This window comes from Dactylosporangium sp. NPDC049140 (assembly GCF_040648435.1).
The window spans coordinates 112,419-161,882 of record NZ_JBEZDS010000007.1 but is presented as its reverse complement, the minus strand read 5'-3'; the positions used below and the strand labels follow the sequence as shown (position 1 = coordinate 161,882).

Genomic DNA, 49,464 nt, shown 5'->3' with positions numbered 1-49,464 from the left:
GGGCGCTGCGCGCCGCGCGCCGCGACTTATCGCTTATTTCAGCATTTTTCGGCTGCTGCGGCCTACGCCCGAATTGGCGGGCGACAGGGCTAGTTCGACGGCGCCGAGGCGGGCAGGGACGCAGCCGGGGTCGCCTCGGGCTGGATGACCGAGCGGTTCTCGATGATCCCGTTGTCCAGGTAGGTCTCGACGATGTCGTACGTGATCTGGTTCGGGTACGGGTCGCCCTGGGCGAAGTTGTTGCCGTCGACGCGGGCGATCACGCAGTACGTGATGAAGTGCCCCTTGTAGTTCCACCCGAGTTGCGTCGGCGCGCGCACGAGGGCGTCGGTGCCGGTGCCCGCGCCCACGCTCATGCCCGCGAAACGGCCCTTCTGGCCGTCGACGATCGGCTTGATCCCGTCGAAGGTCTTGGCCGCGACCTGCTCGCTCGTCACGTTGAAGATGCCGGCCGTGATGAGGTACTCCTGGTTCGGCGACTTCATCGTCGCGCGCACGACCTCCGTGCACCCCGCGCCCGCCAGCAGGGTTGCCAGCTGCTCGGTCGCGGCCGCCTTGCAGTCGTTGGACGCCTTCGTGGCGAGGATGACGTACGGCGGCTCGTCGGGCACCGCGACGATGTTGTTGCTCGGGAACACCTCGGCCTCGGTCAGCGCCTTCGGGTCCACGTCGCGGCTGCTGATGTCGCGCTTCTGCGGCGCCGACGAGGCGCCGGACTTGGCCGAGTCCGGGCCGTTCTTCTCGTCCTTGAAGATGAACCAGGTGCCCACGCCGCACGCGCCGAGCACGACCAGCACGGCGATCGCGCTGAGCGTGGCGACCCACCGGTGCGGACGCGGACCGGGGCGCACCGGGTCGATGGCGGACCGGGGGCGGTCGAGCCGGTCGTCACGGTCGGGCGGTCCGCCACGATCGGAGCGGCGGGGCGACTCGCGCAGGGCGCGCTTGGTCCCCCCGGTGGTGTATTCGCCGGTGTACTCGCCCGTGCCCCGGCCGCGCCTACGCACACCGGACGGCTCGTCGTACGGGTCGTAGCCCATCTCGTCGTCGGGCGCGCGGCGCTGCTGCGGGGGCTCGTCGTACGCGGGCCGACGCCGCATCGCCTCGTCGCGCCGACGCACGCCGCTCTCGTCGCGACGCACGGTCTCGGGCGGGGCCGCGGCCTCGAACCCGGCGCGGGCGCGGCGGCCGGTGTCCTCGAAGCCGCGCGCCTCGTCGTCGTACGCCGGGCGGCTCCGGCGCCCGCGCGGGTCCTCGCCGGGCCGGAACATGGTGGTCTCACCCGCGTACGGCGCGCCGCTGCGCGGGCCCGCGTCCTCGAAGCCGCGCGCGGGGGCGTCGGCCGGCGGGGCGCCGTACACGCGGGCGGTGCCGTTCGTGCGCGCGCCGTCGGCCGCGTCCCGGGTGGCCTCGCGCCGCCGCCGCACGCCGGCGTCGTCACCGGGGCGGAACATCGTGGTCTCGCCGGCGAACGGCACGCCGCGCCCGCCGTTCGCCCCGTCCCCGAGGCCGTTGCGGCGGGGGTCGGCGTCGGGCTCGGCCGCGCGACGGCGGCCGCCCAGGTCTCCGGTACGCGGCGAGTCGTCGGCGGCCCGGCGGCGCCCACTACCGGTCACGTCGGCGGCGCGCTCACCGCCGCGGGGGCCCAGGTCACCGGTCAGGCCGCCCCGGCCGCTCAGGTCGCCGCCGCGGGGGCCCAGGTCGCCGCTCATGCCACCGCGGCCGCTCAGGTCGCCCCGGGCGCCGTTCGCGCCGCCGCGGGGGCCCGGGTCGCCGCCGCGGGTCGTGAGGTCGCCGGTCCGGGGGCCGAGGTCGCCGGTGCGTGGGTCGGCGTAGGCGGCCGGCTGCTCCTCGGCGGCGCGGCGGGCCCGGCGGGCGGCGCCGCTCGTCGGGGACGAGTCCGGGCGCATGTTCGGGAAGATCGGCACCAGCGGTGGCGGGTCGGCCGTCGGGGCGGCCGCGGCCAGCTCGGTGAGGGGCTTGATGATCGGGGTCAGCTCCGGACCGCGATCGTACGACTGCGCATCGCGCTCGCGGGCCCGTCGCCGGCCGCGCGGCTCGTCGCTCGCGGGCGGGACGGGGATCTGCTGGTCAAGCGGGGGGCGGGCCGGGGGTGCCGGCATCCGGCCGAAGGTGCCGCTCGGGGAGTCGTCGGCGGCCCGGCGGCGGCCGCCCGGAGCGGTGGCGTCCGGGGTCGACCAGCCGTCGACGTTGGCCGGGCGGGCCGGGGGCGGGGCCGGCGGGAGCGCGCCCGGGCCGAAGACGCCGCTGGGGGAGTCGTCGCGGGCGCGGCGGCCGCGCACCCCACCGGTGCGGGGGTCGCCACCGCGCGCGTCACGGAGATCGCCCGTGCGCGGATCGCCGCCCCGGGGGTCGGAACGCAGGTCGCCCGAGCGAGGGTCCGAGCGGGGGTCGCCCGTGCGGGGGTCGGAGCGCAGGTCGCCGGTGCGGGGGTCGGGGCGGACGTCGCCGGTGCGCGGGTCGGGGCCCGTGCGCGAATCGGGGCCCACGCGGCGCAGGGCCGTCGTACGGTCGAACGAGCCCGAGCGGTCCATCGGGTCGGGGCGGTCGAAGGACCCGGCCCGCTCGCCCGTGCCCGAGCGCTCCAGACGACCCGGGCCCGGCCCGTCGAAGTCGAAGGGGTCGGGCGGCGGCGCGGAGAAGGGGTCGGGCTCGCCCCGGCTGCTGCCGCGTAGACCGGCCAGCCAGTTGTCGGCTTCGTCCGCCTCGTCCCGGCGGAACGAGTCGGAGCGCCGCTTCCGGCGCTGCTCGTCCCGAGAAGTCATGTCGCACAGGGTAGCCGACGTCGCGGTGCGGTGGCTTGTCGGCGATGTCTCGTACCTCTCGAACGGGTGGCCGCCGAAACCGCCGGTCATCTGCGCGTGGACAATGCGTTGCGAACGGCGGGCAGGAGGGGCATGTTGGCAGGCGAGCACTACTTCTCGGCCGACCCGGCGGTGGCGCACGAGCGGCACGAGGTCGTCTTCCACGCGCTGGACCAGGAGTTTCGCCTGGCCTCCGCGTCCGGGGTGTTCTCGTGGAGCGGCCTGGACCGGGGCACCGCGGTGCTGCTCGGCGAGGCCCCGCTGCCGGGCCCGCAGACCGAGGGCGCGCTGCTGGACCTGGGCTGCGGGTACGGCCCGATCTCGGTCGTCCTCGCGTCCGCGGCGCCGCGGACGACGGTCTACGCGATCGACGTGAATCAGCGCGCGCTCGACCTCGTGCGGGAGAACGCGGGCGGGCGCCGCATCGTCGCGGCGATGCCCGACGAGGTGCCGGCGACTGTCAGCTTTGCGCAGATCTGGTCGAACCCGCCGATCCGGATCGGCAAGGCGGAGCTGCACGCGCTGCTGCTGCGCTGGCTGCCCCGGCTCGCCCCGGACGGGGTCGCGTGGCTGGTCGTGGCCAAGAACCTCGGCGGCGACTCGCTGCAGCGCTGGCTCGCCGAGCAGGGCTTCACGGCCGAGCGCCACGCCTCCGACAAGGGTTTCCGGGTACTCAAGGTCGGAAAACCGCTTTCGTAAGGTACGACTGCCGATGAAGCTCTTCAGACGTGGGATATGTGGACGTCGCAGGGGTCGGGCACACGCTGCCGGACGGCCGTGAGCTCTTCTCCGAGGTCTCGTTCCGGGTCGGCGAGGGCGCGAAGGTGGCGCTCGTCGGGCCGAACGGGGCCGGCAAGACGACCCTGCTGAAGATGGTCGCCGGCGACCTGCCGGTGCATGAGGGCGCCGTGGCGCGCTCCGGCGGGCTGGGCGTGATGCGCCAGTTCATCGGCATGATCGGGGACGACCGGACGCTGTACGACCTGGCGCTCGACCTGGCCCCGCCGCGCCTGAACGAGATCGGCCGCCGCGTGGCCGACGCCGAGCGCGGGCTGGCCGACGGGACCGAGAAGTCGCAGCTCAGGTACGCCAATGCGCTCGCGGCGTGGGGCGAGGCGGGCGGGTACGACGCGGAGGTCCTCTTCGACACCGCGAGCGTGGCCGCGCTGGGCCTGCCCTGGGACGCCACGCGCGACCGGCCGGTGCGCACGCTCTCGGGCGGGCAGCAGAAGCGGTTCGCGCTCGAGCTGCTCCTGCGCGGCGAGGACGAGGTGCTGCTGCTGGACGAGCCGGACAACTTCCTCGACGTACCGGGGAAGCGCTGGCTCGAGGACCGTCTGCGCGAGTCCGCGAAGAGCGTGCTGTATGTCTCGCACGACCGCGAGCTGCTGGCCCGGTCCGCGGATCGCGTGGTCGCGGTCGAGGGCGGCTCCGCGTGGGTGCACCCGGGCGGGTTCGCGTCGTGGCACGAGGCCCGCAGCGCCCGCCACGAGCGCCTGGACGAGCTGCGGCGCCGCTGGGACGAGGAGCGCGAGAAGCTCAAGGCGCTCGTGCTGATGTACCGCACGAAGGCCGCCTACAACGACGGGCTGGCCTCGCGCCTGCAGGCCGCCGAGACCCGGCTGCGCAAGTTCGAGGAGGCCGGGCCGCCACCGGCGCCGCCGAAGGAGCAGGACATTCGGATGCGGCTTTCCGGCGGGCGTACCGCCAAACGCGCCGTCATGTGCGAACAGCTCGAGCTCGACGGGCTGACCTACCCCTTCGACCTGGAGATCTGGTACGGCGACCGCGTGGCCGTCCTCGGCGGCAACGGCACCGGCAAGTCGCACTTCCTGCGGCTGCTGGCGCGCGGCGGCACCGACCCGGACGGCCCGCAGATCGGCATGGAGATGACGCCGGTGGCGCACGGCGGCCGGGTGCGCCTCGGCGCGCGGGTGCGGCCGGGCCACTTCTCGCAGACGCACGACCGCCCGGAGCTGCTGGACAAGACCCTCGCCGAGATCCTCTGGCGCGGCGACGACTGGCGCACCGGCCTGCCGCGCCCGCAGGCGATGCCGGCGCTGGGGCGGTACGAGCTCGCGGCCCAGGCCGACCAGCGCTTCGGCAGCCTCTCCGGCGGCCAGCAGGCCCGGTTCCTGGTGCTGCTGCTGGAGCTGTCCGGGGCGACGCTGCTGCTGCTCGACGAGCCGACCGACAACCTCGACCTGGCCAGCGCCGAGGCCTTGGAGGAGGGCCTGCGCGGCTTCGACGGCACGGTGATCGCGGTCACGCACGACCGCTGGTTCAGCCGCTCCTTCGACCGGTACGTGCTCTTCCGCGCCGACGGTGAGGTGGTGGAGGTACCGGAACCGGTCTGGGAGGGGCGCGGCTGACGGACTGGTTGTGCGGTCCGTCGGTCACCCTCCGTGGTGATCTGTCGCCGTGGAGCCGACTGTTGTACTCACCATCGGGGCGTCCGACTGCTCCGGCGGCTCGGGCCTGCAGGCCGACCTGCGGACCCTGGCCGCGCTGCGGATGCACGGCGCCTCGGTCGTGACCGCGGTGATGTCGCGCAACACGCGCGAGACCGCCGACCTCTTCCCGCAGCCGACGAACGTCGTCACCGCGCAGCTCAGCAGCGTGCTGGAGGACCTGCGGGTGGCCGCGGTGAAGACCGGCATCCTGCCCACGCCGGAGACGGCCGTGGCGATCGCGGCCCGCGCACGCACCGGCGCCCTGCCCAACCTCGTCGTCGACCCCGTCCTCACGACGGCGTCGGGCTCGCGGATGGGGCTCATCGCGGCCTACGAGCGGCTGATCCCCCACGCGAGCGTCCTCACCCCGAACCGCGAGGAGGCCTCGGCCCTGGTCGGCTGGACCGTCCTCACGCCGGAGGACATGGCCACGGCCGCGTCCCAGCTCTCCGCGCGCGGCCCGCGCTGCGTGGTCATCACCGGCGGCGACTTCGCGGTCGGCACCGAGGCGATCGACATGGTCTGGTCGGACGGCGAGGCGCGCCTGCTGCACAGCCCGCGCATCGCGAGCCGCAACACCGACGGCAGCGGCGCCACCTTCGCCACGGCCGTGGCCGCGCGCCTGGCCGCCGGCGACGAGACCGGTGTGGCGGTGTCCTGGGCGAAGGGCTTCGTGGGCCGTGCGATCGGCGACGCGACGGACTGGCGCCTGGGCGGCGGCACCGGCCCGATCGACCAGTTCGGCTGGTCTTCGCTTACCGTCCGCTGAACGCCGGGCGCCCTCGCGCACCTGAAACGAGGCGACGGCTGAGGCGTGCGAACATGTCGCAATGCACCGCACAGGGCGACGCCGGCGAGTGAAGCGGCTGGGACGCCGTATCGCGACGGTGGCGCTGCGGCGGACTTCGACGGGCGTTCGGGCCGCCGGCGCGCTGCGGGATCACGCCGGATGGGCCGATATCGGCCCGGTTCAATCAAGAATGCGGCAGGCGGCACGATCGACGGCGAAGTTCGACGCATTTCAAGGCATCGGCATGAGGCTCGCGAGTTTGCCGGTGGCGGCCCTCGGCATATGGGTCAGCTATGGAACGGCATTTTCACTCGTCCCGAACGCCGGCGCCGGTAGCGCCGCCTTCTTTGCTCTCCCGATCTCACTCCTCGCCTTGCTGTTGATCGCGGACAACCGGGCGCGTTGGGGTGTGCGACTGTCGTCGTCCGTCGTTATCGTGTCAGGTGCGTTCACGCTGACGGTGTTCGCGTGGTTGATCGGTCTCGTGCAAGGGGCCCGTCCGTGGCGGTATTTTCTGCAGCCCCAGGGGGATGCCGTCGGCTCGGTCGCGTCCGACGTCGTGACCGGATTGGCGGCGGGCTTTACCGGAGCCTTGGTCTATGTTCTTGTCGGCTATGTCTTCGGTCTGGTCGTAGCGGGCAGCAGTTTCTACTTCAAAAGACCGTACGTGCTCGATTTTTCTTTGGTTCGCCTGTCTGAGGTCATCATCTGGTTGACGTCGGACGCTGCTCGGTTTCGTGACATCGGCGAGCGGGCCAGGATGTGCAACAAAATCGAGCAGGTGGCGCGAATCCTCGACCGTGGTCTCCCGTCGCTGCTCCGAACCGGACGGGCCGACGTCGACGCTCCCGTCCGTAGGCGGCTCCGCGAGGCGGCGTTACACGTCCGCGGTTACCAGGTATGGATGGCGTTGCCGAATTCGGGCAGTCAGCGAGAGTTGCTGGCGGCCTGTTTGCGTTTGTACGGGGCACTTGCGGTAGCTGAGTTCGACGCGTTGCCCGCCGGCCCGCTACCGAACGTTCCCCGAGCCCGTCGGCTGGGCGCCGTCCTGCGCGGACTGCGGACCGTGGTCATTGCCTCACTGCCGCTCGTGGCCGTGATCGTGCTGCGCCGGTTCGACGTCAAGCTGTCGGAGCCGCTGAACAGCGGCGCGCTCGCGGTCTCCGCGTTGCTGGCCGTGGCCGGTCTGATGAACGTGCTCGACGCCTCCTGGAGCAGCCGGCTCGCCGCGGTCAAGGATGTGCTCGAGCCGTTCAAGGCGTTCGGCGGCGGCTCAAAATAGCCGTCGTTCCGCCGCCCCCGGGGTGGTGTGGCGAGGGATACGGGTCCGTGGCCGAGTACGCCGCGGCGGGTGGTGGATGATGCATGCCATGGACGAGAAGACGCTGATCCACCAGATCTCGACGTTTGTCGACGAGGAGCACGGGCTGCGCACCCAGCTGCAGGCAGGCAAGATCACCGAGCAGGAGGAGCACGACCGGCTGCGCTCGCTCGAGGAGCAGCTCGACCAGCTCTGGGACCTGCTGCGGCGCCGGCGCGCGGCGAAGTTGCAGGGTGTTTCGCCCGACGAGGTCGAGCTGCACTCCGTCGACGAGGTCGAGCACTACCTGCAGTAGCTAGTCCACCCGCAGGCGGTAGCCGCGCTTCACCACCGTCTGGACGAAGGCCGAGCCGCCCAGGGCCGCCCGCAGGCGGGCCACCGCCATCTCGACCGCGTGCTCGTCCGCGCCCCGCGGCAGCTCGCGCAGGAGGGCCGCCCGCGACAGGACGCGGCCGGGCGAGGCGGCCAGGGCGCGCAGCACCGCCATCGGGCCCGGGGCCAGGGGCTTCAGGGTGCCGTCGATTATCGCGGCGTGCCCGCGCAGGGTCACCGCGGCGCCCGCGACCTGCAGGGTGGGCGAGCGCTTGGGCAGCTCGTCCACCAGGATGCGCACGAGCGCGCCGAGGCGGGCCCGGGCCGGCGCGGCCACCGGGACGCCCAGGCGCTGCAGCGGCGCCGCGGTGACGGGGCCCACGCAGGCTGCCAGGACGTCGGTGCGCAGGGCCTCGAGCACGTCCGGCGCCTCGGGGCCGGCCACGCGCAGCAGCGAGCTGACGGCCGGCGCCGACGTGAACGTGACCGAGTCGACCAGGCGCGAGCAGATCAGGTCGACCAGCCGGCGCAGGGGCGCGGGGTCGACGGGGGGAGCCCAGCGGTACACCGGGATCTCCACCACGACCGCGCCCGCGTCGCGCAGGGCGGACGTGAACTCGGGGTGGGGCTCCCCGTGCAGCTGCAGGGCGATGCGCCGCCCCGCGATGCCGCCCGGGTAGCCGCCCGACGTCAGGTAGTCGAGGACCTCGTCGCAGCTCTCCGTCTCCGGGGACCAGGCCTCCAGCATGCCCGCCGCCCGCACGGCGCCCTTGGCCTTGGGGCCGCGCGCGATCAGGTACGCGCCGTCGAGCCGCGCCCGCAGCGCCTCCCCGAGGCCCCAGCCCTCCGCGGCCTCGATCCAGCCCCGCAGGCCGATGCCCGTGGTGGCGATGACGATGGCGGGCGGCACGTCGACGCACGAGATCGTGGCCGCCTTGAGCTCGGTGTCGTCCGCGACCGGCACGATGCGCAGCGCCGGGGCGAGCACCACCCGGGCGCCGCGCCGCTCCAGCAGCGCGCTGAGCTCGTCGCGGCGCCGGTCGGCGGTCACGGCCACGGTGAACCCGGCCAGGGGCAGGTCCTCGCCCGAGTCCGGCCGCATCTCGATCGTGCTGCTCGCACTCACGCGCGATCTCCCAAACCGGACGCGATCTCGACCATGCCGTCGGTGATGCGCACCTCGTACACCGGCACCCGCACCCCCAGCTCGTCCAGGCACTCCCCGGTGGCCAGGTCGAACGCCTGCTTGTGCATGGGGGAGGCGACCACGGCCCGGTCGCCCCGGCTGCCGACGATCCCGCGCGAGAGCACGGCCGCGCCGCTGATCGGGTCGACGTTGCCGATGGCGTGCACGGTGCCGTCGGAGGTCCGGAAGAGCGCCACCTGGTCCCCGCCCACGAGGGCGGCCACCCCCCGGTCCGGCTCGAGGCGGACGAACGGGCAGACGACGGTCCAGCTCATGAGCGTGCTCCCAGGACGAGGGGGACAGGCTGTCCGCGTTCGGATACGAAGGTGATCGTCGGGTCGGGGGTGCCGGGGGCGTTGACGAACGAGACGAACCGCGCCAGGCGCTCCGGGTCTTCGACGGTCGCCCGCCACTCGTCGGCGTACGACGTGACGTGGCGGGCCATCATGGCGTCGAGCTCCGCGGCGATGCCGAGGGAGTCCTCCACGATTACCGCGCGCAGGTAGTCGAGCCCGCCCTCCAGCCCCTCGATCCAGGCCGCGGTGCGCTGGAGCCGGTCGGCGGTGCGGATGTAGAACATCAGGAACCGGTCCACGACCCGGATGAGCTCCTCGGTCGGCAGGTCCGAGGCGAGCAGGTCGGCGTGGCGGGGCCGGAAGCCGCCGTTGCCGCCGACGTAGAGGTTCCAGCCGTTGTCGGTGGCGATGATGCCGAAGTCCTTGCTCCGGGCCTCGGCGCACTCGCGGGCGCAGCCGGACACCGCGGACTTGAGCTTGTGCGGGGCGCGCAGGCCGCGGTACCGCAGCTCCAGTTCGATCGCCAGCCCGACCGAGTCCTGCACGCCGTAGCGGCACCAGGTCGACCCGACGCAGGACTTCACGGTGCGCAGCGCCTTGCCGTAGGCGTGCCCGGACTCGAACCCGGCCGCGACCAGCCGGCTCCAGATCGCGGGCAGCTGCTCGACCCGGGCGCCCAGCAGGTCGATGCGCTGGCCGCCGGTGATCTTGGTGTACAGGTTGAAGTCCCGCGCCACCTCGCCGATCACGATCAGCTTCTCCGGCGTGATCTCCCCGCCGGGGATGCGCGGGACCACCGAGTACGTGCCGTTGCGCTGGATGTTGGCCAGGAAGTGATCGTTGGTGTCCTGCAGCGAGGCCTGCTCCCCGTCGAGCACGTAGTCGTTGTGCAGCGAGGCGAGGATCGAGGCGACCGTCGGTTTGCACACGTCGCAGCCGCGCCCGCGCCCGTGCTCCTCGATGAGCTGCGAGAACGTGCGGATCTCGCGGATCCGCACGATGTCGAAGAGCTCGGCGCGGGAGTACTCGAAGTGCTCGCACAGCGCCTTGGAGGCCGCGACACCGTTGGAGACGAGGATCTTCTTCAGCAGCGGCACGCAGGACCCGCAGCTCGTGCCGGCCCGGGTGCACTCCTTGATCGCGGCGACGTCGGTGCAGCCCTCCGCGATCGCGGCCACCACCTGGCCCTGGGTGACCGCGTTGCAGCTGCAGACCTGCGCCTCGGCCGGCAGCGCCACGTCGCCGGCCGCGTCCCCGGCCAGCAGGGCGAGCGGGTGCCCGGGCAGCGGGCCGCCGACGCTGGCCCGCAGCGTTGGGTACGCGCTCGCGTCCCCCACGAGGATGCCGCCGAGCAGCGTCTGGGCGTCGTCGGAGAGCACCAGCTTCGCGTAGCGCCCGTTCGCCGGGTCTAGGTACACGATGTCGAGGAGGTCTTCGCGCAGGGCGTCGCCGAAGCTGGCCACGTCGACGCCGAGCAGTTTGAGCTTGGTGGAGGTGTCCGCGCCGGGGAACTCGGCGGCCCCGCCGAGCAGCCGGTCGGCGACGACCTCGGCCATCGCGTAGCCGGGCGCGACCAGCCCGTAGCAGCGGCCCTCGATCGCGGCGCACTCGCCGACGGCGTAGATCGCGGGGTCCTCGGTGCGGCAGCCGGCGTCGACGAGCACGCCGCCGCGCGCCCCCGTGGCCAGCCCGGCGGCCCGGGCGAGCTCGTCGCGGGGCCGGATGCCGGCCGCGACCACCACGATGTCGGCCGGCACGTGGGCGCCGTCGGACAGCGTCAGGTTGAGCCGTCCGCCCGGCGAGGTCTGGCGGATCGCGGTCGTGCCGGCGCCGAGGTGCACGCGCACGCCGAGGTCCTCCACGAACCGCCGCAGCACCGCCCCGCCCGCCGCGTCGACCTGCACCGGCATCAGCCGCGGGGCGAACTCGATCACGTGGGTGCGCAGGCCCAGCAGGCGCAGCGCGTTGGCCGCCTCCAGGCCGAGCAGCCCGCCGCCGATCACGGCGCCGACCTCGCGGCCCTGGGCGTGGTCCCGGATCGCCTCGAGGTCGTCCAGGGTGCGGTACACGAAGACGCCCGCCTGGTCCACCCCGGTGATCGGCGGCACGAAGGCCGACGATCCGGTCGCGAGGACCAGGGCGTCGTACTCGTACACGCCGCGGCCGGTGAAGACCTTGCGCGCGGCCCGGTCGATCGACTGCACCGGCTCGCCGAGCCGCAGGTCGACCCCGTCGGGCAGATCGTAGGTCAGCTCCTGGGCCGAGACCCCGTCGAAGTACGCCGACAGGCGCACCCGGTCGTAGGCCGGGCGGCCCTCCTCGGCGAGCACGGTGATCTGCCACCGGCGCCCCGTGTCGCGAGCGGTCAGGGCCTCGGCGAACCGGTGCCCGACCATGCCGTGGCCGACCACGACCACTTTCATCGACGGACCTGAGTCAGCCACCGCTTCGGACATGGCCAAAGGCTGCCGAAGGGCGGTTTCGCTCCAAAGTCCCGAATGTTTCGCGCCTGCTAAGAGCGCCTCACACGCGGCTCCAGCAGGGCGTTACCGAGCCGTGTTGGATTCGACGCCGCATTGTAGATTGGCGACCGTCCGCGGCTGGGTAGAACAACCAGGGACCCCTATGTACTAGGAGGAAGCAGATGCGCACGACCGGCAAGGTCGCACTCGCGGCCGTTGCGGCGCTCAGCATCGGGCTCACCGGATGCAGTGGCGACAGCGCCAAACCCGGGGCTGGCACCTCGGCGGGAGCTTCCGGCGCCACCGGCGCGGGCGGCGGCACGTCGGGCGGCGCCTCCACCGGCGCCTCGGGCGACACGAACGGCACCACCGGCGGCGGCCAGGGCAGCGTCGCGTCCTGCCTGGTCGGCAGCTGGAAGGCCGACAACATCACCGGCAAGCTCTCCGGCCCGGTGGGCGGCACCTTCCAGGGCGGCAGCGGCACGCTGCTGACCATCGACTCCGGCGGCAAGACACAGGTCGACTTCGGCTCGATGCAGCCGGTCACCTTCACCTTCTCCGTCTCCGGCAACGACGTGAAGGGCAGCTTCTCGTACGGCGGCAAGGTCAACGGCGCGATCAAGAGCCCGTCCGGCACGACCGGCACGCTCGAGCCGACCGGTTCGGTGGACTTCAGCACCCTCACGGTGACCGTCGACCTGACCGCGCCGGTCGCCCAGCGCGTCGCCGACAAGGTCGCGATCTCCGAGTTCGCCGGCACCGGTACCGCCAACACCGGCGGCGCGGTGGACTCCCAGCCGATCCTGAAGAAGAGCGCGTACGAGTGCGGCAGCGGCACGCTGAAGCTCTCCCCGCCCGCGGGCGCCGACGACACCGGCACCTGGACGTTCAAGAAGGCCTGACCAAAGCCCGGGCGGCGGATCTCACAAGCCGGGATCCGCCGCCGTGGGGGAAACGTTTCGACCCCGATAACTTCGTCGCGACGACCCGAAACGGACCGTTCGTAGCGTCCACGGCCATGACCCTTGCCGTGGAGAAACCGCAGTCTCAGCCCGAGCCGCGCCGCGGCCGGTGGATCGACGACTGGCACCCCGAGGACCCCGAGTTCTGGATGCGGACCGGCGCGAAGATCGCCCGCCGGAACCTGATCGTCTCCATCCTCTCCGAGCACATCGGCTTCTCGATCTGGAGCCTGTGGTCGGTCTTCGTGCTCTTCCTGGGGCCCAGGTACGGCTTCGATCCGGCCCAGAAGTTCCTGCTCACGAGCGCGCCGACGCTGGTCGGGGCGGTGCTGCGGCTGCCGTACACCTTCGCCGTGGCCCGGTTCGGCGGCCGCAACTGGACGATCTTCAGTGCGCTGCTGCTCCTGGTGCCGACCGTCTTCGCGGGCATCATCCTGGAGCCGGGCGTCTCGTTCACCACGCTGCTCATCGCCGCCTCCGTGGCGGGCGTCGGCGGCGGCAACTTCGCCTCCTCGATGGCCAACATCAACGCCTTCTACCCGCAGCGGCTGAAGGGCTGGGCGCTGGGGATCAACGCCGGCGGCGGCAACATCGGGGTGGCCGCGGTGCAGCTCGTCGGGCTGCTCGTGCTCGCCACCGCCGGGGTCGCGCACCCGCGCCTCATCGTGCTGATCTACCTGCCGCTCATCGTCGTCGCCGCGCTGCTGGCCGCGATCTACATGGACAACCTGACGCACGCGTCCAACGACCGGCGGGCGATGCGCGACGTGATCAAGGACGCCCACGCGTGGATCATGTCGCTGCTGTACATCGGGACGTTCGGGTCGTTCATCGGCTTCGGGTTCGCCTTCGGGCAGGTGCTCCAGGTGCAGTTCAAGGCCGACTTCGACACCCCCGTGAAGGCGGCCTACCTCACCTTCCTGGGTCCGCTGCTCGGCTCGCTGATCCGCCCGTTCGGCGGCATGCTGGCCGACCGCTTCGGCGGTGCGGTGATCACCTTCTGGAACTTCGTGGCCATGGCGCTCGGCGCGGGCACGGTCCTGCTCGCCTCCCGCCAGCACTCCCTGCCACTCTTCGTGACCGGGTTCGTGTTCCTGTTCGTCTTCAGCGGCCTCGGCAACGGCTCGACGTACAAGATGATCCCGGCGATCTTCCGGGCGAAGTTCCCGCACGACGAGCCCACCGCGCGGCGGCTGGCGACCGCGCTCATCGGCGTGGCCGGGGCGGTCGGGGCGGCCGGCGGCGTGCTGGTGAACCTCGCGTTCCGGCAGTCGTTCCTGACGTACAAGACGGGTGACGGCGCCTATCTCGTGTTCATCGGGTTCTACGCGCTGTGCTTCCTCGTCACCTGGCTGGTCTACCTGCGCCGTTCGCCCCGCCGGTTGACCCAGGTGTGAGCATTGACCCAAGTGTGAGCGGTACCGAGCGTAGCGAGGTGGCCGCTCATCAGAGGCACAGCCTGACGCTCAGGCCGGTGCCGGAGCCTGCGGAGGCGCCGGTGTGAGCGGTACCGAGCGTAGCGAGGTGGCCGCTCATCAGAGGCACAGCCTGACGCTCAGGCCGGTGCCGGAGCCTGCGGAGGCGCCGGTCTGAGCGACCCGGATTTGGTTCATCTGGGGGCGCCGAGTATCGTGGACTGCTGTTGTGCGATGACAAGGCGTCCCCACTGTTCGGGTACGCTGGGTGACTGTGCGCCCGGACTAATCGGTTCAGCGCCATCATCGAGGACGCACCCCGGACCGACGACGTGGAAGACAAGGTAGACCTGTGGGTACGTACAGCCCGAAGCCGGGCGAGATCGAGCGCGTGTGGCATGTCATCGACGCCACCGACGTGGTGCTCGGCCGCCTGGCCACGCACGCTGCGACGCTGCTGCGCGGCAAGCACAAGCCGACGTTCGCCCCGCACGTGGACACCGGCGACTTCGTCATCGTGATCAACGCCGGCGCGGTGGCGCTGACCGGCAACAAGCGCCAGACCAAGGTGGCCTACCGTCACTCCGGCTACCCGGGTGGTCTGAAGCGGGTCGGCTACGAGGAGCTGCTCACCAAGAACCCCGAGCGGGCGATCGAGCTGGCCGTCAAGGGCATGCTCCCGCACAACCGCCTGGGCGCGCGCCAGATCCGCAAGCTGAAGGTGTACGCGGGCGCCGAGCACCCGCACGCCGCTCAGCTGCCCCAGCCGTTCGAGATCAAGCAGATCGCGCAGTGAGCGCGGACGAAGGACTGAGCGTGACCGACGAGACCATCGACGCCCCGACGCCGGCCGCTGACGCGACCGTCGAGGCTCCGGCGGCCCCGGCCGCCGCCGCCCCGGCCCCCGCTGCTACGGCTACCGTTCCGGCCGCCACCGCTACGGCCACCGCCCCGGCGGCCCCGACCACGGCCACGGCCACCAGCGCGGCGCCGACCCGTGCCCGCCGCGCCGGCCAGCCGATCCAGACCGTTGGCCGCCGCAAGGAGGCCATCGTCCGGGTCCGCCTGGTCCCCGGCACCGGCAAGTTCACGCTGAACGGCCGCGAGCTGGAGAACTACTTCCCGAGCAAGGTGCACCAGCAGTCGGTGCGTGAGCCGCTCGTGATCGTCGAGAAGGCCGAGGCCTTCGACGTCTTCGCCAACCTGCGTGGCGGCGGCACCACCGGCCAGGCGGGCGGGCTGCGCCTCGCGATCGCCCGTGCGCTGATCGAGAACGACCCGGACGACCGTCCCGCCCTCAAGAAGGCCGGCTTCCTGACCCGGGACGCCCGCGCGACCGAGCGCAAGAAGTACGGTCTGAAGAAGGCCCGTAAGGCTCCTCAGTACTCGAAGCGCTAACGAAGCATGTCGGCCGGGTGCCACCCTGGAGGTGGGCGCCCGGCCGTTTCGTGTTGCGCGGGCGGTACGCCGGCCGATGTGCCGGTTGGAGCGCGCGGTGGGTTCGACCTTGGGAGGTTTCGCGATGGGGCGACTCTTCGGCACCGACGGAGTTCGTGGGCGGGCCAACGCCGACCTGACTCCGGAGCTGGCGATGGCGGTCGCCATCGCGGCGGCCCAGGCGCTGTTCGAGCATGATCACTCCCACGCGCCGGTCGCGGTCGTCGGGCGGGATCCGCGCGCGAGCGGCGAGATGCTGGAGTCGGCCGTCGTGGCCGGCCTGACCAGCGCGGGGGCCAACGTGGTGCGGGTCGGCGTGCTGCCGACACCCGCGGTGGCGTACCTCACCGGCGTCCTCAACGCCGACATCGGCGTCATGCTCTCGGCCTCACACAACCCGATGCCCGACAACGGGATCAAGCTCTTCGCCGCCGGCGGGCACAAGCTGCCCGACGAGGTCGAGGACGAGATCGAGCGCCTCATGGACGGCACCAGCCACCGCCGCCCGACGGGCGCCGGGGTCGGCCGGGTCACCGACTACGCCGACGGCGAGGACCGCTACGTCCGGCACCTGCTGACCTCGCTGCCCAGCCCGCTGGCCGAGCTCACCGTCGTGGTCGACTGCGCCAACGGCGCCGCCTCCTCCGCCGCGCCCGAGGCCTACCGCCGCGCGGGCGCCTCGGTCATCGCGATAAACGCGGACCCCGACGGTCTCAACATCAACGACGACTGCGGCTCCAACCACATCGCGCAGCTGCGCCGGGCCGTCGTCGAGCACGGCGCCGACCTGGGCATCGCGCACGACGGCGACGCCGACCGCTGCATCGCGGTGGCGGCCGACGGCACCGAGATCGACGGCGACCAGATCATGGCCGTCCTCGCCCTGTCGATGCGCGAGGACGGGCTGCTGACCGAGGACACGCTCGTCGCGACCGTGATGAGCAACCTGGGCCTCAAGCTGGCCATGGCCGAGGCCGGCATTCGGCTGCTGGAGACCAAGGTCGGCGACCGGTACGTGCTGGAGGAGCTGCGCGCCAAGGGCCTCGCGCTCGGCGGCGAGCAGAGCGGGCACATCGTGATGCCCGCGTTCGCCACGACCGGGGACGGCGTGCTCACCGCCCTGCACCTCATGGGGCGCATGGAGCGCACGGGCAAGAGCCTCAAGGAGCTCGCGGCGGTGGTACACCGGCTGCCGCAGGTGATGATCAACGTGCCCGTGCTCGACCGGGCCGCGGCGGCCCGCTCGCCGCAGGTGCTCGACGCGGCCAAGCAGGTCGAGGGCGAGCTCGGCGGCACCGGCCGGGTGCTGCTGCGCCCCTCCGGCACCGAGCAGCTCGTGCGCGTCATGGTCGAGGCCGGCACGCAGGAGATCGCCAAAGAGGCGGCCGAGCGGATTGCTCACATCGTGCGAATGGTGTCGCCTACCCAGTAGTAACGTGCGCGCATGACAGAAGCCCGCACCGTCATCGTCACCGGCGCCTCCCGGGGTATCGGCAAGGCGAGCGCCCTGGCCTTCGCCGCCGAAGGCTGCAACGTCGTGCTCACCTCGCGCAAGATCGAAACCCTGGACGAGGTCGCGGCCGAGATCACCGCGCAGTTCCCGGGGGCCGGCGTGCTCACCCACGCCGCCCACGCCGCCGAGCCCGACCAGGCCGAGGCGGTCGTCGCGGCGGCCATGGAGCGCTTCGGCGCGATCGACGTACTGGTGAACAACGCCGGCACCAACCCGTACTTCGGCCCGCTCATGGACATCGACCCGGTGCGCGCCGAGAAGACCGTCCGGCTCAACCAGTTCGGCCCGGTGCTGTGGAGCCAGCTGGTGTGGAAGGCGTCGATGTCGCAGCGCGGCACGGGCGCCATCGTCAACGTCGCCTCGGTCGGCGGCGTGCTCACCGAGCCCGGGATCGGCTACTACAACGCGACAAAGGCCGCCGTCATCCACCTGACCCGCCAGATGGCCGCCGAGCTGGCCCCGGTGCGGGTCAACGCGGTCGCGCCCGGGATCGTGCGCACCCATCTGGCCCGCGGGTTGTGGGAGAACAACGAGGACTTCCTCAGCGACAAGCTCCCGCTCGGCCGCATCGGCGAGCCGGACGACATCGCCGAAGTGATCACCTTCCTGGCCGGTACTGCGTCACGCTGGATGACGGGCCAGACCCTGGTCGTCGACGGCGGCGCCCAGATCCGTTCGTCGCTCATCTAGGGTCGGCTGTTCGTGCGCATTTCCCGTGCGCGTATGCGACACTTTCGCGCACGGGTACTGCGCGAAAGTCTGCTACGGTACGGGCATGTGCGGAATCGTGGGGTACGCCGGCGCCCGGCCGGCCTTGAACATCGTGTTGGACGGGCTGCGGCGGCTGGAGTACCGCGGCTACGACTCCGCCGGCGTCGCGATCGTCCAGTCAGGCGACACGGGCCACGTCGGTGGGGACGCAGTCGGCCGGCGCCGGCATGGTGAGCTGCTCACCGCCAAGCGCGCCGGCAAGCTCGCCAATCTCGAGAAGGCGCTCGCCGACGAGGCCGGCCACAGTCTCGGCATCGGCACGACCGGCATCGGGCACACCCGCTGGGCCACGCACGGCGGGCCGACCGACCGCAACGCGCACCCGCACCGCTCGTTCGACGGCAGGGTCGCGGTCATCCACAACGGCATCATCGAGAACTTCGCCAAGCTGCGGGCGGAGCTGGAGAACGGCGGCATCGAGTTCGCCAGCGACACCGACACCGAGTGCGCCGCCCACCTGCTCGCCCAGGCCGTGGCGGACGCCGAGGGTGACACCCCGGGCGCGCGGCTGGCCGAGGCCATGCGGGCCGTCTGCCGCCGCCTGGAGGGCGCGTTCACGCTGCTCGCCGTCGACGTGCAGGCCCCCGGCGTGGTCGTCGGGGCCCGGCGCAACTCCCCGCTCGTGGTCGGCCGCGGCCCGGGCGAGAACTACCTCGCCAGTGACGTCTCCGCGTTCATCGAGCACACCCGCGAGGCCGTCGAGCTCGGTCAGGACCAGGTCGTGCTCATCACCGCCGACGACCTCGTGATCACCGACTTCCTCGGCAACCCCGCCGAGGGCAAGCCGTTCCACATCGACTGGGACGCCTCGGCCGCCGAGAAGGGCGGCTACGACTACTTCATGCTCAAGGAGATCGCGGAGCAGCCGCACGCGGTCGCCGAGACCCTCCTGGGCCGGCTCAACGAGCACGGCGACCTCATGCTCGACGAGGTTCGCCTCACCGACCAGGACCTGCGCGACGTCGACAAGGTGTTCATCGTCGCCTGCGGCACGGCCTACCACGCGGGCATGGTCGCCAAGTACGCGATCGAGCACTGGACCCGCATCCCCTGCGAGGTCGAGCTGGCCAGCGAGTTCCGCTACCGCGACCCGGTGCTCGACCGCTCCACGCTGGTCGTGGCCATCTCCCAGTCCGGCGAGACCATGGACACCCTGATGGCCCTGCGCCACGCCAAGGAGCAGAAGGCACGGGTCCTGGCGGTCTGCAACACCAACGGCTCCACCATCCCGCGCGAGTCCGACGCCGTGCTGTACACCCACGCCGGGCCGGAGATCGCGGTCGCCTCCACCAAGGCGTTCCTGACCCAGCTGGTCGCCTGCTACCTCGTCGGGCTGCACCTGGCCCAGGTGCGCGGGGTGAAGTACGCCGACGAGGTCGCCGCCGTCGTCGCCCAGCTCCAGGAGATGCCGGCCAAGGTCGAGCAGGTCCTGACGATGATGGCCCCGATCCGCGAGCTCGCCCGCGAGCTGGCCGAGGCCAAGAGCGTGCTGTTCATCGGCCGGCACGTGAGCTACCCGGTGGCCCTGGAGGGCGCGCTGAAGCTCAAGGAGCTGGCGTACATGCACGCCGAGGGCTTCGCCGCCGGCGAGCTCAAGCACGGCCCCATCGCGCTGATCGACGAGGGCACGCCGGTCGTGTGCGTGGTGCCCTCGCCCCGCGGCCGCGGCGTGCTGCACGACAAGGTCGTCTCCAACATCCAGGAGGTCCGCGCCCGCGGCGCCCGCACGATCGTGATCGCGGAGGAGGGCGACGTGGCGGTGAAGCCCTACGCGGATCACCTTTTCCACGTCCCGATCACCCCGACGCTGCTCGCCCCGCTGGTCACCACCGTCCCGCTGCAGGTGCTGGCCTGCGAGATCGCCTCGGCCCGCGGCCACGACGTGGATCAGCCGCGCAACTTGGCCAAGTCCGTCACCGTCGAGTAAGGACGGTGTGGTTGGGTTGTCTCTGTGAGAGCAGCCTGGCGGGTCGCGCAGGTACGCGCGGCCGAAGAGTCCGTGATGAAGACCCTGCCCGACGGCGCGCTCATGCAGCGCGCCGCGGCGGGGCTGGCCCGGCGCTGCGCCGACACCCTGCCGAGGGTGTACGGCAGCCGCGTCCTGCTCCTCGTCGGCCCCGGCAACAACGGCGGCGACGCGCTCTACGCCGGCGCGCGGCTGGCCCGCCGCGGCGCACGCGTCGACGCGCTGCTGTTCGACCCCGACCGGGTGCACCGCGGCGGGGCCGACGCCCTGTACCGCGCGGGCGGACGCCTCGGCGAGCGGGCCCCGGACAAGGCCGACCTGGTGGTCGACGGCATCCTCGGCATCGGCGGGCACGGCGGCCTGCGCGAGCCCGCCGCGGCCAAGGTCGCCGACATCGCCGGCATCCTGCTCGGCGCGCCCGTCATCGCCGTCGACGTGCCCTCGGGCGTCGACGCCGACACGGGGGCCGTGAGCGGCATGGCGGTGCACGCCGACGTCACCGTGACCTTCGGCGTGCTCAAGCCGGGCCTGCTCGTGGGCGCCGGGGCGGTACACGCGGGAATGGTCGAGCTCGTCGACATCGGCCTGCACGGGCACCTCGACGGCGACCCGGCCCTGTACGTGCCCGAGTCCGGCGACATCGCCGCCTGGTGGCCCCGGCCGCAGGCCAACGACAACAAGTACTCCCGCGGGGTCGTCGGGCTCGCGACCGGTTCGGCGAAGTACCCGGGCGCCGCGGTGCTGTCCACCGCCGGGGCGCTCGCGGGGCCGACCGGGCTGGTGCGGTACGCCGGGAGCGCCGCCGACGCCGTGCGCTTCCACCACCCGCCGGTCATCGCCGCCGAGCGGGTCGCCGACGCCGGGCGGGTGCAGGCCTGGGTCTGCGGCAGCGGCCTCGGCACAGACGAGCGCGCCTACGGCGAGCTGCGCGCGGTGCTCGGCGCCCCGGTGCCCGTGATCCTCGACGCCGACGCGCTCACCCTGCTCGCCGACGCCCGGCTGGCCGACTGGCTGCGCGAGCGCGACGCGCCCACCGTGGTCACCCCGCACGACGGCGAGTTCCAGCGGCTCTCCGGCGGCGCGCCCGGCGACGACCGGGTGGCCGCGGCCCTGTCCCTGGCCCGGCGGATGGACTCGGTGGTGCTGCTCAAGGGCGACCGCACCATCGTGGCGACGCCGGACCAGCGGGTGTACGTCAACCCGACCGGGACCGCGGCGCTGGCCACCGGCGGCACCGGGGACGTGCTCGCCGGGCTGCTCGGCGCGCTGCTGGCCGGGGGGCTCCAGGCCGAGCACGCCGCCGTCGCCGCCGCCTATGTGCACGGGCTGGCCGGGCGCCGCGCCGCCGAGACCGGGCCCGTCACCGCCGCGGATGTGGCCGCCCACCTGCGCGGGGCGGTCGGGAGCTTAACTCACCGGTAACGACCGTTTAGGCTCTTTGGCATGGGTACCGAGGTGGTGAAGGCCGGCAGCCGCAAGCGCGCGGCCGGGATCGTCGGGGCGATCGTCGGTCTTGCCGCGGCCGGGGTCGCGGCGGGGGTGGCTACCGAGCGGTACCTCGTGCGCCGCTCCAAGAACGCCGAGGACCCGTACGCCGAGGAGCAGTTCGGCATCTGGGCCGCCGACGAGGTGCTGTCGGTCACCACCGACGACGGCATCGACCTGCACGTCGAGGTCGTGGACGGCCCGGGCCCGACGCTGGTCTTCGTCCACGGCTTCTGCCTGGACATGGGCACGTTCCACTTCCAGCGCACGTACTTCGAGGGCAAGCACCGGATGGTCTTCTACGACCAGCCCGGGCACGGCCGTTCGGGGCGGCTGACCAAGGGGGAGTACACCATCGACTCCCTCGGCTCCGGGCTCCGCGCGGTGATCCAGGCCACCTGCCCCGAAGGCCCGATCGTGCTCGTCGGGCACTCGATGGGCGGCATGGCGGTGATGGCCCTGGCCGAGCAGCTGCCCGAGCTGTTCGAGACCCGGGTCGAGGCCTGCGTGCTCATCTCCACCTCGGCCGGCAAGCTCGACCAGGTCACCTTCGGCTTCCCCGAGGTCGTGGCCCGCTTCCGCCGCCCGCTGCTGCCGATCGTGGGGCTCGCGGGCCCGATCAGCTCGTCCGTGATCGACCGCGCACGCAAGGCGTCGACCGACCTCGCGTGGCTGCTGACCCGCCGCTACGGGTTCGGCACGTCCCGCCCCAGCCCGGCGCTGGTGTCGTACGTCGAGACCATGAACTCGACCACGTCGACCGAGGTCATCGCCCGGTATCTGCGCACCCTCTACACGCACTCGCGGCTGCTCGTCCTGGGCCCGCTACGCTCGGTCCCCGTACTGCTGGTCTGCGGCGACAAGGACGTGTTGACGCCGCTGGCCCACACGTACGAGATAACGTCGGTGCTGCCCGAGGCGGAGCTGGTCGTCATCGCCGACGGCGGCCACGTGGTGCTGCTGGAGCACGCCGACGAGGTCAACGAGGCCATGGACACGTTCCTCACGAAGGTGCAGCAGTGACGAGAATCCTGTCCACCGTCGAGCAGACGCGGGACTTCGGCAAGACGCTCGCATCCGTCCTGCGCGCGGGCGACCTGGTCGTGCTCACCGGCCCGCTCGGGGCCGGCAAGACCGCCCTGGCCCAGGGCGTCGGCGCCGGCCTGAACGTGCGCGGCGCCGTGACCTCGCCGACGTTCGTGATCGCGCGCGTCCACCAGCCCGACCCCGCACGCGGGGGGACGCTGCCGATGGTGCACGTCGACGCGTACCGGCTCGGCAACGTCGCCGACCCGATCGGCGAGGTGGACGCGCTCGACCTCGATGCGACGCTGGAGAACTCGGTCACGCTCGTCGAGTGGGGCGAGGGGCTGGTCGAGCAGCTCAGCGACGAGCACCTCGAGGTGCGTCTCGACCGCCGCGACGACGACTCGCGCGTGGTGGCCCTGATCCCCCGGGGCGGCGACTGGCCCGCCCGGGTCTCAGACGGGCTGTAGGACCTCCCACACGTCGACCCAGGCCCCCTGGTCGTCCGAGCCCCGGGCGAGCAGGTGGCGCCCCTCGTGGCAGAACGCGGTGCTGACCGCCCGGCCCGGGGTGAGGTCGGCGCGGAAGACCTCCGCCTCGGTCTCCAGATCGCGCACCGACAGGGTGCCGTCCAGCGCCGCCGCGCGCAGCCGGCCGTCCGGGCTCTCCATCTGCGCCGCGAACGCGTCCGCGCGGCTCGTCTCGGCGTACCCGGTGAAGCGCTTCGGCAGGTCCTCGCCCACGATCCGGTCGAGGCGGGCCCCGGTGGCCAGGTCCCACACGGTCGCGACGTCGCGGCGGTAGCGGCCGACGTGGGCCGCGCCCTCGCCGGTGGTGACGAGGCGCCACTCGGCCTCGTTCAGCAGTACCGCATCCGGCTTGTGGGCATCCGAGAAGGACGCCGTCACGCGGCCGGAGAGCACGTCCCAGACCGCGAAATGCCCCTCCGCGTCCCAGGTGACGAGGGCCAGCTGCTGCCCCGGGCCCAGCGCGACCTGCGCGTGCCCGCCCCGCCCGGCGCCGCGGCCCGGCCGCAGCTCGGTGACCAGGGCGCCGCTGGCGATCGCGCGCACCTTGACGTACTCGCCGTCGCCCGAGCATTCGACGAGGGCGCGCCGGTCCGGCGTGAGCAGCCAGTCTCCGGCCACGCGCAGGTGGTGGCGCTTGGCGAGCTGGAAGCGCTCGGCCCCGGCCGGCTCCAGGCGCGCGTGCGCGGCCACGGCGCCGGACACGACCATGTCGCCGACCGCGACGCGCTGCTCCAGCAGGACGCCCTCGCCGCGGCCGGAGGAGAGGTCGAACACGCGGTCGTCGGCGGTGCGCACCTGGGCGAGCCGGGTCTCGCGGCCGTACGCCTCCCCCTCCTTCACCAGCCAGCGCACGAGCCGCCCGCGCCCGCCCGGGACGGTCCACGACAGCGGCTCGACCCGCCACGACGGCGGGTCGGCCGGCACCGCTCGGGCCGGGAGCGCGCGCACCCACGCCGCGGCGCCGCGCAGCACCGCCAGCTCCGGGTCGGCCGGGCGGGTCACCGGTACACCCAGGCCGGTGTGCAGGATCTGGCCGACCCCGGCCAGGCGGGCGCCGCCGCCGACGAGCAGGACGGCGGCCACGTCCGGGGGCCGGATGCCCGCGCGCGCCACGACCGCCCGGGCGCTGGCGATCAGCCACCGGGCGGCGGGCTCGGTGAGCCGGTCGAGGGCGCGGCGGTCCAGCCGGTACGGCGGGACGCCCGACTCCACCTCCTCCGCCGCCTCCGGCACGTCCGCGAGGCGATGCTTGAGCCGCCGCACGATGTCCAGTGCGTGCAGGCCGGCCCGCACGCCTGTGTCGCCGCCGGCCGCGAACGCCGGCTCGACCCACTCGGCGAGCGCGGCCCGCAGGTCGGCGACGAGCATCACGTCGATGTCGCGGCCGTGGCCCGAGCTCTCCTGGCTCAGCGGCACCGGCCGGCCCTGCTGCACCTGCACGAGCGTCGCCGTCCAGGTCGCCCCGAGGTCGCACACGAGCACGTGACCGCCCTCGGGCACCTCCACCATCGTCGACGGGTCGAGCACCGCGGCGCTCGCGTCGGTGACGAGCTCGGCGTCGGGGAAGCCGGCCAGGGACGCGGCCGCGACCAGCGCCTCGCGCCGGGGGTCATGGGTCCGGTACGCCGCCGGCGCGCTCAGCACCAGGCGCGCGACCGGGCCGTACACGCGGCGGGCCTCTTCCACGACCGCCTCCAGCGCGGCGCCGACCAGCTCCACGCCGTGGACCTGCCGATCGCCGAGCCAGACGGGGGCGCTGCCGTCGACCGCGCGGCGGACGCCGTCGACGTACTGGCGGGGATGCTCGTCCCGGGCCTGCTCGGCCGCGGCCCCGACGAGCAGGCCGGACCGGCCGGCCATCGTGGCGCCGCCCGGCCAGCGCAGTGCCCCGGAGGTGCGCTCCCGCACCGGGTGAAGCGCGTCGGGCCGGACGACGGCGGCGGACAGGGCCCAGGAGCCGATGTCCACAACCAGAATCGGTGTATTGACGGCGTCGATAATGGCCGATGCTAGGTGCCTCTCATTGCGGCGCTGTTAACTCATTTAGAGTTGGGGCCGTGCTGGTGATGGTGGTGGACACGGCGACGGCGGCGGTGACCGCGGCGCTCGCGCGGATCGACGACGAGGTCACGCTGCTCGCGGAGCGGGTGACGGTCGACGCGCGCGGCGCCGGCGAGCTGCTGGCCCCGCAGATCACCGCCGTGCTGGCCGAGGGCGGGGCGGCCCCGGGCGACCTGGCCGCGGTGGTCGCGGGCGTCGGCCCCGGCCCGTTCACCGGCCTGCGCGCCGGGCTGGTCACGGCGGCCGCGCTCGGCCACGCCCTGGCGATCCCGGTCTACGGCGTGTGCACCCTCGACGCGATCGGCCTCGGCCTCCCGGGTCGCGCGCTGGTCGCCACCGACGCGCGGCGCAAGGAGATCTACTGGGGCGTGTACGCCGACGGCCGGCGCATCGCCGGACCGGACGTGGCCCGGCCGGCGGCGGTCGCCCTCGACGGCATCGGGCACGCGGCCGGGGACGGCGCGGAGAAGTACGCCGACATTCTGAAGCTTCCCGTCGACGGGCCGCGCTACCCGTCGGCGCTCGCCCTGGCCGAGCTCGCGGCCGACCGGGTGCGCGGCAAGGCGCCCGGCGAGACGCTGACGCCGCTGTACCTGCGCCGGCCCGACGCGGTGCTCCCGGGCGAGCGGAAACCGGCGCTGCAATGACGGGCGCGGTCGTGCGCGACGTCGAGCTCGCCGAGATGCGCTGGTTCCACATCGCGGACCTGCTGCCGATCGAGGACGAGCTGTTCGGCGAGGAGCAGTGGTCGGCGGGCATGTTCTGGAACGAGCTCGCCCTCGGCCACCACTACCTCGTGGCCGTGGACGGCGACCGGGTCGTCGGCTACGCCGGGCTGGCCGTGGCCGCGCCCGACGAGGCCTGGGTGCAGAACATCGGGGTGCGCAAGGACGCCCAGCGGCGCGGGATCGGCCGGCGGCTGCTGGAGGCGCTGCTGGCCGAGGCGCAGCGGCGCGGGGCGCGGCAGGTGCTGCTGGAGGTGGCCGTGGACAACGCGCCGGCCCAGCGGCTCTACGCGGAGTACGGGTTCGAGGCCGTCGGCATCCGCCGCGGTTACTACCAGCCCAGCAACACGGATGCACTGGTGATGAGTCGTGAACAAGGCTGAGCCGCTCGTTCTGGGGATCGAGACGTCGTGCGACGAGACCGGCGTCGGGATCGTGCGCGGGCACACGCTGCTCGCGGACGAGATCGCGTCGAGCGTCGACGAGCACGCGCGGTTCGGGGGCGTGGTGCCCGAGGTCGCCAGCCGGGCCCACTTCGAGGCCATGGTGCCGACGATGCAGCGGGCCCTGGACAAGGCCGGCGTGACGCTGTCCGATGTGGACGCCATCGCGGTCACCGCCGGGCCCGGGCTCGCGGGCGCGTTGCTGGTCGGGGTCGCGGCGGCCAAGGCCTACGCGCTGGCCGCCGGCAAGCCGATCTACGGCGTCAACCACCTCGCCGCGCACGTCGCCGTCGACACGCTGGAGCACGGGGCGCTGCCCGAGCCCGCGGTCGCGCTGCTCGTCTCCGGCGGGCACTCCTCGCTGCTGCGGGTCGACGACCTGGCCGGCGGCGTGGTCCCGCTCGGCGCGACGATCGACGACGCCGCCGGCGAGGCCTTCGACAAGGTCGCGCGCCTGCTCGGGCTGCCGTTCCCGGGCGGCCCGCCGATCGACAAGGCCGCCCGCGACGGGCAGGTCGTGATCCCCTTCCCGCGCGGGCTCACCGGCCCCCGGGACCTCGCAGAGCACCGCTTCGACTTCTCGTTCTCGGGGCTGAAGACGGCGGTGGCGCGCTGGGTCGAGGCCCGCGAGCGCGCCGGCGAGCCGGTACCGGTCGGCGACGTGGCGGCGAGCTTCCAGGAGGCGGTCTGCGACGTGCTCACGGCGAAGGCGGTCGGCGCCTGCCGGAACTTCGGCATCGACACCCTGGTCATCGGGGGCGGCGTCGCGGCCAACTCGCGGATCCGGTCGATGGCCCAGGAGCGCTGCGAGAAGTACGGCATCACGGTGCGCGTACCGCGGCCGAAGCTCTGCACCGACAACGGGGCGATGGTCGCCGCGCTCGGCTCCCATCTCGTCGCGGCCGGAGCGGCGCCGGGCGACCTCGGGCTGCCGTCGGATTCGGCGATGCCGATCACGCTGGTGACGGCCTGATGTCCGGGGTAGTAGAGTCCAGCGCCGTGATCGTGCGCATGTGGGAGGTCAGGGCGCACCCGGAGGCGTTCGGGGAGCTGCTGTCCTGGGTGTGTGAGGCGATGCTGCCCAAGGTCGAGGTCCATCCGATGCATCTGAGCAGCGAGGTGTATTCGTCCACGGACCAGCGCCTGGTGGTCCTGTCGAAGTGGCGCGGCAGCACCCCCGAGCCGTTCGCCGAGCCGCCGTCGCACCTGGTCGCCCGCAAGCCGCAGTTCTGGGACTTCACCGAAGTCGACCGCTGAATAATGTAAGGCGCTCCGGGCGCCCCTGCGGTTACCGTCGGGGGTTGTGCGGAGACTGCCACAAGCCGAGCCCGGGGAGCCCGACAGCCGATCGGCGGCCCGTTACCTACTCTGGATCGTCCGCGGGCAGCGCTCGCTGATCGCGGGCGGCATCTTCTTCGGCGTCCTCTGGATGGTCAGCCAGGCACTCGTCCCGGCCGCGATCGGGGCCGGCGTCGACGCCCTGGCGCGGCGCGACCGCGCGGGGGTGCTCATCGCCGGCGCGGCGCTGCTCGGGCTCGGGTCGGCCACCGCCGTCACCGGGGTCATGCGGCACCGGTTCGCCGTGTCCAACTTCCTCAGCGCCGGGTTCAAGACCGTCCAGGTCACCGCGCGGCAGGCGACCCGACTGGGCGCTGCGCTGCCGAAGCGGGTGGCGACCGGCGAGGTCGTGAGCATCGGGACCACGGACTTCGACCACATCGGGTACTCGCTGGACGTCAGCGCCCGGGCCAGCGGCGCGCTCGTCGCGCTCGTCGTCGTCACCGCGCTGCTCCTGCGGGTCTCGGTGCCGCTCGGGCTGGTCGTGGTGCTCGGCGTTCCCGTGCTCGTGGTCGTCGTCGGGGCGCTGCTGCGGCCGCTGCACCGGCGCCGGCGGCACCAGCGGGACCTCGCCGGGGAGCTGACCGGCCGGGCCGGCGACATCGTGGCCGGGCTGCGGGTGCTGCGCGGGGTCGGCGGCGAGGCGGAGTTCTCCCGGCGCTACCACGTGGAGTCCCAGCGGGTCCGCTTCGCCGGGGTCCGGGTGGCGAAGGTGGAGTCGACGCTGGAGGCCGCGCAGATCCTGCTGCCCGGCTGCTTCATCGCGCTTGTCACCTGGCTGGGCGCGCGGTTCGCGGTGACGGGCCGGATCACCCCGGGCGAGCTGGTCGCCTTCTACGCCTATGCGGCGTTCCTGATCGGGCCGCTGCGCACGCTCACCGAGTTCGCCCAGAAGCTGACCCGCGGGCTGGTCGCCGCGGGCCGGGTCGTCGCCGTTCTGCGCCTCGAGCCCGATTTTCAGGAGCATCCGGATTCGGTACCCGCAACAGACGGCGACCTGGACGACCCCGACTCGGGCCTCCTCGTGGCCCGGCACCGGCTCACGGCGGTCGCGGCGGTCCGGCCCGAGGACGCCGAGGCGATCGCGGAGCGCCTCGCCCGGCTCGACCCCTCGTCGAACGCGCGGCTGCACGGGGTACCGCTGCGGGGAATCGCCCTCGCGGACGTCAGACGGCACGTGCTGCTGGCCGACAACGACGCGACGCTGTTCCGGGGCCGGCTGCGCGACGAGGTCGGGGCCGGGGCGACGCTCGCCGACGCGGCCGCCACCGACATCGTCGACGCGCTGCCCGGCGGGCTCGACGCCGAGATCGCCGAGCGGGGGCGGGACTTCTCCGGCGGCCAGCAGCAGCGGCTGCGGCTGGCCCGGGCGCTCGCGCTCGACCCGCCGGTGCTCGTGCTCGTCGAGCCGACCAGCGCGGTCGACGCGCACACCGAGGCGCGCATCGCCGAACGGCTGCCGGCCGCCCGGGCCGGGCGCACGACAGTGGTCTGCACGACCAGCCCGCTGCTGCTGGACCGGGCCGACACCGTCGCGTTCGTCGGCGCCGACGGGCGGGTCGCGGCCACCGGGTCACATCGGGAACTACTGGACACCTGCCCGGCGTACACCGCGACCGTCACCCGCGGAGAGGACTGACATGCTGCCGATCGCGTCGCGGGCCGAGGTGCGCACGTATCTGCGCACCCTGTTCACCGACTACCCGGGGCGGCTCGCCGGCGTCCTCGCGCTGCACGTGACCGGGGCCGCGGCCGGGCTCGCCGCCCCGCCGCTGCTCGGCGGGCTGGTCGAGCGGGTCGCGGCCGGGACCACGACGTGGACCGTGGACCGGACCGCGCTGGCCATCGCCGGGTTCGTGATCGCGCAGTCGGTGCTGGTGCGCTACGCGCGGGTCGCGGCCGCGCAGCTGGCCGAGCGGGTCCTCGCGCGGCTGCGGGAGGAGTTCGTGGACGGGGTGCTCGCCATCCCGCTGTCCACCGTCGAGCGGGCCGGCACCGGCGACCTGCTCAGCCGGGCCTCGCGGGACGTGTCGCAGACATCGGACTCGGTGCAGACCGCGCTGCCGGCGATCGTGGTCGGCGGGTTGCAGATGCTGCTCACCTTCGGTGCCGTCGCGCTCGTCGCGCCGATCCTGCTGCTGCCCGCCCTGGTCGCGGTGCCGTTGCTCTACGGGCCCTCCCGCTGGTACTTCCGCCGCGCCAACGCCGGCTACCTGCGCGAGACCGCGGCCCTGGCCCGCGTGGCCGACGGGCTCGCCGAGACCGTCGAGGGCGCCCGGACCGTGGAGACCCTCGGCCGGCAGCGGCAGCGCATCGAGCGCACCCAGGAGCAGCTGGAAGGCACCTACGCGGCGGCGATGTACACGCTGCGGCTGCGCACCGTCTGGTTCCCGCTCTCGGAGTTCGGCTACGCCCTGCCGGCCGCGGTCACGCTCGTCGCCGGCGGCTGGTTCGTGCTGGAGGGCTGGGCGACGGTCGGGCAGGTCACCGCCGGGGTGCTGTACTTCGTGTCGATCATCGACCCGCTCGACCGCATCCTCAGCTACGTCGACCAGCTGCAGCTCGGGCTCGCCTCCTTCGCGCGCCTGATCGGGGTGCGGGCCGCGGCCGCGCCGCCGGTGCCGGCCGGCGGGCCGAAGCCGGTGGACGAGGTGCTGGTGGCCAAGGACGTCCGGTACTCCTACGTGGACGGCCGCGACGTCCTGCACGGCATCGACCTCGCCGTGCGCCCGGGGGAGCGGCTGGCCATGGTCGGCCCCAGCGGCGCCGGCAAGTCCACGCTGGGCCGGCTCCTGGCCGGGGTGCACGCCCCGCGCGCGGGGTCGATCGAGCTCGGGACGGTACCGCTGGATGAAATGCCCCTCGAGGAGCTGCGCGGCCACGTCGCGCTCGTGACCCAGGAGCACCACGTGTTCATGGGCAGCCTGCGCGACAACCTGACCCTGGCCCGCGCGGGCGCGACCGACGCCGAGCTGTGCGCGGCCCTGGCCACGGTCGACGCGCTGGACTGGGCGCTCGCGCTGCCGGAGGGGCTCGACACCACGGCGCTGTCGCTGTCGCCGGCCCAGGCCCAGCAGCTGGCCCTGGCCCGGCTCGTCCTGGCCGACCCGCACACGCTGGTGCTGGACGAGGCGACCTCGCTCATCGACCCGCGCGCGGCCCGGCACCTGGAACGGTCGCTGGCCGGGGCGCTGGAGGGGCGGACCGTGATCGCGATCGCGCACCGCCTCTTCTCCGCGCACGACGCGGACCGGGTCGCGGTCGTCGAGGACGGCCGGATCAGCGAGCTGGGCAGCCACGACGAGCTGGTCGCGGCCGGCGGTGCCTACGCCGCCCTGTGGCGGTCGTGGCACGGTGCTCGCGCTACCTGAGGCTCGCGCGTCGCTCAAGGCGCTCGAGCTACTTGAGCAGCGCGTATATCAGGCCGATCAGCACCACGGCCGCGATCGCCAGGGCGAAGGTGAGGAGCAGCTGGCGGTCGTGCGACGTCTCGTGCACCGGTTCGGGCGCCGGCCTGGCCGGGGTCAACGCCGGCAGGTCGACGATCGCGGCCCGCAGGTCGTCGAGGGTCTTGGCCGCGTAGACGGTCCCGACCCGGTCGGAGAACTCGTCAAGCGTCAGCCGGCCCGCCTCGGTGTGCCGCTGCAGGACCCCGATCACGCGCTGCCGGTCCTCATCCGATGCCCGCACGACCGACATGGTTTCAGTGCGACGCGATCGGCGCCAGGGTCGCGCCGGTGACCTGTACGAGGTCGGCCGGGGCGAGCTCGATCTGCAGGCCGCGGCGGCCGCCGGAGACGTACATCGTGGCCAGGCCCTCCGCCGACGCGTCGACGACGATCGGCAGCCGCGAGCGCTGCCCGACCGGGGAGATCCCGCCGGTCACGTAGCCGGTGGCGCGCTCGGCCGCGGCGGGCTCGGCCATCGCGGCGCGCTTGCCGCCGACCGCGGCCGCGAGGGCCTTGAGGTCCAGCGAGGCCGAGACCGGCACCACGCCGACGGTCAGCCGCCCGTCGACGGTGGTCACCAGGGTCTTGAACAGCCGTGCCGGGTCGACGCCGAGGGCCGCCGCGGCCGCCTCGCCGTAGGAGGAGGCGCGCGGGTCCACCTCGTAGGTGTGCGGGGTGAACGTCACCTTCGCGCGCGTCAGCAGTGCGGTCGCCGGGGTACCCTTGCTCGCCACTGGCCCACAATAGCGAGATGCAGATCGGCTCGGTCCAGTTGTACCTCGGCCACGGCCACCTGTTCCTGGGCGCGACGAACAGCGTCGACCTGGCGGTGTTCGACGGCGACGGCGCGGTGACCGCGACCGAGCACCACGTCCGCATCGCGGCGCGCCCGCAGGTCGGGCCGGTGCGGGTGCGGCTGTGGCAGGGGGCCGGGCCCCGGGTCGGGCGGCTGGTCTTCGACGGGCTCCTGAAGCTGCCCGACGCCAAGTTCTGCGTCGAGGAGGGCGGGGGGCTCTCGCGGTACGTCACGAAGGTGAACAGCCACAGCCCGCGTGTGCTCATCGCGGTCGACGACCCCGGCCACGCCTCGCGGGTCGAAATCGTGCTGGAGCCCGAGTTCGTGCCCCGCAGCGCGCAGGTGTGGACCGCGGGCGAGCCGCCGTTCCCGAAGCTGACCGTGTCGCCGACCGCGCCCCGGCACCGGGCCGACGCGTTCGCCGACGCCCTGTCCGGGCACGACTTCGCGCGCCGGCGCCTGGCCGCGGCCCTGCTGGTGGTGGCCGAGGAGCGCCGGCAGCGCAACTCCGAGCAGAGCGTGGCGTTCTACGTCAACGACATCGTGGAGTGGCTGCGCTGGCTCAACGACCGCCTGACCTACGAGATGTGCCGGGACACCGGGCGGCAGCTCCTGGGCCAGCTCGGGCTGCGCCCGGCCGAGCTGCTCGCCGAGGACACGCTCAGCGACCTGCAGCGGCGGCTGGGGCATCCACTGGTTTGAGCAGGATCGCGGCGGGTTCGTTGCTGATGCGGGTCAGGGCCAGGACGGCGCTCTGGGAGCCTTCGAGCCTGAGCTGCCGGCGCAGGTCTTCCACGTCGTGGGCCGAGCCGCGCTTGAGGATCTGCAGTGCGCCGATGTCTCTTGCCTTCAGCTCCGCGCGGAGCTTCTTGAGGGCGATCGGGAGGCGGGCGATCGTCTGGTATTTCTTCGCGAACTCTGTGGCTATATCCACATTTGTCGTGACATAGGCGATCGATTCGTCCAGCAGATTGCCGCTGATGCTCTCCGCCAGCTCCTTGATCAGGTGGGAGCGGACGACGGCGCCGTCGGGGTCGTAGAAGTACTCGCCGAGCGGGCCGACCGGGGCCTGCTCGTTGCCGCGGCCCGTGAGCTCGAAGGTGCGGCCGGCTTTGATGAGCGTCGCGCGCCGGGGGACCTCGGCGAGGGGCCCGCACCAGACGGCCGCCTCGACCACGTCGCCGTCCACCGACACCCACTCGCCCTCGGCCCCGGCCGGCAGCAGCGCGTGGTCGATGCCGGGCGCCAGCTTGAGCACCGTGTTCGGCACCCGGGTGGGCAGGGCGGTGACGAAGTCCCACGGCGGGGAGTACGCGCGCGGGTCGAACACCCGGCGCCCGCCGGAGGTGCGGCGGGCCGGGTCGCAGAACACCGCCTCGACGGCGACCAGGGGCGTCCCGGTGGCGTCGCGGGCCTCGACCATCGCCAGGTCCCCGAGGCCGAGCGCCCGGATGTTCGCGGCCGCCACGGCGGCCGTCCCGGGGTCCGCGTCGACGGCCAGCACCCGCATTCCGGCCCGGGCGAACGCGATCGTGTCGGCGCCGATGCCGCAGCCCAGGTCGGCCACCCGCGTCGCCCCGGCCGCGGCGAGCCGGGCGGCCCGGCGCTGGGCGACGGCGGAGCGGGTCGCCTGCTCCAGCCCGGCCCGGGTGAAGAACATCTGCCCGGCATCGGTACCGAACTTCGCCCGCGCCTTCCTACGCAGCTCGACCTGGGTGAGGGCCGCGGCGGCGAGGGTGGGCGGGATGCCCTGGGCGCGCAGCTTCTCGGCCGCGGCCAGGGGATCGCCGTCGGGCTGCGCGGCCGCGGCGGCGAGCGCCTCCCGGCCGGCCGGGGTGGTCAGAGCCTCGACGTCCTCGGGCAGCACGGCGTCCTTTGCTGGGATCCAGGGTGAATTCGTGGCGTGTCTGGCACTCTAGTTGACGGAGTGCTAGCCACCGGCATAACCTCCGAGTTAGCACTCTCCTATCGAGGGTGCCAGACATACCCGGCCGGGGCCGGCACCCGCGACGACGGCTTCACCGGGCACTCGATAGCAAGCTCGATACCCCAGGAGGGTATGCCCGTGACTACCGCGACGCAGGTTGCGATCAAGCCGCTCGAGGACCGCATCCTGGTCCAGGCCAACGAGGCTGAGACGACCACCGCCTCGGGCATCGTCATTCCGGACACCGCGAAGGAGAAGCCCCAGGAGGGCACCGTCATCGCGGTGGGCCCGGGTCGCATCGACGACAAGGGCAACCGGGTTCCGATCGACGTCAAGGTCGGCGACACCGTCATCTACTCGAAGTACGGCGGCACCGAGGTCAAGTACGCCGGCTCGGAGTACCTCGTGCTCTCGGCCCGCGACGTCCTCGCCGTCATCGAGAAGTGACCGTTCTTCACTAGAAGCAGTGGCCACCGCCCCGGACCCGTGCGCAAGGCGCGAGGCAGCCGGGGCGGTGTCGCTTTGAAGGGAATCCACCAAGCATGGCGAAGATCCTGAGTTTCTCCGACGAGGCGCGCCACCTTCTGGAGCACGGCGTCAACCGCCTGGCCGACACGGTCAAGGTCACGCTCGGCCCCCGCGGGCGCAACGTCGTCCTGGACAAGAAGTTCGGCGCCCCGACCATCACCAACGACGGCGTGACGATCGCCAAGGAGATCGAGCTCTCCAACCCGTACGAGAACCTTGGCGCGCAGCTGGTCAAGGAGGTCGCCACCAAGACCAACGACGTGGCGGGCGACGGCACCACCACCGCGACCGTCCTGGCCCAGGCGCTCGTGCGCGAGGGCCTGCGCAACGTCGCCGCCGGCGCCAACCCGGCCGGCGTGAAGCGTGGCATCGACCAGGCCGCCGCCGCGGTCGTCCAGGCGCTGAAGGACAAGGCCACGCCGGTCGCGAGCCACACCGAGATCGCGCAGGTCGCCACCATCTCCGCCCAGGACGCCGCCATCGGCGACCTGATCGCCTCGGCCATGGAGCGCGTCGGCCGCGACGGCGTCATCACGGTGGAGGAGGGCTCGATCCTCACCACCGAGCTCGACGTCACCGAGGGCATGCAGTTCGACAAGGGCTTCATCTCCCCGCACTTCGTCACCGACGGCGAGGCGCAGGAGGCGGTCCTCGAGGACGCCTACGTCCTCATCACCACGCAGAAGATCTCCGCCATCGAGGAGCTCCTGCCGCTGCTGGAGAAGATCGTCCAGAACAGCAAGCCGCTGCTGATCATCGCCGAGGACGTCGAGGGCCAGGCTCTGTCGACCCTCGTGGTGAACGCCATCCGCAAGACCTTCCGGGTCGTCGCGGTCAAGGCCCCCGGCTTCGGCGACCGCCGCAAGGCGATGCTGCAGGACATCTCCATCCTCACCGGCTCGGAGCTGGTCGCGCCGGAGCTCGGCTACAAGCTCGAGGGCACCGGCCTGGAGCAGCTCGGCACCGCCCGCCGCGTAGTGGTCACGAAGGACCTGACCACCATCGTGGACGGCGGCGGCGAGCAGTCCGAGGTCGCTTCGCGCGTCGAGCAGCTGCGCAAGGAGGTCGAGGCCTCGGACAGCGACTGGGACAAGGAGAAGCTGAACGAGCGCATCGCCAAGCTCTCCGGCGGCGTCGCGGTCATCAAGGCGGGCGCCGCGACCGAGGTCGAGATGAAGGAGCGCAAGCACCGCATCGAGGACGCCATCTCGGCGACCAAGGCCGCGGTGCAGGAGGGCATCGTCCCCGGCGGCGGCGCGGCCCTCGCCCAGGCGACCTCGGCCCTCGACGGCGACCTCGGCCTGACCGGCGACGAGAAGGTCGGCGTGTCGATCGTGCGCAAGGCCCTCGTGGAGCCGCTGCGCTGGATCGCGCAGAACGCGGGCTTCGACGGCTACGTCGTGGTCGGCAAGGTCCAGTCCCTCGACTACGGCCACGGCCTGGACGCGGCCACGGGCGAGTACGTCGACCTCGTGAAGTCCGGCATCGTCGACCCGGTGAAGGTGACGCACAGCGCGGTCGCCAACGCCGCGTCGATCGCCGGCCTGCTGCTCACCACGGAGAGCCTGATCGTCGAGAAGCCGGAGGCGTCCGAGCCGGCGTCCGGCGGCCACGGTCACGGCCACGGCCACTCGCACGGCCCGGGCTTCTGACCGGTTCCCCGCGATACGCACAACGAGCCCCGAGCGGTCTATTCGCTCGGGGCTCGTCCGTGTCTGCGGCGCGTGCACGTTTACTGAGGCCTCTTCCGTCCGGCGCTCGTTCGTACGCGAGGAGCGCGCGTGCAGAACTCGGACGCGGCTCGGGGTTCATTCGTGCACGTTTGCTGAGGTCTCTTCCGGTCCGGCGCTCGTTCGTGCGCGAGGAGTGCGCGTGTCGAACTCGGAGGCCGGCGGCTCGGGGTTCATTCGTGCACGCAAGGGCGCGCGAATAGCCACGGCCCTGTCCGTCCGGCGCTCGTTCCGTGCGCGAGGAGTGCGCGTGTCGAACCCGGAGGCGGGGGCCGGCTCGGGTTCATTCGTGCACGTTTGCTGAGGTCTCTTCCGGTCCGGCGCTCGTTCGTGCGCGAGGAGTGCGCGTGTCGAACTCGGAGGCCGCGGCTCGGGGTTCATTCGTGCACGCAAGGGCGCGCGAATAGCCACGCCCCTGTCCGTCCAGCGCTCGTTCGTGCCCCAGGACTGCACATCTCGAGCGCAGAGGCCCTCCCGCGTGAGGTTCATTGACGCGCGTCGGGGTGCACATATCGGGTTCGAAAATCTCCACCCATGGTTCGTTTGCGCGCGGGGGATGCACATTTCCGGCGAAGAGCGCTCCGCCCGGTGCTCGTTCATGTGTGCGAGCTGCAGGTGTCGAGCGCCCAACGCATGCAGGATGCGCATGACGTGCACCCGATTGCGCGTTTGTGCGTCTGGGAGTGCGTGTGGGGTGCACCGGGTTGTGCGTCTGGGAGTGCGTGTGGGGTGCACCGGGTTGGGCGTGTGGGGTGCACCGGGTTGTGCGTGTGGGCGTGTGGGGTGCACGGAGTTGTGCGTGTGGACGTCTGGGAGTGCGGGTGGGGTGCGCGGGGTTGTGCGTGCGCGCTTCTGGGAGTGAGCGTGAGGTGTACGAGGTGTGCGCCCGCGTTCGTCTGAGTGTGTGAAGTGCGTGAGGTGTTCGCGGGGTTGTGCGTCCAGGCTCGTTTGCGTGCGCGAAGTGTTCGTGGGTGCGCGATGTCGTGCGGCGCAAGTCCGTTTGCATGCGCGAGGTGTCCGCGGTGCTCGTTGCGTGCAAACCAGCTCACTCCGGCGTGTTGAGCGCCGACCGATGTCCGTTCAACCCGGCCTCCGTCGGCGGCTGTGGTGCGATAAGTCGGGCGCTTTGCCGGGCCGGCGTCCGTTGGTGGCCGCCGTCCGCTAAGTCGGGCGCTCGGCCAACCCGGCCTCCGACGGCGGTTGCCGTGCGACAGGTCGGGCGTTCCGCCGGACCCGGCCTCCGTCGGCGGTTGCTGTGCGCTAAGTCGGGCGCTCGGCCGACCCGACCTCCGTCGCCAGTTGCCGTGCGACAAGTCGTGGCGCGGAGCGCTCGGACTAATCCGATTTATCACCTTCCAGGAGAAAAGTCCGAACCCAGAAAAGGTTAGGGACCCATTACGCCGCTTGGTGACGTGTGGATGATCGCAGCATGCTGTAGGCGTGCAGACTCGTAAGTTCGGGGCGCTCGCCGGGCTCGCCGCCGCGGGGGTCGCGCTCGGTGTTGCCGAAGCGGTCGCGATCCTGACCGGGGCGTCCACGTCGCCCCTGCTCAGCGTCGGTGGTGTCGTCATCGACAGCGTTCCGGCGTCCGTCAAGGACTTCGCCGTCGACGTGTTCTATACGTACGACAAGCTTGCGCTCAGTATCGGCACGCTCGTCGTGCTCGCGGCCATCGCCGCGGGTATCGGGGTGCTGGCGACCCGGCGGCGCATCTGGGGGTACACCGGAATCGCGCTTTTCGGGGTTGTCGGGATCGCCGCCGCGCTCAGCCGGCACAACGCGCCCTGGTATGCGTTCGTCCCCACGCTGCTGGGGGCGGCCGCCGGCGCCGGGGTGCTGCACTGGCTGCTGACCCACGAGGCCGGCGACAACGCCACGCCCGAGGAGCGGCGGTGGTTCCTGCGCGCGGCCGGGTACACCATTCTCGGCGCCGCCGTCGTGGGCTTCGCCGGGCGCTGGTGGTCCACCCGCCGCAACGTCGAGGCCGACCGGGCCGCGATCGACCTGCCCAGCGTGCCGCCGAACACGGTCGCCCCGCTGCCGCCCGAGGCCGACGCCAACCTGCCGGATCTGGCCCCGTTCGTCACGCCCAACAAGGACTTCTACCAGATTGACACCTCGCTCGTCGTGCCGCAGCTCACGACCGAGGACTGGAAGCTGCGCATCTTCGGCCGGGTCGAGAAGGAGATCACGATCAGCTGGGCCGAGCTGCTGAAACGGCCGATGATCGAGCGGTACGTCACGCTCGCCTGCGTCTCCAACGAGGTCGGCGGCGGCCTCATCAGCAACGCGAAGTGGCAGGGCGTGCGCGTGGACGACCTGCTCGCCGAGGCGCGGCCCAAGGCCGGGGCCGACCAGGTCGTCAGCCGCTCGATCGACGGGTTCACCGCGGGCACCCCGACCGCCGTGCTGCGCGACGGCCGCGACGCCATGCTCGCCATCGCCATGAACGGCGAGCCGCTGCCCGTCGAGCACGGATTTCCGGTGCGAATGGTGGTGCCGGGATTGTACGGATACGTCTCCGCCACGAAATGGCTCGTCGAACTCGAGCTGACCTCGTTCGCCGATTTCGACGCCTATTGGATCAAGCGTGGATGGTCCGCTCAAGGACCGATCAAGACCGAGTCAAGAATCGATACGCCGCGGGACGGGAGCAATCCCCGGGCCGGCGAGATCATGATTGCGGGCGTGGCCTGGGCGCAGCACCGGGGCGTTTCCAAGGTCGAAATCCGAATTGACGACGGGGCCTGGCAGACGGCGACGCTGCTGCCGGTGCCGTCGATCGACACCTGGCGCCAATGGACCCTGAAGTGGGCGGCCACGCCGGGGCGGCACCGCATCACCGTGCGCGCCACCGACAACGGCGGCCAGACCCAGACCGACGCCGTGGCGCCGCCGGATCCCGACGGCGCCACGGGGCGGCACTCGATCAATATCGACGTCAAGTAGAGACGTCAAGCGGTCCTAGCGGGCCGCGGTGCGCGACCGGGAGTTGCCGGCCGACAGCTGCGGCCGCCGCTGCGACGGCACGCCCGGCGCCGGGTGCGTCGGGCCCGGGCGGCCCGGCGCGACGCGCAGCGGCTGCTGGGCGCCCGCGTTCGGGGCCGGCATCGGCGGGGTCGGGCGCAGGCCCAGCTTCGCCTCCAGGCGCGTGACGTCGACCCGGGTGTGGCGCCGGTCCGCGGCGTCCTCCCAGCCCAGCGCCAGCAGCCGGAGCCGCTCGCCCTCGGTGAAGCCGCCCCACACGCCGTAGGGCTCCCGCGTGGCCAGGGCCTGCGCGGCGCACTCCGCGCGGACCGGGCACACCCGGCAGACGTTCTTGGCGGCGGTCTCCCGGCGACCGCGCGACGCGCCGCGCTCACCGTCGGGGTGGAAGAACTGGGCGCTGTCCCGTCCGCGGCACAGGCCGAGCCGCTGCCAGTCCCAAATGTCCGCGATCGGACCGGGCAGGCGAGTCACATTCGTCATTCGCTCCTCCTTCCAGGCGTGCGGCCTGGAATTCGCGCGCGGCCCATTTCCGGTACAACGCGCGAGACCGCCACAGGTAACGGCATGTCGTCGGTCAATTTCTCGTAGGCCAATCGCGGCAAAACCACGTCTAGATCTCGCCATTTCGTGTTTCTCTCTTTGAGAGAGAGGAGTACGACGGTGCGTACGATTTTGGTGTGTGTGCGAACACAGGTTGCGGCACAGACGGTTGCCGCGGCCGCGGCCAGACTGGGAGTGGCACACGCGGTGCGGACCGCCGTCACGATGGTCGAGGCCCTGGCGCGTCTGTCTGAGCAGCCGGCCGACCTGGTGCTGGCGGACCCGTCGCTAGCCCGGCCCGACAGCGCGGAGTTCTCCCGCCGCGTGCTGGCCGTGGCGCCGGCCGCGACCGTGGTGTTCTTCGGCACGGAGGAGCCCCGGGCGGCCGCGGCCGCGATCGCGGCCGGTGCGCGGGCGGTCATCCGCGTCGACACGGCCGATCCGGTCACGACGCTCGCGAAGGCGGTGCTGCTGGTGCTGAGCCAGGTGGGCCGCAGCAACGGCGACCCGGTGCTCCAGGCGCGCATGGGGGCGCCGAGCCAGGCGGCGGGCGGGATGCTGCAGGCCGGGCGCGGGCTGCCCGCAGCGGCGCGGACCGCGGTCGGGATGCCGGGGGCCCGGGTGGCCGGGGCCGGCGTACCGCAGCAGCGCGGCGACGTGCCCGGCGAGCCCCCGCGCCGGCGCGTGGAGCTGACCGAGCGTGAGCTGCAGGTGCTCCGCGGCATGGCGGACGGCAAGAGCAACGCCGAGATCGGGCGGGAGCTGTTCGTCTCCGAGGACACGGTCAAGACGCACGCTCGCCGGCTGTTCCGGAAGCTCGGCGCACGCGACCGGGCACACGCCGTAGCGGCGGCGTTCCGTGCCGGGCTTGTGAGCTAGCGGCGCTGCGGGCCATCCGGGGCATGCCGGAGCGGTACCCGCCGCGCGGTGAACCTAAACGAGGCCTGCTACCCGTCGCCGTCGTCGGTTGCACTCGCCAGTGCGTCGTGAACCCCGTCAGCGTAACCCCGCGCGTACTCCCACGTGACGTAATGGTCCGGGTCGGGGTCGAAGGCGGGCTCGTGCACGCGTGGGCGCCCCGACGTGAGCAGGTGTTTCAGGTTGCCCCGCAGCAGATCCCAGTCGAAATAATGCGGTTCGTGGCAGTCCTCACACTCGATGACGAGCCCGCGGACGCCGATCGCCGTGAGCAGCGCCTGGTAGATCTCGAGGTCCGCGAGGTCCTCGAGAACGTCCTGGCGCTCGGCGGCGGTCAACGGGTCTTCGTTCCCGCTGTCGTCGAGCTCGGCCGAGGGATCGGCCGGGTCGCCGGCGAACGGGTCGATGGGCTCTTCGTGCACGCCTCAACGGTATCCCCATTCGGCCCTGGTGTGGGGCCGGGCACGGCTCTGCCATGGCGGACGGGTGCACCGCCGGGGCGGAAGTACGATGAGACGCACCCGCCGGACGACCGAGAGCTGGGATGCGCTTCATGGATTTCTCGCGACCTGACGTGCTGCCTTTGGGCCTGACCTTTGACGACGTGCTGCTGCTACCGGGCGAATCGGACGTGGTGCCCAGTGGCGTCGACACCTCCAGCCGGGTCACCCGGAACATCACTCTCCGGATACCGCTGGTGTCCTCGGCGATGGACACCGTGACCGAGGCCCGGATGGCGATCGCCATGGCGCGGCAGGGTGGCATCGGCACCCTGCACCGCAACCTGTCGATCGAGGACCAGGCGCTGCAGGTCGACCAGGTGAAGCGCTCCGAGGCCGGCATGGTCACCAACCCGGTGACGTGCTCGCCCGACGACACCCTGGGCGAGGTCGACGCGCTGTGCGGCCGCTACCGCATCTCCGGCGTGCCGGTCACGGACGCAGACGGCCAGCTCGTCGGCATCGTGACCAACCGCGACATGCGCTTCGTGTCCGACCCGAACATCCGGGTCCGCGAGATCATGACCGTCGCGCCGCTGATCACCGCGCGGGTCGGGGTGAGCAAGGACGAGGCCCTGGCCCTGCTGCGCAAGCACAAGGTCGAGAAGCTGCCGATCGTCGACGGCTCCGGCAAGCTGCGCGGCCTGATCACCGTGAAGGACTTCTCCAAGAGCGAGAAGTTCCCGCACGCGACCAAGGACGAGGCCGGCCGCCTGCGCGTGGCCGCCGCGGTGGGCGTCGGCGAGGACTCGTACAAGCGGGCCCGCACGCTCATCGACGCCGGCCTGGACATCGTCATGGTCGACACCGCGCACGGTCACAACCGGCAGGTGATCGAGATGGTGGCGCGGCTGAAGAAGGAGTCCACGGTCGACGTGGTCGGCGGCAACGTGGCCACCTACGAGGGGGCCAAGGCGCTGGCCGAGGCGGGCGCGGACGCGGTCAAGATCGGGGTCGGGCCCGGCTCGATCTGCACCACGCGCGTGGTCGCGGGCGTCGGTGTGCCGCAGATCACCGCGATCATGGAGGCTTCCCGGGCCTGTCGTCCCTTGGGTGTACCGGTCATCGCCGACGGCGGCATGCAGTACTCGGGCGATATCGCCAAGGGCATTGTCGCCGGCGCCGACACCGTGATGCTGGGCAGTCTCCTGGCCGGCTGCGAGGAGAGCCCCGGCGACCTGATCTTCATCAACGGCAAGCAGTTCAAGACGTACCGCGGCATGGGCTCCCTCGGCGCGATGCAGTCCCGTGGCCAGGCGCGCTCCTTCTCCAAGGACCGCTACTTCCAGGACGACGTGAACTCCGACGACAAGCTGGTCCCCGAGGGCATCGAGGGTCAGGTCGCCTACCGCGGCCTCCTCTCCGCGGTGGCCCAGCAGCTCGTCGGCGGCCTGCGCTCCGGGATGGGCTACGTCGGCGCGGCCACGATCCCCGACATGCACGAGCGCGGCCGGCTCATCCGGATCACCGCGGCCGGGCTCAAGGAGAGCCACCCGCACGACATCCAGATGACCGTCGAAGCGCCGAACTACCACTCGCGCTAGAGCGCTGAGCACCCCCCGAATTCAACAGGAGCTGACAATGCGTGATGTGGTCGAGATCGGGCTGAGCAAGAGCGCCCGGCGGGGCTACCACCTGGACGACATCGCGATCGTCCCGACGCGCCGCACCCGCGACGTGGACGACGTTTCCACGAACTGGCAGCTCGACGCGTACCCGTTCAAGATCCCCTGCGTCGCCCACCCCTCCGACGCCACCATGAGCCCGGCCTCCGCGGTCGCGCTCGGGCGGCTCGGCGGCCTCGGCGTGCTGAACGTGGAGGGGCTCTGGACGCGGTACGCCGACCCGACCAAGATCCTCGAGGAGCTGGCCGGACTCGACGACGAGGCCCCCGCCACGCAGCGCCTCCAGGAGGTCTACGCCGAGCCGATCAAGCCCGAGCTGATCGGCGAGCGGGTCAAGGAGATGCGCGACGGCGGCATCACGGTCGCGGTGCGCGTGTCGCCGCAGCACACCCTGGCGCTCGCCCCGGTGATCCTCGACGCCGGCGTGGACATCCTGGTGATCCAGGGCACGCTGGTCTCGGCCGAGCACGTCTCGACCACCGACGAGCCGCTGAACCTCAAGGAGTTCATCGCCGACCTCGACCTGCCGGTCATCGTCGGCGGCTGCACCAACTACCAGACCGCCCTGCACCTGATGCGCACCGGCGCCGCCGGCGTCATCGTGGGCATCGGCGCCGACGAGTGGTCGACCACCGACCGCGTGCTCGGCATCCGGGTGCCGATGGCGACCGCGATCGCCGACGCCGCCGACGCGCGCCGCGACTACCTGGACGAGACCGGCGGGCGATACGTGCACATCATCGCCGACGGCAACATCCAGACCTCGGGCGACATCGCCAAGGCCCTGGGCTGCGGCGCCGACGCCGTGATGGTCGGCGAGCCGCTCTCGCGCAGCGACTCGGCCCCGGCCGGCGGCGCCTGGTGGCACTCGGTCTCGAGCCACCCGAAGCTGCCGCGCGGCTCGTTCGGGTCGGCCGAGCAGACGCTGGGCAGCCTGGAGAAGGTGCTCTACGGCCCGTCCGAGGACCCCGACGGCGCGCTGAACCTCTTCGGCGGGCTCAGGCGGGCGATGGCGAAGTGCGGGTACCGCGACCTCAAGGAGTTCCAGAAGGTCGGCCTGATCCTGGACAAGTGAGCCACCGCCGGGTGCTCGGGCTGAGCCTGAGCACCCGGCGTCGTTCCCGGGATCAGCGGGGCAGCGCCTGCTGGAGCTCCGCCCGCAGCGCCGGGGTCAGCATCTCGCCCGCCTGCTTGGCCAGGCGGGCCATCTCGTAGCCGACCACGCCGATGTCGGCGTCGCGGCCGGCCAGCGTGGCCAGGATCGAGCCGTCGCGGATCGACATGACCAGGAAGAAGCCCTGGCCCATCTCCACCACGGTCTGCTTGACCTCGTCGCCGTCGAAGATCCGCGCGGCGCCGCTGGTGACGCTCACCAGGCCCGACGTGACCGCGGCGAGCTGATCGGCGCTGTCACGGGGCAGATGGTCCGAGACGGCCACGAGCAGGCCGTCGGAGGAGACCACCACAGCATGGGCGATGCCGGGTACCCGCTCGGTGAACGCGTTGATCAGCCAGCTCAGGTCCCGTGCTTGTTGGCTCAGGGTCACGCCGTGCTCCCTCGATGTTCGTTGATCGGCACCGTGGGCACCTCGTCCTCGTTCGCGGCCCGATGCACGCCACTGTAGAACCGGGTGAGCATGCTGCCCACGGACGCCGGGTCCGGCTCGGTGTGCGGCATCGTCACCTGCTGGGTGTCTTCCGGCGCCGGAACCGGCTGGTTCGGGTCGCCCGGCAGCTGCGCCTGTGGTACCCGGATCGGCAGGCCGGCGCTGCTCGTGCCGGCGGTCACCGGCTGCCGCTGGGCCGGGATCACCGGCGCCGGCCGCGGGGCCTCGCCGCCCCCGCCGCGCGACCACCAGCGCGTGCCCTTCGGGGCCGGCGCCCCGTTGGGCCGGGACGCGCCGGCGATGATGTCCTCGGCCCGGCCCGGGCCCCGCTTGACCGGCCCGCCGTTGGGCGGTGTGGACGCCGGTGTCGCCGAGGCCGGTACGGTCGAGACGGGCGCCGCGGACACCGGCACGGCCGAGACTGGCGCCGCGGACACCGGGACGGCCGAGACCGGGGCCGCCGAGACCGGCGCCGCCGAGACCGGCGCCGCCGAGACCGGCGCCGCCGAGACCGGGGCCGATGAGACGGGCGCCGCCGACACCGGGGCCGATGAGACGGGCGCCGCCGACACCGGGGCGTTCGGGACCGGCGTGGCGCGAGGCGCCTGGGGCAGCGGCGGCGCGGCGACCGAGGGCACGTCGGAGTCGGCCTCGTCGTCCGCGGGCTCGCCGTCGACCGGCTCGTTCTCCGGCGGGGCCGGCTGGGAGGGCCGGGACGGCAGCGCCGGCAGCACCGCCGTCGGCGCGTCCACGATCGGCGTGGCGCCGGCCGGGGCCTGCGAGGTACCGCCGTCGACCGGAATCGGCAGGCGCGCCGCCCCGGCCAGCCGGGTGGCCGCGCTGTTGCCGTAGAGCCCGACGCCCTCCGGCGGGGTCGCCAGCAGGCGGGCGGGCAGCGTGACGTACGCGGTGACGCCGTCCTCGCTCGCCGTGAGCCGCACCGACACGCCGTGCCGGTCGGCGAGGTGGCCGACCACGACCAGGCCCATCCGTTCGGACGCGGCCACGTCGATCGCGATCGGGCTGGACACGCGCTCGTTCGCCTCGATGAGGCCGGACTCGGTCATGCCGATGCCCTTGTCCTCGATGACGATCGTCGCCTCGCGGGCCTGCTGGGCCGGCCAGCCGGTCACCGTCACCACGGTGTCGGGCGGGGAGAACGTGGTCGCGTTCTCCAGCAGCTCGGCGAAGAGGTGCACGATGTCGGAGACCGCGTGCCCGACGACGAAGACGTCGTTCGACACGTCGTGGCGGATGCGGGCGTACTGCTCGATCTCCGCCATCGCCGCGAGCATGACCGCGGACAGCGACACGGGCTGGGCCCACCGGCGGGTCGCCTCGCTGCCCGCGAGGACCAGCAGGTTCTCGTCGTTACGGCGCATGCGGGTGGCCAGGTGGTCCAGCCGGAACAGGTTGGCCAGCTGGTCCGGGTCGGTCTCGGCCGACTCGAGCTGGTCGAGCAGCTGCAGCTGGCGCTCGACGAGCGTCTGCGACCGGCGGGCCAGGTTGACGAACATCGAGTTGACGTTGCGCCGCATGACCGCCTGCTCGACGGCCAGGCTGACCGCGCTGCGGTGCACGGCGGTGAACGCGTCCGCCACCTCGCCGATCTCGTCGGACGAGCGCACGCGGGTCGTGGTGTCGACGGTGACCGTCTCGCCCCGCGGCAGCGTCCGCAGGCGCTGGATCGCCTCGGGCAGCCGGTGCTGGGCCACATCGAGCGCCTGGGCCCGCAGTTGGCGCAGCGAGCGGGCCATCGACCGGCCGATGAGCCAGGACAGCAGCAGGGCCAGGAGCATGACCAGCACGATCGCCGAGGTGGCGACGATGGCGTTGGTCCGCTGGGTACTGCTCCGGTCGCCGGCGCCGTTGATCGCGTCCTCGAGCATCAGCTTCTCGATGCTGCGGATGTACTCCAGCTCCTGTGTACTGGCCCGCCACCAGTCCTCGGCGGAGACGCCGACCGCGGCGCCCCGGGACCGCGAGATGATCTCCTGCTGGAGCCGGGCGACGGTGGACACGGCGGTCTGGCGCAGGTTCTGGTCGTACAGCGCGAGGTGGCGCGGGCTCGCCGAGGCGCGGAACCGCTCGACCGCGGCGATCTGGCGCGCCTGGATCTCCGAGAAGGTCTCGAAGTCGTCCGGCGCGAACTTCCCGGCGCTGGTCGCGGCGAAGATCCGCCCGCGCAGCTGGTCCTTGAGCTCCTTGGCCTGGGCGAGGTCCATGAGCGAGGAGACCTCGGCCACCGACTGGGAGTCGCCGCCGATGTCGGGGCGGTCCGGCACCAGGTCGAAGAGGTGCTGGATGGTCACCGAGAACTGGTCGAACACCGCCTCCTCGCGCAGCCATCGGTGCGCGACGCCGTCGCGGACCAGGCCGAGGTCGGTGAAGTCGGCGGCCATCCGGTTCTGCACGCCGCTGAAGATCGGGTTCTTGAGCAGCGGGCGGGCCTGCTCGGAGAAGGCCTGCAGGGCGGCGTCGGTAGCCGCCTGGCTTTCGGCGAGGTCGTCGGCGGCCGGATTCGGACCGGAAGGCGGCGGACCGCTGGTCGTCTTGGCGATATATCCGACCGTTCGGTCCCTTTCCAGCTGCAACTGGTGGATGAGATCGGTCAGTTGGCGGCCGACCTTGACCCCTTGGGCGAACTGGTCCAGCTTCGTCGCGTCCTGCACGGACACGTTGATCTGTACGCCGGCGATGACCAGGAAGGCCACGGCCGGCAGGACGAGCACGGCCGCGAGCTTCGTGGGCACGCGCCAGTCGCGCACCCGGAACAGGGATGCGCTGCGCCGTTGCGGTTCCCCGGGCCGCCTCCGGCGATGGCTGTTCACCCTCATCACGACGGCCGGAGCCCTCGAGGAAGGCGGCGAAGCGAAGGTCTGCACCCCTCCACACCTTTCGCATGCGTCATCGCGCTGCCGAGCAGCGTGCGGCACTTATCAAACCAGGGTTGCGACCCGTGTCCAACCACGTCATAGTGGCGCAGGTCACAATACTCGAAGCCGGACAGCGGGCTTGCTACGCATTGATCAGACGGGAAGGATACGGCCGTCCGACCTGGCACGCTTCACAAGGAGTCATCCGCCGTGCTCACCCGGGGCCATCGGCCCGCAGTGACCGCCCTGGTGCTGGCGACGGCGTTACTCATGTCGGCCTGCACCGGGTCCGCCAAGCCGGTCGCGACGACGCCCGCCAATGTCGCCATCGGGCTGCTGGTCCCCACGAGCGGGCCCAACGCGCAACTCGGCCAGCAGGCCACCCTCGGCGCGCGGCTCGCCATCGAGGTGGTCAACCGCGACGTGCCGAACAAGCCGCTGCCCCTGCCCCTCGGTGCCGGCGTCGGCCTGCACGGGGGCACCAAGATCACGCTGCTGACCGGCGACACCGCCAGCGCGCCGGAGAAGATCGAGAAGGAGGCCGGCAAGCTCGTCGACGACGGCGCGGTCGGCCTGGTCCTGGCCGACACGATCGACGTCGCCCAGTCGACCAGCCGCTCGGCCGACTATCTCGGCGTCTCCCTGGTCGACGCGCTGAGCACCTCGGACAGCTTCGCCGAGAACAACCGCAACGGGCACTTCCGCATCCAGCCGACGGACCGGAGCTCGGTCAACACCGCGCTCGACCTGCTGTATCGGTACAAGAGCACGAACGGCCAGATCAAGCGGGTCGTGACGGCCGCGGGGGCGCCGAGCGGCGAGCTGATCGGCAAGGAGGTCGCCAACCTCAAGAGCTCGATCGAGGACCTCAGCCAGGCCGCCGGGTACGACGTCGCGGGCAAGGACCACATCCTGCCGCTGGCCGGCAGCGAGGCGGGCCAGCCCAACGGGCAGGTGCAGAAGGGCGATGCGGTACTCGCCATCGTCACCACCCCCGCCGAGGCGAGCGTCGCCAACGACCTGGCCGGCCGGCTCAAGGGCACCGCCCCGGTGATCGCGATCGGCCCGGGCGTCGCGGCGCTGGACGGCGTGAAGAACCCGGTGGCGATGCGCACCGCGGGCTGGTCGAACGAGTTCGCCGCCCGCAACCCGACCGCCCAGGTCGTCGGCGCGATGTTCGAGCAGGCGTACCACACCAAGCTCACCGAGGTCGCCGCCGACGCCTTCATGGCGACGCTGACCCTGGTCATGGCCATGGACCAGGCGTCGGACTACTCGAAGCAGTCGGTGCGCAACGCGGTCCAGCAGCTCACCCTGCCGGCGACGCAGACGATCATGCCGTGGAACGGGGTGCGCTTCGACGGCACGGGCGTGAACCAGCTCGCGGCCGCGGTCGTGGAGCAGCGCACGCAGAACGGCTACATGGTCGTCTACCCGGCCGAGCTGTCGATCACCCAGGCGAGCCTGTAGTCCTCACCCCAGGTGGGTGCGCAGGGCGCCCGGATCGCTGCGCACCAGTTCGTTGAGGTCCAGCACCGACGCCGAGTCGGGGGAGAGCAGCCGCCGGGGCAGCAGGGGGTGCTCGCGCCGCCAGCCCTTGCGCAGCAGCGCGTACTCGACCACCACCGCCAGCAGCGCCGCGCCCATCCACGGCGGCGGCGCCTCGGCCTCGGCCTCGGCCGGCGGGAGTCCGTGCCGGGCCCGCTCGACGTCGACCGGGCGGCGCAGCAGCGTCCCGGCCAGCTCGTCGCGCCCGTCCGGCGCGCGGCCCAGGACCTCGTTGACGGCCTCGACGTACTGCCGTGCCCGCCGCTCCACGTCGGGCAGGTAGGACTCGACGGGCAGGTCGGCCAGGCGGACCCAGGGCTCGTCGGAGGCCGCCAGCACCTGGGCGGCCAGCGAGCGCAGGGCCGGTACGTCGAGCTCGTCGATGTGGGCCGCGTCCGGGTCCAGGGTCACCAGGGGGTCGTCGGTGGGCGCGCGCAGCTCCTCGGCCAGGCCCGGGTGGCGCGCGGCCAGGTCGCCGCGGTCGAGGTCGGCGCTGGGGGCGCCCCAGCGGGACAGGCGCAGCCGCCAGCCCGCGTGCAGGTCCTCGGCCCGGATCGCGCCCGTCGTGGGCAGGGAGCCGGTGCTGAAGGCCGACATCGTGCCGGAGGCCAGCGGGGAGGCGGCGAAGGCCGAGAACGCCGCGGCGATCGCGGCCGCCTTGAGCAGGGCACGGGCCGCGTCCTCGACGGCCGAGAGGCCGCCGCCGGCCGCCGTGATCGCGGCGGCGTCGCGGACCTGCTCGGCCTCGGCCAGCAGCGGCTCGGTGGCGGCCAGCAGGCGCGCGTGGCGGATCGCGGCCTTCTCCGAGGCCGGGGCGCGGCGGCGGGCGTCGAGCAGGTTCCGTACGAGATCGGGGTGGCGGGAGGCGGGCAGGGCGAGCTCGTGGGTGAGCAGCACGCGCATCTGGTCGGCGGAGAGGCCCCAGGCCAGGGGCAGCCCGATGACGAGCGCGCCGCCGTCGAACCGCACGGCCGCGGCGCCGCCCAGGTGCACCGAGTGCGGAGCCGCCACATCGGCGAACTTCAGGGCGTCCAGGACCACGGCGTGCAGCGCCGCGTGGTGGTTCGCATCGACGGCCGGCAGCGCGGGCGGCGACGGCGCGGCGGCCGGTCCCC

At 72.6% G+C, this 49,464-nt stretch carries 40 protein-coding genes and 2 pseudogenes (1 of these 42 cut by a window edge); 29 read left to right on the top strand and 13 right to left on the bottom strand.

From position 1 onward, the window contains the following. Nucleotides 1-89: 89 nt before the first annotated feature. Nucleotides 90-2,786, bottom strand: a complete 2,697-nt coding sequence (locus AB0B76_RS14405; RefSeq protein WP_360374611.1) for a hypothetical protein — start codon at nucleotides 2,784-2,786, stop codon at nucleotides 90-92. A gap of 135 nt (nucleotides 2,787-2,921) precedes the next feature. Here AB0B76_RS14405 and AB0B76_RS14400 point away from each other — a divergent pair, with 135 nt between their 5' ends. The 5 genes from AB0B76_RS14400 to AB0B76_RS14380 all read left to right on the top strand — a co-directional run bounded on the left by AB0B76_RS14400 (nucleotide 2,922) and on the right by AB0B76_RS14380 (nucleotide 7,684). Further along, entirely contained in the window at nucleotides 2,922-3,524 is a 603-nt protein-coding gene (locus AB0B76_RS14400; protein WP_360374895.1) for a methyltransferase, read from the top strand. A 29-nt stretch (nucleotides 3,525-3,553) separates the two neighbouring features. Further along, nucleotides 3,554-5,197 (top strand): ATP-binding cassette domain-containing protein, encoded by a 1,644-nt coding sequence (locus AB0B76_RS14395; RefSeq protein WP_360374609.1) that lies wholly within the window; start codon nucleotides 3,554-3,556, stop codon nucleotides 5,195-5,197. Nucleotides 5,198-5,246: 49 nt separating this feature from the next. After that, complete coding sequence (gene thiD, locus AB0B76_RS14390; RefSeq protein ID WP_360374607.1) at nucleotides 5,247-6,047, top strand: bifunctional hydroxymethylpyrimidine kinase/phosphomethylpyrimidine kinase; 801 nt, start codon at nucleotides 5,247-5,249, stop codon at nucleotides 6,045-6,047. An 88-nt stretch (nucleotides 6,048-6,135) separates the two neighbouring features. Further along, nucleotides 6,136-7,350 (top strand): hypothetical protein, encoded by a 1,215-nt coding sequence (locus tag AB0B76_RS14385; RefSeq protein ID WP_360374605.1) that lies wholly within the window; start codon nucleotides 6,136-6,138, stop codon nucleotides 7,348-7,350. Between the two features lie 88 nt (nucleotides 7,351-7,438). Beyond that, nucleotides 7,439-7,684: a DUF2630 family protein gene (locus AB0B76_RS14380; protein WP_360374603.1), complete on the top strand. Its 246-nt coding sequence runs from the start codon at nucleotides 7,439-7,441 to the stop codon at nucleotides 7,682-7,684. On the opposite strand, the gene AB0B76_RS14375 is transcribed toward AB0B76_RS14380, so the two are convergent. Genes AB0B76_RS14375 through nirB form a run of 3 tightly spaced genes read right to left on the bottom strand, consistent with a single transcriptional unit; the run spans nucleotide 7,685 to nucleotide 11,606 of the window. Next, a complete protein-coding gene (locus AB0B76_RS14375) occupies nucleotides 7,685-8,803 on the bottom strand; it encodes a uroporphyrinogen-III synthase (protein WP_360374894.1) in 1,119 nt (372 codons plus the stop codon). Between the two features lie 20 nt (nucleotides 8,804-8,823). After that, complete coding sequence (gene nirD / locus AB0B76_RS14370) at nucleotides 8,824-9,162, bottom strand: nitrite reductase small subunit NirD (protein WP_360374601.1); 339 nt, start codon at nucleotides 9,160-9,162, stop codon at nucleotides 8,824-8,826. After that, nucleotides 9,159-11,606 (bottom strand): nitrite reductase large subunit NirB, encoded by a 2,448-nt coding sequence (gene nirB, locus AB0B76_RS14365; protein ID WP_360374599.1) that lies wholly within the window; start codon nucleotides 11,604-11,606, stop codon nucleotides 9,159-9,161. The genes nirD and nirB overlap by 4 nt, the downstream gene beginning before the upstream one ends. Nucleotides 11,607-11,827: 221 nt before the next feature. On the opposite strand from nirB, the gene AB0B76_RS14360 reads away from it, so the two are divergent. The 10 genes and pseudogenes from AB0B76_RS14360 to tsaE all read left to right on the top strand — a co-directional run bounded on the left by AB0B76_RS14360 (nucleotide 11,828) and on the right by tsaE (nucleotide 22,690). Further along, on the top strand, nucleotides 11,828-12,547 hold the full coding sequence (locus AB0B76_RS14360; protein WP_360374597.1) for a hypothetical protein: 720 nt from the start codon (nucleotides 11,828-11,830) through the stop codon (nucleotides 12,545-12,547). A gap of 116 nt (nucleotides 12,548-12,663) precedes the next feature. Further along, complete coding sequence (locus tag AB0B76_RS14355) at nucleotides 12,664-14,004, top strand: nitrate/nitrite transporter (RefSeq protein WP_360374595.1); 1,341 nt, start codon at nucleotides 12,664-12,666, stop codon at nucleotides 14,002-14,004. Between the two features lie 370 nt (nucleotides 14,005-14,374). Beyond that, complete coding sequence (gene rplM / locus AB0B76_RS14350; protein WP_360374593.1) at nucleotides 14,375-14,818, top strand: 50S ribosomal protein L13; 444 nt, start codon at nucleotides 14,375-14,377, stop codon at nucleotides 14,816-14,818. 218 nt (nucleotides 14,819-15,036) lie between these two features. Continuing rightward, nucleotides 15,037-15,420, top strand: a pseudogene (gene rpsI / locus AB0B76_RS14345) (30S ribosomal protein S9); the annotation flags it as partial. A gap of 124 nt (nucleotides 15,421-15,544) precedes the next feature. Beyond that, nucleotides 15,545-16,891 carry a phosphoglucosamine mutase gene (gene glmM, locus AB0B76_RS14340; protein ID WP_360374591.1) on the top strand — a complete coding sequence of 449 codons (1,347 nt, stop codon included), beginning with the start codon at nucleotides 15,545-15,547 and terminating at the stop codon, nucleotides 16,889-16,891. A 12-nt stretch (nucleotides 16,892-16,903) separates the two neighbouring features. Next, nucleotides 16,904-17,662, top strand: a complete 759-nt coding sequence (locus AB0B76_RS14335; protein WP_360374589.1) for an SDR family oxidoreductase — start codon at nucleotides 16,904-16,906, stop codon at nucleotides 17,660-17,662. A gap of 85 nt (nucleotides 17,663-17,747) precedes the next feature. Further along, entirely contained in the window at nucleotides 17,748-19,670 is a 1,923-nt protein-coding gene (glmS, locus tag AB0B76_RS14330; protein WP_360374587.1) for a glutamine--fructose-6-phosphate transaminase (isomerizing), read from the top strand. A 24-nt stretch (nucleotides 19,671-19,694) separates the two neighbouring features. Then, nucleotides 19,695-21,131 (top strand): NAD(P)H-hydrate dehydratase, encoded by a 1,437-nt coding sequence (locus AB0B76_RS14325; protein WP_360374585.1) that lies wholly within the window; start codon nucleotides 19,695-19,697, stop codon nucleotides 21,129-21,131. Between the two features lie 21 nt (nucleotides 21,132-21,152). Continuing rightward, nucleotides 21,153-22,217: an alpha/beta hydrolase gene (locus tag AB0B76_RS14320; protein ID WP_360374583.1), complete on the top strand. Its 1,065-nt coding sequence runs from the start codon at nucleotides 21,153-21,155 to the stop codon at nucleotides 22,215-22,217. Then, nucleotides 22,214-22,690 carry a tRNA (adenosine(37)-N6)-threonylcarbamoyltransferase complex ATPase subunit type 1 TsaE gene (tsaE, locus tag AB0B76_RS14315; RefSeq protein ID WP_360374581.1) on the top strand — a complete coding sequence of 159 codons (477 nt, stop codon included), beginning with the start codon at nucleotides 22,214-22,216 and terminating at the stop codon, nucleotides 22,688-22,690. Before AB0B76_RS14320 ends, tsaE begins: the two co-directional genes overlap by 4 nt. Here the strand turns inward: tsaE and AB0B76_RS14310 are convergent. After that, a complete protein-coding gene (locus tag AB0B76_RS14310; protein ID WP_360374579.1) occupies nucleotides 22,676-24,718 on the bottom strand; it encodes an Hsp70 family protein in 2,043 nt (680 codons plus the stop codon). The two genes, tsaE and AB0B76_RS14310, sit on opposite strands and share 15 nt — an antisense overlap. A gap of 89 nt (nucleotides 24,719-24,807) precedes the next feature. Between AB0B76_RS14310 and tsaB the strand changes: the two genes are divergently transcribed. From tsaB to AB0B76_RS14280, 6 genes are read left to right on the top strand one after another with little or no spacing between them, the layout of a single operon-like run. Beyond that, complete coding sequence (tsaB, locus tag AB0B76_RS14305; protein ID WP_360374577.1) at nucleotides 24,808-25,458, top strand: tRNA (adenosine(37)-N6)-threonylcarbamoyltransferase complex dimerization subunit type 1 TsaB; 651 nt, start codon at nucleotides 24,808-24,810, stop codon at nucleotides 25,456-25,458. Beyond that, entirely contained in the window at nucleotides 25,455-25,919 is a 465-nt protein-coding gene (gene rimI / locus AB0B76_RS14300) for a ribosomal protein S18-alanine N-acetyltransferase (protein ID WP_360374575.1), read from the top strand. The genes tsaB and rimI overlap by 4 nt, the downstream gene beginning before the upstream one ends. Then, a complete protein-coding gene (tsaD, locus tag AB0B76_RS14295; RefSeq protein ID WP_360374573.1) occupies nucleotides 25,906-26,952 on the top strand; it encodes a tRNA (adenosine(37)-N6)-threonylcarbamoyltransferase complex transferase subunit TsaD in 1,047 nt (348 codons plus the stop codon). Before rimI ends, tsaD begins: the two co-directional genes overlap by 14 nt. Nucleotides 26,953-26,978: 26 nt before the next feature. Further along, on the top strand, nucleotides 26,979-27,236 hold the full coding sequence (locus tag AB0B76_RS14290) for a hypothetical protein (protein WP_360374893.1): 258 nt from the start codon (nucleotides 26,979-26,981) through the stop codon (nucleotides 27,234-27,236). A gap of 46 nt (nucleotides 27,237-27,282) precedes the next feature. Further along, complete coding sequence (locus tag AB0B76_RS14285; protein WP_360374571.1) at nucleotides 27,283-28,956, top strand: ABC transporter ATP-binding protein; 1,674 nt, start codon at nucleotides 27,283-27,285, stop codon at nucleotides 28,954-28,956. A gap of 1 nt (nucleotide 28,957) precedes the next feature. Next, nucleotides 28,958-30,688: an ABC transporter ATP-binding protein gene (locus tag AB0B76_RS14280; RefSeq protein WP_360374569.1), complete on the top strand. Its 1,731-nt coding sequence runs from the start codon at nucleotides 28,958-28,960 to the stop codon at nucleotides 30,686-30,688. 28 nt (nucleotides 30,689-30,716) lie between these two features. Here AB0B76_RS14280 and AB0B76_RS14275 read toward each other — a convergent pair whose 3' ends face one another. Together AB0B76_RS14275 and ybaK are read right to left on the bottom strand one after the other, a co-directional pair. After that, nucleotides 30,717-31,016 carry a DUF1707 domain-containing protein gene (locus tag AB0B76_RS14275; RefSeq protein WP_360374567.1) on the bottom strand — a complete coding sequence of 100 codons (300 nt, stop codon included), beginning with the start codon at nucleotides 31,014-31,016 and terminating at the stop codon, nucleotides 30,717-30,719. A gap of 4 nt (nucleotides 31,017-31,020) precedes the next feature. Then, nucleotides 31,021-31,500, bottom strand: a complete 480-nt coding sequence (gene ybaK / locus AB0B76_RS14270; protein WP_360374565.1) for a Cys-tRNA(Pro) deacylase — start codon at nucleotides 31,498-31,500, stop codon at nucleotides 31,021-31,023. A gap of 17 nt (nucleotides 31,501-31,517) precedes the next feature. On the opposite strand from ybaK, the gene AB0B76_RS14265 reads away from it, so the two are divergent. Continuing rightward, a complete protein-coding gene (locus AB0B76_RS14265; RefSeq protein ID WP_360374563.1) occupies nucleotides 31,518-32,264 on the top strand; it encodes a hypothetical protein in 747 nt (248 codons plus the stop codon). On the opposite strand, the gene AB0B76_RS14260 is transcribed toward AB0B76_RS14265, so the two are convergent. Then, the gene (locus tag AB0B76_RS14260; RefSeq protein WP_360374561.1) at nucleotides 32,224-33,429 is read right to left on the bottom strand and encodes an SAM-dependent methyltransferase; all 1,206 of its coding nucleotides are present in this window, start codon (nucleotides 33,427-33,429) and stop codon (nucleotides 32,224-32,226) included. The two genes, AB0B76_RS14265 and AB0B76_RS14260, sit on opposite strands and share 41 nt — an antisense overlap. Before the next feature lie 192 nt (nucleotides 33,430-33,621). Here AB0B76_RS14260 and groES point away from each other — a divergent pair, with 192 nt between their 5' ends. The 3 genes from groES to AB0B76_RS14245 all read left to right on the top strand — a co-directional run bounded on the left by groES (nucleotide 33,622) and on the right by AB0B76_RS14245 (nucleotide 38,696). Beyond that, nucleotides 33,622-33,936, top strand: coding sequence for a co-chaperone GroES (gene groES, locus AB0B76_RS14255; RefSeq protein ID WP_223099008.1), 315 nt, complete (start codon nucleotides 33,622-33,624; stop codon nucleotides 33,934-33,936). A gap of 95 nt (nucleotides 33,937-34,031) precedes the next feature. Beyond that, nucleotides 34,032-35,669 (top strand): chaperonin GroEL, encoded by a 1,638-nt coding sequence (gene groL, locus AB0B76_RS14250; protein WP_360374559.1) that lies wholly within the window; start codon nucleotides 34,032-34,034, stop codon nucleotides 35,667-35,669. A gap of 1,518 nt (nucleotides 35,670-37,187) precedes the next feature. Next, nucleotides 37,188-38,696, top strand: coding sequence for a molybdopterin-dependent oxidoreductase (locus AB0B76_RS14245; protein WP_360374557.1), 1,509 nt, complete (start codon nucleotides 37,188-37,190; stop codon nucleotides 38,694-38,696). Between the two features lie 180 nt (nucleotides 38,697-38,876). Here the strand turns inward: AB0B76_RS14245 and AB0B76_RS14240 are convergent. Beyond that, nucleotides 38,877-39,215: pseudogene (locus tag AB0B76_RS14240) on the bottom strand (WhiB family transcriptional regulator); the annotation flags it as partial. A 180-nt stretch (nucleotides 39,216-39,395) separates the two neighbouring features. Between AB0B76_RS14240 and AB0B76_RS14235 the strand changes: the two are divergent. Beyond that, complete coding sequence (locus AB0B76_RS14235) at nucleotides 39,396-40,154, top strand: LuxR C-terminal-related transcriptional regulator (RefSeq protein ID WP_360374555.1); 759 nt, start codon at nucleotides 39,396-39,398, stop codon at nucleotides 40,152-40,154. Nucleotides 40,155-40,222: 68 nt separating this feature from the next. Here AB0B76_RS14235 and AB0B76_RS14230 read toward each other — a convergent pair whose 3' ends face one another. After that, entirely contained in the window at nucleotides 40,223-40,615 is a 393-nt protein-coding gene (locus AB0B76_RS14230; RefSeq protein ID WP_350611924.1) for a DUF5319 domain-containing protein, read from the bottom strand. A 131-nt stretch (nucleotides 40,616-40,746) separates the two neighbouring features. On the opposite strand from AB0B76_RS14230, the gene guaB reads away from it, so the two are divergent. After that, nucleotides 40,747-42,237 carry an IMP dehydrogenase gene (gene guaB, locus AB0B76_RS14225; protein ID WP_360374553.1) on the top strand — a complete coding sequence of 497 codons (1,491 nt, stop codon included), beginning with the start codon at nucleotides 40,747-40,749 and terminating at the stop codon, nucleotides 42,235-42,237. A gap of 37 nt (nucleotides 42,238-42,274) precedes the next feature. Continuing rightward, nucleotides 42,275-43,393 carry a GuaB3 family IMP dehydrogenase-related protein gene (locus tag AB0B76_RS14220; RefSeq protein WP_360374551.1) on the top strand — a complete coding sequence of 373 codons (1,119 nt, stop codon included), beginning with the start codon at nucleotides 42,275-42,277 and terminating at the stop codon, nucleotides 43,391-43,393. Nucleotides 43,394-43,445: 52 nt separating this feature from the next. On the opposite strand, the gene AB0B76_RS14215 is transcribed toward AB0B76_RS14220, so the two are convergent. Both AB0B76_RS14215 and AB0B76_RS14210 read right to left on the bottom strand, forming a co-directional pair. Continuing rightward, a complete protein-coding gene (locus AB0B76_RS14215; RefSeq protein ID WP_223106158.1) occupies nucleotides 43,446-43,859 on the bottom strand; it encodes a roadblock/LC7 domain-containing protein in 414 nt (137 codons plus the stop codon). 2 nt (nucleotides 43,860-43,861) lie between these two features. Continuing rightward, nucleotides 43,862-46,693, bottom strand: a complete 2,832-nt coding sequence (locus AB0B76_RS14210) for a nitrate- and nitrite sensing domain-containing protein (protein ID WP_360374549.1) — start codon at nucleotides 46,691-46,693, stop codon at nucleotides 43,862-43,864. Between the two features lie 318 nt (nucleotides 46,694-47,011). On the opposite strand from AB0B76_RS14210, the gene AB0B76_RS14205 reads away from it, so the two are divergent. After that, complete coding sequence (locus AB0B76_RS14205; RefSeq protein WP_360374547.1) at nucleotides 47,012-48,271, top strand: ABC transporter substrate-binding protein; 1,260 nt, start codon at nucleotides 47,012-47,014, stop codon at nucleotides 48,269-48,271. Nucleotides 48,272-48,274: 3 nt separating this feature from the next. Here the strand turns inward: AB0B76_RS14205 and AB0B76_RS14200 are convergent, their stop codons facing one another. Continuing rightward, a protein-coding gene (locus AB0B76_RS14200; protein ID WP_360374545.1) for a hypothetical protein crosses the window boundary here: on the bottom strand, nucleotides 48,275-49,464 show its 3' portion. It continues 52 nt past the right edge of the window; the window shows 1,190 of its 1,242 coding nt (coding positions 53-1,242); its start codon lies beyond the right edge, outside the window — the gene reads right to left on this strand; its stop codon occupies nucleotides 48,275-48,277.

Excerpts from the sequence above, each read along its gene's own strand:
- AB0B76_RS14405 (WP_360374611.1), bottom strand. The coding sequence starts at position 2,786 with ATGACTTCTCGGGACGAGCAGCGCCGGAAGCGGCGCTCCGACTCGTTC.
- groES (WP_223099008.1), top strand. The coding sequence starts at position 33,622 with ATGCCCGTGACTACCGCGACGCAGGTTGCGATCAAGCCGCTCGAGGAC.
- AB0B76_RS14375 (WP_360374894.1), bottom strand. The coding sequence starts at position 8,803 with ATGCGGCCGGACTCGGGCGAGGACCTGCCCCTGGCCGGGTTCACCGTG.
- guaB (WP_360374553.1), top strand. The coding sequence starts at position 40,747 with ATGGATTTCTCGCGACCTGACGTGCTGCCTTTGGGCCTGACCTTTGAC.
- AB0B76_RS14355 (WP_360374595.1), top strand. The coding sequence starts at position 12,664 with ATGACCCTTGCCGTGGAGAAACCGCAGTCTCAGCCCGAGCCGCGCCGC.
- AB0B76_RS14335 (WP_360374589.1), top strand. The coding sequence starts at position 16,904 with ATGACAGAAGCCCGCACCGTCATCGTCACCGGCGCCTCCCGGGGTATC.
- AB0B76_RS14380 (WP_360374603.1), top strand. The coding sequence starts at position 7,439 with ATGGACGAGAAGACGCTGATCCACCAGATCTCGACGTTTGTCGACGAG.
- AB0B76_RS14275 (WP_360374567.1), bottom strand. The coding sequence starts at position 31,016 with ATGTCGGTCGTGCGGGCATCGGATGAGGACCGGCAGCGCGTGATCGGG.
- AB0B76_RS14265 (WP_360374563.1), top strand. The coding sequence starts at position 31,518 with ATGCAGATCGGCTCGGTCCAGTTGTACCTCGGCCACGGCCACCTGTTC.
- AB0B76_RS14360 (WP_360374597.1), top strand. The coding sequence starts at position 11,828 with ATGCGCACGACCGGCAAGGTCGCACTCGCGGCCGTTGCGGCGCTCAGC.
- AB0B76_RS14280 (WP_360374569.1), top strand. The coding sequence starts at position 28,958 with ATGCTGCCGATCGCGTCGCGGGCCGAGGTGCGCACGTATCTGCGCACC.
- AB0B76_RS14220 (WP_360374551.1), top strand. The coding sequence starts at position 42,275 with ATGCGTGATGTGGTCGAGATCGGGCTGAGCAAGAGCGCCCGGCGGGGC.
- nirB (WP_360374599.1), bottom strand. The coding sequence starts at position 11,606 with ATGAAAGTGGTCGTGGTCGGCCACGGCATGGTCGGGCACCGGTTCGCC.
- glmM (WP_360374591.1), top strand. The coding sequence starts at position 15,545 with ATGGGGCGACTCTTCGGCACCGACGGAGTTCGTGGGCGGGCCAACGCC.
- AB0B76_RS14320 (WP_360374583.1), top strand. The coding sequence starts at position 21,153 with ATGGGTACCGAGGTGGTGAAGGCCGGCAGCCGCAAGCGCGCGGCCGGG.
- glmS (WP_360374587.1), top strand. The coding sequence starts at position 17,748 with ATGTGCGGAATCGTGGGGTACGCCGGCGCCCGGCCGGCCTTGAACATC.
- groL (WP_360374559.1), top strand. The coding sequence starts at position 34,032 with ATGGCGAAGATCCTGAGTTTCTCCGACGAGGCGCGCCACCTTCTGGAG.
- nirD (WP_360374601.1), bottom strand. The coding sequence starts at position 9,162 with ATGAGCTGGACCGTCGTCTGCCCGTTCGTCCGCCTCGAGCCGGACCGG.
- rimI (WP_360374575.1), top strand. The coding sequence starts at position 25,455 with ATGACGGGCGCGGTCGTGCGCGACGTCGAGCTCGCCGAGATGCGCTGG.